The following is a 57671-nucleotide window of genomic DNA, read 5'->3' on the forward strand; positions in this document are numbered from 1 at the left end:
TCGGGATGCGTGCGAGAGAAATCGAGCAGGAATCGGGCGTCCGCCCCCGTGAAGGAGTAGATGGTCTGGCTGGCGTCCCCGACGACGCAGAGATCGTGCCGGTCGCCGAGCCACAGCTCGAGCAGGTGGTTCTGCAGCGGCGAGACGTCCTGGTATTCATCGACCGTGAAGTGACGGTACTGCTCGCGCACGGAGGCGGCGACGCGGGGCTCGGTCTCGAGCATCCCCGCGCACGCCAGCAGGACGTCTTCGAAGTCCATCTGCCGGCGTTCGTCCTTGAGCTTCTCGTAGGCGCGCTGCAGGTCGATCACTTTCTCCAGGGCCAGCCGGCCGATCCCCTGCGGACGCGCCGTCGCGTACGCGTCGATCGAACGCAGCGTCACCTTGCGCCACTCGATCTCGCTCGCCACGTCGCGCAGGGTCGCGGTGTCGAGGCGCAGTCCCACCCCGTCCGCGGCGTGGGCGAGCAGCCGCACCTTGTTGTCGATGATCGACGGGGCGGAATCGCCCGCGAGGGTGGGCCAGAAGTAGTTGACCTGCGCGAGCGCGGTGGCGTGGAACGTGCGAGCAGCCACCCCGTCGACGCCGAGGGCCCGCAGTCGTCCGCGCATCTCGCCCGCGGCCTTCGCGGTGAAGGTGACCGCCATCACCCGACCGGGCGAGTACGCACCGGTGTCGACGCCGTGGGCGATGCGGTGGGTGATCACGCGGGTCTTTCCGGTACCGGCACCGGCGAGCACGCAGAGGGGTCCGCGCAGCACGGACGCCGCCTCCCGCTGCGCCTCGTCGAGTCCGTCGAGGGCGCCGTCGGTCACGGGGTCTCCGCGTGCCACTCGCGAATGAGTCGGTGCGCGATCGAGGCGGGTCCGGGCAGTTTCACGTCTCCGGTGCCGGCGAGGCCCGCGCCGATCTCGGCCCGAGTGAACCAGCGCACGGCCACGATCTCCTCACCGTCGGCCCGCGCGGCCTCGGCGACGGCGGCCGTCGCGCGGAAGCCGACCATCAGCGAGCGGGGGTACGGCCACCCCTGCGAACCGCGGTACTGCACGTCGCGCACCGCGACGCCCGATTCCTCGCCCACTTCGCGCTGCACGGCCTCTTCCAACGACTCCCCCGCTTCGGCGAAACCGGCGAAGCACGAGTAGCGGTCATCGTCCCAGAGCGCGTTGGATCCGAGCAGGAGCAGATCGGCGTCGTCGGGGTGCGTGACGGCCACGATCACCGCAGGGTCGGTGCGCGGGAAGTGCTGGCGTCCGCACGAGGGGCAGTGCCGCGACCAGCCGGCGTTCTCCTCGACGGTGCGGGCTCCGCAGAAGGGGCAGTACGCAGCATCCGTCAGCCACCGTCCGAGTGCGACCGCGGTCAACAGCACCTGCGCCTCACCCGCGGGCAGGTCGGCCGCGATCGTGCGCAGCGCTCCCCAGGTCTTGTAGGAAGCGGGCGGCAGAGTGACCTCGGCCGATCCGACGAACGCGGCGAGCAGGATCGCCGAACCGTCGGAGTCACGACCGAGGAAGGCCCACTCGGCGTCGTCGGGGACGGCGGCGGCGTCGACGAAGGCCAGTCGGGCGGCCGCGTCGAGGGGCACCGCGTCACCGCGGACGATGAGCACGCGCGTGCCGGTCGCGCGACGGAGATCGTCGAGCAAGCCGGGATCGGCGCGCTCTTCGGCGCGCCGATCGACGAGCACGTCGCCGTGGCTCTCGCCGGTGTCGAGTGAATCGGTCGCCGTCATCGATGACCTCTCTCAAGGGCGTGGCGCGGGGTTGCAGAGACGTGCCCGGCCTACCCTGGGCGCATGGCACGCTCCCCTCTCACTCTAGCCGCGTCGGTCACGGCCGCCCTTCCCGGGGCCGGTGTCGTAGGGGTCGCTCCGCTCACGGAAACCGGCGCGGGTCGTTTCGATTCCGCGGTCGTCCGTCTCGACGACGGGCGCGAGGTCGTGGTGCGCACCCCCACCGACGAAGAGAGCGCCGCAGAACTCGCTGCCGAATCGCGGGCCCTCCGGGCACTGACCCCGGGCGTTCGAGCGGTGCTGCCGTTCGCCGTCCCCGAGGTGCTCGGCGAAGTGGGATCCGGAACCGCGCGGGTGCTCGTCATCGACCGTCTCCACGGCTACCGCGTCGACCCCGCCCACCTCCCGAAGGGTCCGGGAGTCGCGCCGGCGATCGGAGGCGCCCTCGCCGAGGTGCACGCCCTCCCGCCCTCGATCGTGCGCACCGACGGACTGCCGGTTCGCACCCCCGAACAGGTCCGCGACGACGTCCAGCGCCTGCTCGACCGCGCCGAGTCGACCCGGCGCATCCCCGACGGCCTGCTGCAGCGGTGGCGACGGGCCCTCGCCGTCGACGAGCTGTGGCGCTTCGAGTCCGCCGTCGTGCTCGGTGGGGCGACCTCCGCCTCGGTGCTGCTCGCCGACGACGATTCCGCCACGGTCACCGGGATGCTCGATTGGGCGGGACTCAGCGTCGGCGACCCGGCGGTCGATCTGCGCTGGCTCGCCTCCGCCCCCACCGCCGCCGACGACGTCTTCGAGGGCTACAGCCGCAGCTCGTCCCGCGCCCCCGACGCGCTGCTGCGGGAACGAGCCCGCCTGTACGCCGAACTGGAGTTCGCCCGCTGGCTCGTGCACGGGCACGAAGAGGGCCGCAACGACGTCGTGGCCGATGCCGTCGCCCTGCTCGAGGCTCTCGCCGACGGCGTGCGCGGCGACGACCTCGTGCCGGAGCAGGGGGTCAACGTGGATGTCGACGTCGCGGCGGCGCTGGCCTCCGCGACGCGCCTGCCGACCTCCGGCACGGATGCGACCGACACCTCGATGCAGACGGACGCCTACGACCCCGCGATGGTGTCGCTGTTCCTCGCCGCCGAACGCGACAGTCGCCCGAGCGACGAACGTCCCGATTTCGGCCTCGACGGATTGCGCGAGCCCGAGGAGCAGCCGACCGCCCCGATCGACATGTCAGGGTGGGTACCCGGATTCGACGACGCCGAAGCGGCACGCCCCGCCGCCGAGACGACCGGGAGCGATCCCGAAGCCCCCGACGAGGACGACCTCCGCGGCGAAGCCGAACGGGCCAGTCGTGCCGCGCTCCGCAGGTGGGGAGCTTCCGGCGGCGACGACAACCGGGTCGGTCAGGGAGCCTGAACCCCGCCGGTGCTGGCCGTGCGCCAGCGCTCAGCCAGCTCGGTCTCGGTCCAAGTGCGCTCGGAGCGGATGACGAGATCGTCGGCGACGTAGTACAACGCGACGTCGATCTCCTCCAGCGGCACCCCGTGCTTCTTGTGATAGGCCAAGCGATAGAGGGCCAGCTGCAGCATCCGCTCTTCGCGCTCCCGCGCTGAGGTGGGTGCTCGCCCCGTCTTCCAGTCGACGATCTCGAGGCGGCCGCCGCGGTCGGCACGGCGGTACACCGCGTCGAGCTTGCAGATCATCACGTGACGCTCACCGTCACCCGTCGACATCGCGAAGTCGATCTCGGACTCCACTTCGAGGGGGGCGAGTCCCGCCCACTCGGACTGCTCGAACACCTGCTTGAGTCGCTCGAGGTCGACCGTGTCGGCGAGGGATGCTGCGGACGCATCGGCGTCCTCATCGATCTCCCACAGGGCGTCGTCGACGGATCCCGCCGACCCTGCGCGCCCCGAGCGCTGTTCGACCCAGGCGTGGAAGAGCGTTCCGAGGCGGGTCTGGCGGAACGGGCGTTCCGGCAGGGGGCGCGTCACCGCCGACACCGTCGCGGTGTAGTCGGTCACGTAGTCCTTGAACCGGGAGGCGGGAATGCGCGCCGGAGGTTTCACCGGCACACCGCGGCGGCGTACCTCCTGCTCGGCGAGCAGCCGCGCGAGCGTCTCGTCGGCCGTGATCTCGCGCTCGGCGGCGCGCGCCACCTCCTCGACGGCGGCCGTCACAACGCCGCGCCGAGCGCCGAGAGGGTCGAGCGGCCACGACAGCACACGTCCGCCCTTGTCGAGGTAGGGGTTCTCCCCCGGCCCGTCCTGATCGGTGCCGGCGTCGATCGGCGTCTGACCGAGGGCTGCGAGCATCTCCCGCAGGTAGGGGCTGGGTACCCTCGGCTCCTTCTGGCCGGCCCAGTGCGCGCCGGTCAGCAACAGGTTCGAACGCGCGCGGGTCACCGCGACGTACGCGAGCCGACGTTCCTCGCGCTCCTGATGGCGACGGTCGGCTTCGCGGAACGCCTCGATCGCATCGGGAAGCGCATCGTCGTCGTCGGCAGGGTCCCACAGCAGGGTGGGGAGGGCGTCACGGTCGCCGCGCAGGGCATAGGGCAGCACGCCGAAGCCGAGCCAGCCGCTCACCGTCCGCGGCGCCTTCGGCAGTTCTTTGTCGACGAGGCGCACGACGGCCACCGCATCCCACTCGAGTCCCTTGGACCCGTGGATCGTGAGCAGTTGCACCACTCCGGGCTCGGGAGGTTCAGGGCGCGGCATGAGCTCGTCCGTCTCTTCGGCGTGCTCGAGCCACGCCAGCAGGCTGCCCACCGAGCCGCGGTCATCGGCGAGTAGGAACGCGCGCACCTCGTCGACGAAGGTGCGCAGCCGCGCCGAGGCGACGCGCGCGGGTCCGCGCGCCTCGTTCGCGGCGAGCTCGATGTCGAGGCGCAGTTCGGCCTCGATGAGCCGGATGAGGTCGGGGATGGGCTGGCCGACCGCGCGGCGCAACCGGTCGAACATCTCGCCCGCGTCGCGCAGCCGAGCGCGACCCTCCGCGGAGATGTCCCGTAAGAAGCCGTGGTCATCGGGGGCGCGACGCACGAACTCGAGGGCATCGATGATCGACACCTGCTCGTCGGCGCCGGCGGAGGAGCGCACCCGCGCGGCGAGCTCCGCGGGGAGCGGCTCGAGGGCGGCGTCGCGACGGGAAAGGGTGTCGGCGAGAGCGTGCAGGCCCGCGAGATCGGCCACGCCGACGGCGAAGCGGGGTCCGGCCAGCAGCCGCAGGAGCGCGGAGCCCTGCACCGGATCGTGCACGACGCGCAGCGCCGAGACGACGTCGACGACCTCGGGAGTCGAGAGCAGTCCGCCGAGGCCGAGGATGCGGTTCGGCACGCCCGCCGCGTCGAGCGCGTCGGCGAAGAGCTGCATGTGCCGCTTCGTGCGGAACAGCACCGCACCGGAGTGGGGCGCGGATGCACCCGCTGCCGCGTGTTCGGCCCTGACGCGGGTGAACCAGGCCGCGACCTCGCGCGCCTCGTCGTCGGCCGACGGCGCGAACACCCGCTCGACGCGGCCGGCTGCCGCTCCGGGGCGAGGCACGAGCGGGTCGACATCGGCGCCCGGGGCGGCCTGCAGCAGGGCGTTCGCTGCGGTGAGGATCGCGGTGTCGTTGCGCCAACTGATCATCAGGCGGTAGCGCTCCGCCTCGCCTGTCGAGGAGAACGCCCGCGGGAACGCGGCGAGGTTGTCGGCGGATGCTCCGCGCCACCCGTAGATGGACTGGTGCGGGTCACCGACTCCCATCACCGCGGTATCGCGGAAGATGGCTGCGAGAAGCCGGGTCTGCAGCACCGAGGTGTCCTGGTACTCGTCGAGCAGGACGATCCGGTATTGGCTGCGCAGCGCCGCACCGACCTCCGGGGCCTGTTCGACGATCGTCAGCGCGTCGGCCACCTGATCGGCGAAGTCGAGCGTGTCGTCGATGCGCTTGCGCCGACCGTACTCGCGCACGAGGTCGACGAGCACGGGGAGTCCGCTGAGACTCCGGCGGGCGTCGTCCACCCGCTTCTGATCCCCCTTGAGTCGACAGCGCACGCCCGACAGGCGCTCCTCCCACCGCCGGCCGAAAGCCGCGAGCTCGTCGAGGTCGACGCGGTTGTCGAGGACGTCGCCGGCGAGGCGGTGCACCGCATCGACGACGGAGGAGAACGCCTCTTCGCGCTCGGCCAGTCGTTCGTCGGGTGAGCCGATGACCACCCGGCGGGCGAGCAGCCATGCGCCCGACTGGCTGAGCAGCGCCGAGTCGGGATCGCGGCCGATCCGGGCGCCGTGCTCGCGGACGAGCGCGTCGGCGAAGGCGTTGTAGGTGGCGACGCGCGGGCGGAAGACGAGGTCTTCCCCCGACACCTCGCTCACGGCGGTGTCGGGCACGAGTTCTGCGGCGAGGCGGTCGAGGAGTCCGGCGAACGCGGCGTCGCGCACCCGCGGCGCCGAGGCCGCATGCGTCTGCCAGAAGGTCGGCAGGGTGCCGTCCTCGACCAGGCGCTCGAGGTGCGGAACGAGCCCCCGGGTGGAGTACTCCCGCACGGTCGCGAGCCGCCGCCCGATCCGCTCCGCCAGCTCACCCGCGGCCTTGCGCGTGAAGGTGAGGCCGAGCACCTCGTCGGGCTGCACGAAGGAGTTCGCGACGAGCCAGACCACGCGCCCGGCCATCGTCTCGGTCTTGCCGCTGCCCGCTCCCGCCACCACCAGCGCCGGGCGCAGGGGGGCTTCGATCACCGCGCGCTGATCGGACGTCGGGGCGGGCAGCCCCAGAGCGCGCGCGAGGGTGGCGGCGCCCACGGCCGCAGTGGTCGGCTGACTCACGAAGACGACACCGCCTTGACGGTGTGCAGGGCGCAGACGCCGAATCGGGAGGTGGAGCAGTGCGCATCGACGGGGGCGTCGAAACGATCGGATGCCATCGCCCGAGCGGTCTGCACGATGCCCTCGAGGAACGCTGCCCGGTTGTCGGTCGCCATCGGCGCCTGCCGGGCGAGGCGGTAGTGGGGGCTCTTCGCCGTGGTCTTGGAGAGCACGATGAGGCGGGCACCCGCATTGGCGGCTGCATCCGTTCCCGGCACCAGTCCCTCCACCAGGGCGAGCTGGTAGGCCGAGAGCTGCGGGTCGTCGGCGACTTTCTCGTCGCTCACCCGGGCTTCAGAGCGGCCGGTCTTCAGGTCGACGATGACGACGCTCTCGGCGTCCTGCTCCCCCGAGGGGAGCTGCTCGCCGCGACCCGGCGGGTAGACCTCGACCCGGTCGATCGAGCCGGTCAGCATCGCGAGGCGTCCGGGGGGCCGCTCGCCTGCGTCCGGATCGATCGCGAAGACCCGCGGCGTCTCACCCTCGGCCTGGTCGAGGTCCACCGCGAGGCGGAACCGGGCCTCGGCTCCGATCGTGCGGCCGCCCTCCGCGTGGAAGCGCGCGAGGTAGGCGTGAAGGCGGTCGGTGAGCAGGTGCGCCCACACGTGCTCTTTGCGTGACAGCCACGGCGCTTCGAAGTCCAGTTCGCCCCAGCGGTCGTCGACGATCTTGCGCAACGCCTCGAGCTCACCCGAGGGCACCTCCTCGAGGGCCGCGTGCAGGATGACGCCGGCCCCCGCCGACCACGAGCGGGTCTCGCCGCCGAGCGCGCGCACGGCCCAGTCGAGGGGGCAATCGGCGAAGGTCGACATCTTCGACGGCGACACCGGAACGGGAGAGCGGTCGGGGTCGCGTAAGGGGCCGGTCGAGGAGGGAGCGGCGACGCCGAACCACTGGGTGGGGGCCGCCCCCGTCACCCGCTCGCGTGCGAGCACGACGAGCTGCTCGGCGGCATGGGTGCGCGCCGCCGACGAGGGCGAGGACGTGAGCGTCCGGCGGTGCTGCGACACGAGTCCACGGAGGGTGAGGGGGTGACCGGCCTCGACATCGTCGACGGCGGGGGCTTCGGGTTCGGGCAGCAGAGCGAACAGGGGGCTGGGTCCGAGGTCGTCGTCGTCGACGGCGGTCACCACGAGCTGTGCCCGTGCACGCGAGACGGCTCGGGCGAACAGCCGCAGTTCGTCGTGCAGGGCACCGCGACGCCGATCGATCACGGCGGGCACGTCGGCAGCATCCGCCCCGCCGCGCCACGCGGCCGTCTCGTCGGCCAGTCGCCAGGTGTCGAGCAGGCCGCCGCGCAGGCGCAGGTTGGGCCACACCCCGTCCTGCACGCCGGCGATGACCACCGCGTCGAACTCGGCACCCAGGGCGGTGGCCGGAGTCAGCACCGTCACGGTCGCCGGGCGGTCGGGCGAGGCGAGGATGTCTTCGGGCACGTCGCTGTCGAGGATGCGACGGATGAACGCCGCCGTCTCGGCCGCCGGGTCGCGTTCCAGGAACCGCTTCGCCGCGTCGAAGAGGGCGACGAGGGCGTCGAGCGCGTGACCGACTTCGGCCGCGAGGGGGCCACCGCCGACCGCGACATCGTGCCACGAGCGGGACAGCGGGCGCCCGGCGCCGTCTCGAGCGCGTTCCCACGCCAGCCAGAGCAGCTCGTGCACGGTCGCGCCGCGCGCCGCCTCGCTCGACAGGTGCGCGAGCGTGGTGGCCAGGCGCTCCGCGGCGCGCGCCTCGGGAGTGTCCATCGCGGCGAGTTCGAGCGGGTGAGCGACGGCTTCGGCGAGCAGCACCCGGGCGGGGCGCGCACCGCCGTCGGCCAGTTCGGCGTGGCGGAGCCGGCCGCGCAGGCGGCGGAGTCCGACCGCGTCGAGGCCGCCGAACGGGGAGACCAGCACTGCGCTGACCTCGTCGGGGTCGCGCGCCTGCGCGTCGACGAGTCCGAGAGCCACGAGCGCGAGCAGATCCCGCACCACCGGCTCGCTGCCGAGCGGCCGCTGCACACCCGCCGCGCGCGTCGGCACCTCGCGGGCGGCGAGTTCGGATTCGAGCGCCGCCACCTGGCGGGTGTCGTGGGCGATGATGCCGATCCGCGACCACGCCACCTCGTCGATCAGGTGCCACTCGCGGACCACCCGGGCGATCGCGTCGATCTCTTCGAAGGGCGACGCGGCGATGATCGTGCGCACGGTGGTGTCGTCGGGATCCACCGGCCCCGGAGCACGCCGGTGCTCGACGCGTCCGGCCGCTCCGATCGCGGACGTGACCACGCGGGTCAGTCGGGTCAGCGCCCCGCTTGCCCGGTGCGGTGCGTCGAGGACGGCCGCGGTGCCCAGCAGGTCGCAGAGCGCGGCGAAGATCTCGGGACTCGCGCCGCGGAAGGCCCCCGACGCGATGTCGGGATCGCCGAACGCGATCACCGCGACTCCGCGCGATCGCAGTGCCGCGACCACGTCGATCCCGCCGCGGGTCAGCTCTTGCGCGTCGTCGATCACCACGGCACGCAGGCGTCCGGCAGCACCGAGCAGTCGCTCTCCCTCGGCGCCGCCGGGCGTCGCCAGCAGCACGGTCGCCGCTTCACGGAGCAGGTCGGCCGCGTCACGGGCGCGCGTGCTCATCTGGGCGAGGGCATCACGGTATTCGCGGAGGAAGGATGCTGCGGCCGCCCACGCGTCTTCGCCGCGGTCGGCGGCCAGGCGGGCGAGCTCACCGGATTCGAGGCCGAGTTCGGTGCAGACGGCGATGAACTGCCGCAGCTCCCCGCGGAACTGCCGGGAGGAGCGCACCTCGGGGCCGATCGCCGGCGGCCACGCGATCGCGGCCGTGCCCGGCTCGTCGATGTCGCCCGCCAGCAGGTCGGCCAGGATGCGGTCGTGGTCGCCCGCCGCGAGCAGCTGCGGGGGCTCGGCGCCGGAGCGCACCTCGGCCGCTCGCACGATCTGGAAGGCGAACGACGCCATCGAGCGCGCGAGCGCGCCCGAGGAGGCCTCGTCGATCGCGATCGCCAGGCGGTCGCGGAGGGCGGTCGCGGTCTGACGCGAAGGAGTGATCACGAGCAGTTCGTCGACGCCGACCCCGGCCGCGACGAGCGAGCGCACCCGCGCTACGAGCGCCGCCGACTTGCCGGTCCCGGCGGCGCCCAGCACCACGCCCGAGGCATCGGCCGGCAGCGCGCTCACCCTCGCCTGCACGTCGTCGAGCGCGATACCGGGGAACGGAGCGCGCAACGCGCCGGGGTGCACGGCCGCCGCGTCGGCCGCAGCATCCGATGACCCCATGCCAGCCACGCTATCCGGACCCGCCGACATCGCGGCGCAGACCGCGTTCGCCGACAGCGTGCACCGCGCGGGCAGGGGCCCCCGAGCGCTGTCGTAGAGTTTTCCTGCGCCCGGGTCACCGGGCCGGAAAGGGCACATCGTGGAGATCCGCATCGGAATCGCGAACACCGGCCGTGAGCTGAGCTTCGAAACCGGCGAGGCTTCGGACGTCGTGAAGAAGTCCGTCACCGACGCGCTCGACGCCTCGGCTTCGCACGTCACCTTCACCGACGTGAAGGGCAACTCCTACCTCGTCCCCACCGCGACGCTCGCCTACATCGAGTTCGGCACGGAAGAGTCCCGCCGCGTCGGCTTCGTCGCCTGACGGATCCGACGTGCAGATCATCCTCGCCATCGTCATCGGCGCGGCGATCGGTTTCGCGGCGCACTTCCTCGTCGCCTACCGCAGCACACGCGGCGTGGCCGTGGCCCCTCTCATCGGGGCCGCGGTCGGCGCTGCGTGGTGGACCGCCCTCACCTGGGCGGGTGTGGGTATCGACAACCCGTGGATCTGGCTGTCGGCCATCGCCGTTCCGGCCCTCGTCACGGTCCTGACCCTCTGGCTGCTCGGCGTCTCGCGCACGCGCGCCGATGACCGCGAACGGCAGCGGCTCGGCCTCGCCTGACCCGGTCCGGTTCAGGCCGAAAGGCCGGTCGCATCCATGCGCCGGGCGTGCGCGGCCATCAGTTCGGTGAACACCGGCTCGACCCGCTCTTCATCGGCGGCCACCAGCATGGTCGGGCCCAGTGCCGCGCGCGCCACCAGCAGGGTGTCTCCGACGAGGCGCCGCCCCCACATCGCGAGCAGCGAACGCCACTGCTCGTCGCTGTCGATCGTGGCGGCGACGATCTCCACGATGGCCTGCCGGTCCGAGTCCGCGCGCAGGATGCGCGCGACCCGACGCCCGGTGTCGCCGTAGCTCGCCGACAACGCCAGGTAGAAGTCGTCCAGCATCCCGGCGGTGATGTGCACGGAGAGCATCGTCTCCTGCGGCCGCACTCCGTGCGTCGCCCGACGGAACGCGTCGAGCTGCTCGCGGAACGGCAGCATCAGCGCGGTCGGGTCGTCGCCGCGCTCGCGGATCAGCGACACGAGCGCCTCGTGCTTGGTGAGCGCGGCGCCGGCGGCCCGGGAGAGGGCCTCCTTCTGCGCGAGCTCGGGTGTGGAGGCGATCAGTTCGCTCAGCGTCTCGAAGAACCCGAGCTGCAGGTACGCGGCCTGACCGAGGAACGTGTCGACCTGGGGCGCGAGTTCGGCGAAGTCGACCCGCACCGCGTTGCCGAAATCGCCGCGCGATCGCAGGGTGAGGGTGCGACCGGCAGGACGACCTCGACCACGCAACCACTCGAACACGTACGACAGCCTAGGCCCGCCGCCTGCCGACTCCGCAGCGTCGTTAGCCGGCTCTCAGCCCGGCTCCGGTATCGTGGACTCCGCCCCGGCGTCGGATCGGGGCCCCGCGCCTGCGGCTGAGTGAAGGCGTGGACCGGACACTCTAGGCGGTTCTCTTCCGCCGGACAGGCTCAATATCGTGACGACCTTCGCCGAGCTCGGCGTGGACCAGGACATCGTCGACGTTCTCGCGTCGAAGGGCATCGTGGATGCCTTTCCCATCCAGGAGCAGACCATCCCCCTCGGCCTTCCGGGCCAGGACATCATCGGCCAGGCCAAGACCGGTACCGGCAAGACCTTCGGGTTCGGCATCCCCGTGGTGCAGCGCCTCGGCCTGAACCCCGAGCCGGGCGTGAAGGCCCTGATCGTGGTCCCCACGCGTGAACTCGCGGTGCAGGTCTACGAAGACATCGACATGCTCACCACCGGTCGCTCGACCAGCGTGGTCGCGATCTACGGCGGCAAGGCCTACGAAGGTCAGATCGACCAGCTGAAGGCCGGCGCGCAGATCGTCGTCGGCACCCCTGGTCGTCTGATCGACCTCAACAACCAGCGCCTGCTCGATCTGTCCAATGCCGTCGAGGTCGTGCTGGACGAGGCCGACAAGATGCTCGACCTCGGCTTCCTCGCCGACATCGAGAAGATCTTCACCAAGGTGGCGCCCGTGCGTCACACCCAGCTGTTCTCGGCCACGATGCCCGGACCGATCGTCGCCCTCGCGCGCCGGTTCATGTCCAACCCGATCCACATCCGCGCGACCGACCCCGATGAGGGCCTCACGCAGGCGAACATCCAGCACCTCGTGTACCGCGCCCACTCGCTGGACAAGGATGAGGTCATCGCACGCATCCTGCAGGCCGAGGGACGCGGCAAGACCGTCATCTTCACGCGCACGAAGCGTGCCGCCCAGCGCCTGTCCGACGAGCTCGGCGACCGCGGCTTCAACACCGCGTCCGTTCACGGCGACATGAGCCAGGAAGCGCGCGAGCGTTCGATGGCCGCGTTCAAGGCCGGCAAGAAGGACGTGCTCATCGCCACCGACGTCGCCGCTCGCGGCATCGACGTCGACGATGTCACCCACGTGATCAACCACACCATCCCCGACGACGAGAAGACCTACCTGCACCGCGCCGGTCGTACCGGCCGTGCGGGCAAGACCGGCATCGCCGTGACCTTCGTCGACTGGGACGACCTGCACAAGTGGGCATTGATCAACCGCGCCCTCGACTTCGGTCAGCCCGAGCCGACCGAGACCTACTCTTCGAGCCCGCACCTGTTCACCGACTTGAACATCCCCGCCGGCACGAAGGGACGCCTCGTCACGGCTCCCCGCGCGCAGTCGACGGATGCTTCCGCTCCGGCCGCACGCAGGAGCAACGGCTCCGGTGACGGCCGCGGTTCCAGCGATGGCCGCGGCTCCAGCGATGGTCGCACGCGTCGTCGCACCCGCCCGGAGTCGACCGGGTCGGCACAGCCGGCCGTGGTCGACACCGCGGACGCGTCCGCTACAGCGACGGCGACCCAGGCTCCGACCGAGACCGAGGGACGCGGAACGCACGACGGCGGCGGATCCGAGCACCACGACGGCAATTCGGCACCGCGTCGGCGTCGTCGTCGTCGCGGCGGCTCGCGTGCCGGCGCGGGCGGCGCTCCCGCGGCGTGAGCCAGCGCGGCTGACGCTCCTCAGGGGTAGACGGGCTCGCTGCCGCTTCCCGCCGCGATGATGCGGGCGACGTTCGCGTCGCTCGTGGTGTTCTCGCCGGGCTCGTTCGGCTTGCCCAGACCGTGGTAGTCGCTCGAACCGGTGACGATCAGTCCCCGTTGATCCGCGATGCCCCGGAGGGTGCGGATGCCCGGAGCGAGGTTCTCCCGGTGGCCGAGCTCGAAGCCGGCGAGGCCCGCATCGAGCATCCGTCGGAGCACCGCGTTCGGCAGTAATCCGGCACGACCGGCGGGGTGGGCGATGATCGGCACTCCCCCGGCGCCGACGACCAGCTCCACCGCCGACACGGGGTCGGGAGCGTACAGGTCGACGTAGTAGTCGCCCGCCGGGCTCAGGATCCCGGCGAAGGCCTCGCCCCGGTCGCGAACGACACCCGCCGCCACCAGGGCGTCCGCGATGTGCGGCCGGCCGAGTGTCGTCCCGGCGCTGGTCTGGGCGAGGATGTCCTCCCAGGCGACGTCGTAATCGCGCCCGATCCGCTCCGCCATGATGCGCGCGCGGTCCACCCGTGACGAGCGGATGCGGTCGGTCATGGCGCGCAGGGCCCGGTCGTCGGGGTCGATGAGGTAGGCGAGCAGGTGCACGCTGCGCCATTCGTGGCGGGCCGACAGCTCCATCCCGGGGAGGAAGGTCATCCCGAGCGACGTCGCCGCGGACGCTGCCTCCGCCCAGCCGGTCGTCGTGTCGTGATCGGTGAGGGCCAGGGTGCGAACGCCGTGGCGGTGAGCTGCCGCGACGACCTCGGCGGGCGGCTCGGTGCCGTCCGAGTACGTCGAATGCAGGTGGAGGTCGCTCGGACCCTCGAATCGCCTGCCGCTGTTCACCCCCCGAGAGTAACCGCATCCGTGGATCTCCCAGGTCGCTGTCATAGCATCGCCGCGTGCGTCGCATCGTGGGGGTCCTCTTCGCCGCGCTGTGCCTCGGCGGAGCGGCCGTGCTGACGTGGCCGCAGCTGTTCCGGTTGGAGCGCACCTTCCCGATCGCCCAGATCGTGTCGTTCCGCGGTCCGCTCGCCGTGGCCTTCCTCGCCCTGGCCCTGATCGCCCTGCTGCTGGCGATGTTCCGCGCCGTGCGGGCGCTCGCCCTGACGATCGCCGCGATCGCGGTCGTGGCCGCCGCGGCCAACGCCGGGGTGATGGTGTACCGCGGCGCGGGCACCGACACGGACGCCTTCCCCGCCAAGACCGACGCCAGTGTGCGCGTGATGACCTGGAACACCGCAGGCTCCGCCACCGCGCCCGACACGATCGCCTCGATCGCCGTCGCGATGAAGGCCGACATCGTGACCCTTCCCGAGACCACCATCGAAACCGGTGAGCAGGTCGCCATCCTCATGAGGGACGCGGGAAGCCCGATGTGGGCGCACCACGCCGAGTACGGCCAGTACGGCGTCGACGGCTGGGATGCCAGCTCCACCACCGTGCTGATCAGCCCCGCCCTGGGCGACTACTCCGTGATCGAGTCCTCCCAGGACGGTTCGAGCAACACCTCCACCGTCCCGAGCGCGGTGGCCATGCCGACCTCGGGATCGGGCCCCACGGTCGTCGCCGCCCACGCCGTGGCGCCCCGGCAGTCCTACATGCAGCAGTGGCGCGACGATCTGCAGTGGCTCGCCGACCAGTGCAGCGCCGAGAACGTGATCCTCGCGGGGGATTTCAACGCGACCCTCGATCACATGGCCGGGATGGGCGTCGACGGCGGCTCCCTCGGGCGCTGCCACGACGCAGCATCCGAAACCGGCAACGGCGGCGTCGGCACGTGGACGACCTCCTATCCCTCGCTGGTGGGCGCACCGATCGACCACATCCTCGTCTCGCCGTACTGGCGGGTGACCGGCTCGGCCGTGCTCACCTCGCTCGACACCTCGGGCAGCGACCATCGCCCGCTCGTCGTGCAACTCGAACCCGCGGGCTGATCCCGGCGTCCCGGTGAGACACTGGGAGGATGGACAGCACGAGCGAGACCGACACCCTGACCCCGAGTGGTGAGCAGGCCGAGGTCACCACGACCAACCGACGCCAGCCCTTCCCGCAGGGCTTCTTGGACACGATCTCCGAGGGGTGGGCGGTTCGCGAAGAGTCCCTCCCTCCCGAGCGCAGTGAGGCACCGTGGGCCGCGCGCCGTCGCGACGCCGTCTCACGCGCGTTCACGGGCCGACGCCTGGTGCTCCCCGCGGGCGAACTGAAGCAGCGCAGCAACGACACCGACTACCCGTTCCGCGCGCACTCCGCCTTCGCCCACCTCACGGGCTGGGGCAGCGACGCCGAGCCCGGAGCCGTGCTCGTCTTCGAACCCACCGCTGACGGTCACGACGCGGTGCTGTACTTCCGCGAGCGCGCCGACCGCACGACGCCGGAGTTCTACGCCGACGCCTCGGTCGGAGAGTTCTGGATCGGTCCGCGCCCGTCCCTCGCCGCCGTGGCCGCCGACCTCGGGGTCGACACCGCACACCTCGATGACCTGGAGCTGAGCGAGGACGACCTCGTGCTCGACGAGGACGAGGAGCTCACCCGCTTCGTCTCGGAGCTGCGCCTGGTCAAGGACGAGTGGGAGCTCGAGCAGATGCGCCTCGCCGTCGCCGTCACGGCGAGCGGCTTCGACGACATCGTGGCCGACCTCCCCCGGATCATCGCGCACCCCCGCGGCGAACGGGTCGTGGAGGGTGTCTTCCACCAGCGCGCCCGCGCCGAGGGCAACACCGAGGGCTACGACACGATCGCCGCCTCCGGCCCGCACGCGTGCTACCTGCACTGGACGCGCAACGACGGCACGGTCGTCGCCGGCGACCTCCTGCTCGTCGACGCCGGCGTCGAGGTCGACAGCCTCTACACCGCGGACATCACCCGCACGCTGCCCGTGAACGGCACCTTCTCCGCCGTGCAGCGGAAGATCTACGACGCGGTGCTCGAAGCCGCCGACGCGGCGTTCGCCGCGGCGAAGCCGGGCGTGAAGTTCCGCGCGGTGCACGAGGCCGCGATGCAGGTCATCGCCCAGCGCGTCTCGGAATGGGGCTTGATCCCCGTGACCGCCGAGGAGGCGCTCGACTCCGAGAGGGGCGGTCAGCACCGGCGGTACATGGTGCACGGCACCAGCCACCACCTCGGCATCGACGTGCACGACTGCGCACAGGCGCGCCGCGAGATGTACTACGACGGAGTGCTGGAGGCGGGCATGGTCTTCACGATCGAACCCGGACTGTACTTCCAGATCGACGACCTCACGGTTCCCGAGGAGTTCCGCGGCATCGGGGTGCGGATCGAGGACGACATCGTCATGACCGCCGACGGCCCGGTCAACCTCTCGGCGGGGATCCCTCGCACGGCCGACGACGTCGAAGCGTGGATCGCGCGACTGTCGGCGCGCTGATCACCCGAGTCCCGCGCCCCGGGCGCTGAGGAAGGCGACCACGGGCGCCGCGAGCTCCTCGCCGATCTGATCGGCGGGGAGCTTGCGTCCTTTCACCGCGAAGGAGTGGTCTGCGCCCTCGACCCAGTGCACGACGGCATCGCGGCACGTCGCCACCGCTTCGAGCAGCTGCTCGTGCGGGTCGATGAACGGGTCCCGCGTGCCCTCGACGAACAGCTGCGGCGCCGCCACCGCCGGCAGGTGCGCCACGCGCGCCTTGGTCGGATCGCCGGGCGGGTGCAGCGGATAGCCGAGATAGATCAAGCCGGCGGGCTCGATCACTCCCTCGGCCGCGGCCATCGACGCCATCCGGCCGCCGTAGGACTTGCCGGCCGCCCACACCGGACGCGGGGCATCCGCAGCATCCAGCCACCTCATCACGGCTTCCCACGTCGCGATCGCGTGCGCGGCGGGCCCGGGCATGCGACGACCGGCCTCGCGATAGGGGAAGGCGAAGCGCAACGTCGCGACGCCCTGCGCCTCGAGACCCCGGGAGAGGCCGAGGAGGAACGGATGCTGGTGACCCGCGCCCGCTCCGTGGGCCAGGGCGAGTGTCGCCCAGGCGTCCGGCGGGCGCACGTACTCGGCCGACACGTCGACGCCCCCGGCAGGGAGCGCGACGTGCACCGTCTCGACGGTCACGCCCGCGGCGGTTCCGGATTCTGGGGCGCGGGAGCGGCCTCGGGCGCGCTGGGCGGGATGCGCTCTCCGTACCGCGGCGGCTCCTCGTCGGAGGGTGCCGGCACCGGCGGAGGCGAGGGCGTGAAGGGCGCGGATGCCGGCGAGGCGGCCACGGCCGAGGCGCCGGAGACCTGACGGGCCTTCTGGATGCTGGCGGCGTCGACGCACACCTCGTACCGACCGGCGGCGACCTGCATCACGGAGGCGAAGTCCCGGCGACGCCGGACGATCGAGTACGTGATGAGGCTCAACAGCATCCCGAACGCCACCCCGATGAGCATCACGCCGATGAAGGCGCCGATCTGCACCGTCGGGGTGCCGAGCACGAAGATGAAGGAGAAGAGCAGACCGAGCAGCAGGCCGTTGACGGCGCCCGACCGGGCAGCCGTCGCGTACCCCAACCGGCCGGTGACCCGTTCGATCGAGCGCAGATCCTGGCCGACGATCGCGATGTCGCGGGCCGGTACCTCGGCGGCGATGAGCGCCGAAACGGCCTTCTGGGCGGCCTCGTACGTGGGATAGGACGCGACCGTCTCGCCCACGTTCTCGCGGCCGGCGGGAACGCGTCCACCCAACATGCTCATACCGTCATTGTCTCACGCGCCGCCCGGGCGCCGATCGGCGAGGGGGGCGGACTACTCTGGGATGGTGAGCACGCAACGGGTCTACGTCGCTCGCCTGGCGGGTTGCACAGTCTTCGATCCGGCGGGCGATCGCCTGGGAAAAGTCCGCGACGTCGTGGTGATCTACCGCGCCGCCGATCCGCCGCGCGTCGTCGGCCTGGTGGTGGAGATCCCCGGCCGTCGACACGTCTTCGTCTCGATCGGCCGCGTCACCTCGATCGTCACCGGTCAGGTCATCACCACGGGTCTCATCAACGTGCGTCGCTTCCAGCAGCGCGGCGGTGAGGTGCGGGTCATGGCCGAACTGCTCGGCCGTCGCGTGTACCTCGTCGACGGATCGGGCGAGGCCGTCATCGAAGACGTGGCCATCGAACGCAACCGGCTGGGCGACTGGGACGTCGGACAGCTGTTCCTGCGGCGCCCGAAGACCAGCGCCTCGCCGTTCGCCCGCGGCGCCACCACCTTCGCCGCCTGGTCGGAGGTGCGCGAGCAGTCGCACCCCGGGCAGTCGCAGTCGGCCGAGCAGCTCGTCGCGACCTACACCGACCTGAAGCCCGCCGATCTCGCCAACACGCTCCTCGACCTGCCCGAGGACCGCCTGCTCGAAGTCGCCGAGGAGCTCTCCGACGACCGGCTCGCCGACGCGCTCGAGGAGATGCCCGAGGAGGAGCAGGTGCACATCCTCGAGCAGCTCGGCGACGAGCGCGCGGCCGACATCCTCGACGCGATGGAACCCGACGACGCGGCCGACCTTCTGGGTCAGCTGCCCGAGGGGCGCCTCGAGCAGCTGCTCGACCTGATGGAGCCCGACGAGGCCGACGACGTCCGCGCCCTGCTCAAGTACGGCCCCGACACCGCGGGCGGTCTCATGACCCCCGAGCCGATCGTGCTGTCCGCCGATGCCACCGTCGCCGAAGCTCTCGCGCTCATCCGCCGCCACGAGATGCATCCGGCCCTGGCGGCCTCCGTGTTCGTCACCCTGCCGCCCTACGAGACGCCCACCGGTCGCCTCCTGGGTGTCGTCCACTTCCAGCGGATGCTGCGCTACCCCCCGCACGAGCGGCTGGGCGCGATCATCGACGACACCCTCGACCCGGTACCCGCCACGGCGTCGGCGGCCGAAGTGGCGAGGATGCTGGCGAGCTACAACCTCGTCTCCTTGCCGGTCATCGATCAGGCCCACCGCCTCGTCGGTGCGGTCAGCGTCGACGACGTGCTGGATTACCTCCTCCCCGACGACTGGCGCTCGCACGACAGCGACGACCCGCGTCCGCCCCGACCCGTGCGCCCGCTCGACACCCACAGCATCCCGACGACCGCTACTCGGAGGCGATGATGGCGCGCGCAACCCGGAGGGTCTCGCTCGATGCCCCGCTCGGCCGCGGCGGCATGCTCAACCGCAACCCGCAGCCGTCGCGCGACCGTTTCGGGCGGTTCTCGGAGTCGTTCGCCCGCGCGATGGGTACGTCGAGCTTCCTGATCGGGATGACGGTATTCGTCGTGGTGTGGCTGGTGTGGAACTCCTCCGCCCCGGTCGAATGGCAGTTCGACCCGAAGGCGACGAACTTCACCCTGCTCACGCTCATCCTGTCGCTGCAGGCGTCGTACGCCGCCCCGCTCATCCTGCTCGCGCAGAACCGTCAGGACGACCGCGACCGCGTGCAGATCGAGCAGGACCGCCAGCGTGCCGAGCGCAACCTCGCCGACACCGAGTACCTCGCCCGCGAGGTCGTCGCGTTGCGCATGGCGGTGAACGAATCGACCGAGGAGGTCGTCACCCGCGACGTGCTTCGCCAGGAGCTGAAGGTGCTGCTGAAGAAGCTCGAGCGGCGCGACGATCGCGAGACGACATCCCCGTGACACAGGTTCCGCTGACCGACGCGGTGCACGCGGCGGTGTCGGCGGTCATCGACCCCGAGTTGCGGCGCCCCCTGGGCGAGCTCGACATGGTGCGCGAGGTCGCGGTCGACGACGACGGCCGCGCGGCGGTCGCCATCGCGCTCACGATCGTGGGGTGCCCGGCGGCCGACCGCATCGAGCGCGAGGTGCGCCAGGCCGCCGCCGCGGTCGGCGGGGTGAGCTCGGTCGAGATCACCCTCGGGGTGATGAGCCCGACCGAGCGCCACGCGCTCACCGAGAAGCTGCGGGGCGGCCGGCCCGCACGCCAGATGCCGTTCGGCCCCGACGCCCTCACCCGCGTGATCGCCGTGACGAGCGGAAAAGGCGGCGTGGGCAAATCGACCGTGACCGCGAACCTCGCCGTCGCCCTCGCCCGCCGCGGCCTCCGGGTCGGACTCGTCGACGCAGACGTGCACGGGTTCTCGATCCCGGCCCTGCTCGGCCTGCTCGACGCCGACGGGCTCCCTCCGGCGCCCACCCGCATCGACGAGCTCATGCTCCCTCCCGTCGCCTACGACGTGAAGGTGATCTCGATCGGGATGTTCCTGCGCCGCCCCGGCGAAGAAGCAGCCGGGGTCGTGGCCTGGCGAGGGCCCATGCTGCACCGCACCGTGCAGCAGTTCCTCACCGACGTCTTCTTCGGCGACCTCGACGTGCTGCTGCTCGACATGCCCCCCGGCACCGGCGACATCGCGATCTCGGTCGGACAGCTGCTCCCCCACGCCGACGTGCTCGTCGTCACGACGCCGCAGGCGGCAGCATCCGACATCGCCGTTCGCAGCGGCCTCGTCGCGCGCCAGACCGGTCAGCGCATCGTCGGCGTCGTGGAGAACATGGCCGCCCTCACCCTGCCCGACGGCTCCACGCTCGACCTCTTCGGCTCGGGCGGCGGTGAGGCCGTCGCCGCCGCCCTCTCGAACGCCGACGAGGTCGTTCCTCTCCTCGGCTCGATCCCGCTGAGCCCGGGCCTGCGCGCCGGCGGAGACACCGGGCAGCCGGTCGTCGTGGGGGAACCGACGGATGCTGCCGCCCAGGCGATCGAGCACGTCGCCGACGCACTCCTCCGCACCGCCCGCCCCCTCGCCGGCCGGTCGCTGCCGTTCACCCCGCGCTGACCGCTCCCCACCCGCTCCTCGGCTTTGCGGATCGGCCCGGTGAATCGGCTTCGCGGCCCGGCTTCGCGAGGAGGTTCGGCCGGGAGGAGGACTCCCGGGCTGCGAAACTCCTCCGCTCGGCCGAAAGTCCTTCCGCCGCTCGGGCACCGCTGGCCCGGTCAGCGCCGTTCGGGCCGGTCCAGCATCCACCCCACCCGACTCGGAGAATCGGCCCACCTCGGTGCGTGTTGACGCACACACGCACCGAGTACGACCGATTCTCCGGTTTCGCGAGGAGTCTCGAGCCGGGTTCGCGAGGAGTTTCGGCCCAGCAGAGGACTCCCGGGCCGGGAAACTCCTCCGCTCGGCCGAAAGTCCTCCTACCGCGCGGTCGGGCCGCAACCCGAGCGAGCCGCTGCGAGCGGTCGAGCGGCGCGTCAGGTGGCTTCGGAGTCGAACGGCGGGCGCTCGTCGGGGCGGAACGCGCCCCGCTGCGGGTCGGCGCCGGCCTCGGTCATCGCAGCGGCGACGCTCGCAGCCTTCACCGTCGCGACCGGTGCGTCGTCGAGCAGCGCTTCGCGGATGATGCGGCGCGGGTCGTACTGGCGCGGATCGAGCTTGCGCCAATCGACGTCCTCGAAGTCGGGGCCCATCTCGTCGCGCACCCGCGTCTGGGCTCCTTGCAGCATCCCGCGCACGCGCTTGGTCAACCGCGCGAGACCCTCGGCGTACCGCGGCAGACGCTCGGGTCCGATGAGCAGCCCGGCGATCACACCGATCAGCAGCAGCTTCTCGATGGTGAGCCCGAAGAACATGCCCTCAGGCTACCCGCCGCGCCTCCCCTCCGGCTGTGTCTCGCCCACGTAGGCTGACCGCGGAGGTCGGAATGAGTGGGTACGAGGCGAACCAGCGATTCGTGGCGGAGGCGACGGTGGAGCCGGAGCACATCGCCCGCGCGCGCGCCCAGGCGCTCGAGCTGGGCGCACAGCCCGTGAGCGCGCCGATCGGTGCGCAACTCGCGGTGCTGGCGGCCGCCTCGCGCGCGCGCAGCATCATCGAGGTCGGCACGGGCGGCGGCGTCTCTGGACTCTGGCTGCTGCACGGTGCGCCGACGGCCACCCTGACCACGATCGACAGCGAACCCGAGCACCTCGGCGCCGCTCGTCAGGCGTTCGCCGACGCCCGCATCCCCGCGGCTCGCGCCCGCTTCATCACCGGACGCGCGGCCGACGTGCTCCCCCGCATGAACGAGGCGTCCTACGACATCGTGCTCATCGACGCCGATCCCGAAGGCGTCATCGAATACGTCGAGCACGGCCTGCGGCTCGTCCGCTCCGGCGGCATCGTGCTCGTCCCGCGGGTACTGGCCGGCGGCGCGGTCGCCGACCCGGTGCGCCGCGACCCCATCACCGCGGCCTACCGCTCGCTGATCCACGAGACGCAGAGCTCGGCTGCGGTCGTCGGCGCCCTGTCGATCACCGGCGAGGGCCTCTTGCAGCTGACCACGGTCCCCGAAACCCCCTGAACCGAACCCCCGACACAGCGACGGCGGCCGATCCGAAGATCAGCCGCCGTCGTTTCGTGCGCGGGGTGTCAGGCGGCGCCGACGACACCACCGAGCACGGAGTAGAGCTCCTTGGCCTCGGCGTCGTTCACGGAGACGACGAGGCGACCGCCGCCCTCCAGGGGGACGCGCACGATGATCAGGCGCCCCTCCTTCACGGCCTCCATCGGCCCGTCTCCGGTTCTCGGCTTCATGGCTGCCATAACGGCTCCTTTTCGTCGTAGTCTGCGTCTACTTTATCGTGAGCGGGCCCCGTCGATGGCAGTCACGGGATCTGCCAGAACGCGTTACCCAGCCCGTACATGTTGTAGATCCACCACCACTGCCCGAGCAGGGCCGCAGCGAGCACGCCGACGCGCCACGCGGTCGACCGCGGCACCGCCACGGCGCCCCACAGCGGACTCAACGGCACGAGCAGACGGAAGATGCTCGACTGCGGGAAGAACACCGCGAGCAGGTACAGCAGGTAGCTCGCCGACCAGAGCCGGACGACGACACCGAGGCGGCGGACGTGCGGCTCGAACAGCAGCAGGGCCGCAGCTCCCGCCACGAGCACGACCAGCGCCACGTAGCCCGCGACGTCGCCGAGTCCCCACGTGCGGAACCAGAAGGCGGATGCTTGCGCGAAGCCCTCGAACGGCACGAACTGTGCGGTCGCATCGCCGATCCAATTGCGCCGCCACGCGAGTTCGGTGGCGAGATAGGCGCCGGAGTCCCCCGTCACGATGCCCGCGATGACCTGCCACGAGAAGCCGACGACGATCGCCCAGGCCGCCAGCATCCCGAGATGGATCGCCTCCCTCGTGGGGAACGGCGCATCTGCGCGCTTCACCCAGCGCCACACGCCGTACAGCCCGAGGAGCAGGGCGAAAGCCAGCACCCCCGGACGGGTGAAGCCCATCAACGGGATGAGGAGGTACAGCCAGGCGTATCGAGCGTGCTGCAGGCACCAGAGCGCCGCGAAGAGGAAGCACAGGAACAGCGACTCCGCGTACCCCACCTGGAACAGCGCCGCCAGCGGTCCGCACGCGAAGAACACCACCGCCCACAGCGCGGCCGTGCGCTCGAGCTGGGGTCGCAGGAGCGCGTAGAGGGCGAGGCACGCCCCGTATCCCCCCAACAGTGACAGCGCGAGCGCCCCGGCACCCCACGAGCCCAGCACCGCGCCGAGGCCTGACGCTGCGAAGGCGAACAGCGGCATGAACGCCCAGGCATTCTCGGCGACGTCGCCGCTCGGCGTCAGGGGCAGGTCGCTCGGGTAACCGTTGACCGCAGCGAACCAGTACCACGTCGCGTCCCACCCGACGACGAAGTCCGAGAGCGAGGGCGAGGCTCCGAACCGCGAGTTCGGGGTGGACATCCCGGCTGCGAGCAGCAGGAAGAGGGTCGTGATGACGCGCGCGGCGATGTAGATGATGGCGATGCGCGCAGCCACCGGCAGCCGCCGCCGGTGCTGCCGCGTGGCGGTCAGGTCGAGCTCAGCCACGCGCGCAGCCCGCGTTCGACGGCGTCGATCTGCGCGACCGGCACGCGCTCCTCATCGTGGTGCGCCAGGTGCGGGTCGCCGGGGCCGTAGTTGACCGCGGGAACGCCCATCGCCGAGAAGCGCGCCACGTCGGTCCAGCCGTACTTCGGTCGGGGTTCCGCACCCACCGCACGGACGAACTCCTGCGCCAGCGGCGCGTCCAGACCGGGGCGGGCACCGACGGCCAGGTCGACGACCTCGACGTCGAAGCCGGCGAAGACGTCATGGACGTGGCGGGATGCTTCTTCCGCGTCGCGGCTCGGGGCGAAGCGGTAGTTCACCTCCACCTCGCAGAGGTCGGGGATCACGTTTCCGGCGACCCCTCCCGTGATGCGCACCGCGTTCATGCCCTCGCGGTAGACGAGCCCCTCGACCTCGACATCGCGGGGCCGGTACTCGGCCAGCCGCGTGAGGATGGGGGCCGCGCGGTGGATGGCGTTCTCGCCGACCCAGGCGCGTGCACTGTGGGCGCGCAGTCCCCGAGTGCGCACCAGCGCTCGCAGGTTGCCGTTGCAGCCGCCCTCCACCTCGCCGTTGGAGGGTTCGCCGAGGATCGCGAAATCACCGGCGAAGAGATCGGGGCGCGTGCGGGCGAGGCGGGTGAGTCCGTTGAGCTCGGCGTCGACCTCCTCGTGGTCGTACCACATCCAGGTGATGTCGACCCGGGGATCCACGAGTTCGGCGGCGAGCTTCAGCTGGACGGCGACACCGGCCTTCATGTCGACCGTGCCGCGCCCCCAGATGAAGGGCTCGCCCTCGATCTCGATGTCCTTGGTCGGCACATTGCCGTTGATCGGCACGGTGTCGATGTGCCCGGCGATCACCACCCGCTGGGAGCGCCCGAGCTGTGTGCGCGCCACGATCGTCTCACCGTCGCGGTGGATCTCGAGGTGGTCGTAGACCGAGATCGCCCGCTCGATCGCGTCGGCGAGCACGAGCTCGTCGTCGGACTCGCTCGGGATGTCGCAGATCGCACGCGTCAGGTCAGCGGAGGAGGCGGAAAGATCGAGCGCCGGCATGACTCGATCCTAGCGAGCGGGCTCTCGCACGAACTCCGGCCGGGGCGTGCCGGCGCGCACCGCTAGCGTGGAGGGATGAGTGAACAGCGCTGGGTGTGGGGTTTCGGGTTGGCGACCACCGCGGAGGACGGCACGGTGCTGGACACCTGGTTCCCCGAGCCCGCAGCGGGTCGCCTGCCCCTGGGGCTCGACCCCGCGATCGCCCCGGCCGCGCTCGATCAGCTGGCCGTGGTCGACGAGCGCCGCGCGGTGAGCGCCGAGACGATCGCGATCGAGACCGACCTCGACGCCGCCCCCTCCTCGACGTCCGACGCGTACCTGCGCTTGCACGCACTGTCGCACCGCCTCGTGCGCCCGAACGAGGTGAATCTCGACGGCATCTTCGGCTTCCTCCCCAACGTCGCGTGGACCACCGCCGGCCCGATGCACCCCGACGACGCCACCCGCCTCCGCCCCTTCCTGCTCCGCGACGGCATCCAGGTGCAGGGCCTCGACAAGTTCCCGCGGCTGCTCGATTACGTCACGCCCCCGGGGGTGCGCATCGCGGATGCTTCTCGCGTGCGTCTCGGTGCTTACCTCTCCCCCGGCACCACCGTGATGCACGAAGGATTCGTGAACTTCAACGCCGGCAGCCTCGGCGCCTCTATGATCGAGGGCCGGGTCTCCCAGGGCGTCGTCATCGGGGACGGCAGCGACATCGGCGGCGGCGCCTCGATCATGGGCACCCTGTCGGGCGGCGGCACGCACCGGGTGTCGATCGGCTCACGCACTCTGCTCGGCGCCAACGCGGGCATCGGCATCTCGCTCGGCGACGACACGATCGTCGAGGCCGGGCTCTACGTGACCGCCGGCACCAAGATCGCGTTCACCGATGACACCGGCACCAGCACGGTCAAGGGCGCCGATCTCTCCGGGCGCGACGGACTGCTCTTCCGACGCAACTCCCTCACGGGCGCGGTCGAGGCATCCGTCCGCTCCGGCCACGGGGTGACCCTGAACGAAGCCCTCCACGCCTGAGGGCGGTCGGGCTCAGCCGAGGCCCGGGTAGTTGCGCTCAGGCGCACCCGTGTACAGCTGCTGCGGGCGGCCGATCTTGGTCTGCGGGTCGTGCTGCATCTCGGTCCAGTGCGCGAGCCACCCCGGGAGGCGGCCGATCGCGAACAGCACGGTGAACATCCGGGTGGGGAATCCCATCGCCTTGTAGATGACGCCCGTGTAGAAATCGACGTTCGGGTACAGCCGGCGCTCTTTGAAGTAGTCGTCGTGAAGGGCGATCTCTTCGAGCTCCTTCGCGAGGTCGAGGAGCGGGTCGCTCACGCCGAGCGCCTGCAGCACCTCGTCGGCCGACTCTTTCACGAGCTTCGCGCGCGGGTCGTAGTTCTTGTAGACGCGGTGCCCGAAGCCCATGAGCTTCACGCCGTCTTCCTTGTTCTTGACGCGCTCGACGAAACGCTGGACGCTCTCGCCGGATTCGCGAATGCGCCCGAGCATCGACAGCACGGCCTCGTTCGCGCCGCCGTGCAGCGGCCCGTACAGGGCGTTGATGCCGGCCGAGATCGAGGAGAACTGGTTCGCGCCCGTCGAACCCACGAGGCGCACGGTCGAGGTCGACGCGTTCTGCTCGTGGTCTTCGTGGAGGATGAGCAGGCGCTCGAGCGCGCGAGACATCACCGGGTTGACCTCGTACACCTCGGACAGCACGCCGAAGTTCAGCTTGAGGAAGTTGTCGACGAAGCCGAGCGAGTTGTCGGGGTAGAGGAAGGCCTGGCCGACGCTCTTCTTGTGCGCGTACGCGGCGATGACGGGCAGCTTCGCCAGCATCCGAATCGTGTTCAGTTCGACGTGCTCGGGGTTGTGCGGATCGGACTCGCCCTCGTAGTACGTGGACAGCGCCGCCGTGGCGGCCGACAGGACCGACATCGGGTGCGCGGTGTGCGGGAGGGCGGAGAAGAACCGCTTGAGGTCTTCGTGCAGCAGCGTGTGCCGACGGATGCGCTCGTCGAATTCGCCGAGCTGGTCAGCCGTGGGCAGTTCGCCGTAGATGAGCAGCCACGCCACCTCGAGGTAGGTGCTGTTCTTGGCGAGCTGTTCGATCGGGTACCCGCGGTAACGGAGGATGCCCTCGTCGCCGTCGATGAAGGTGATCGCCGACTTCGTGGCAGCCGTGTTGACGAAGCCGTAGTCGAGCGTGGTGTGGCCCGTCTGCTTCGTGAACGTCGCGATGTCGACGGTGGGGGTTCCGTCCGTCCCCTGCAGGACCGGGAATTCTGCCGTGGTGCCGCCGATGGTGACGGTGGCTTTCTGCTGCTGATCTGCCGCGTCGCTCATGGCGCCTCCTTGCGAAAAACGGGTCGGTCGCTACAGCCTATAAGCCGTCGGGCGGTACGGCCGACACGACCAAAAGATGTGTACGGCCGGTGGAGGATGCCACCAAACGGGGCCGGATCAGACGGCGGCGAGGCGTTCCGCCGCTGCCGCGATGCGTTCGTCCGTCGCCGTCAGCGACAGGCGCACGTGCTGCGGGAAGAACGGGCCGTAGAACGCCCCCGGGCCCGCCAACACGCCGAGATCGGCCAGTCGACCGAGGCTCTCCCACGCGTCGCGGCCCTCGGTCGCCCAGAGATACAGGCCCGCCTCGCTGCGGTCGATGCGGAACCCCGCCGCCTCGAGGGCGGGTTTCAGGATGCTGCGCCGCCGGGCGTAACGCGCCTTCTGCTCGACGACGTGCGCGTCGTCGAGGAGCGCCACCGTCATCGCGCGCTGCACCGGGGCGGGCGGAAGCAGGCCGAGGTGACGCCGCGCCGCAAGCAACCGGGCGACGAGCGCGGGATCGCCGGCGAGGAACGCGGCGCGGTAGCCGGCGAGGTTCGACTGCTTGCTGAGGGAGTACACGGACAGGAGCCCGGTGAGGTCGCCGGCGGTCACCCGCGGATCCAGCACGCTGGGGATCGCAGCATCCGCCCACTCCCCCTCCCAGCCGAGTTCGGCGTAGCACTCGTCGGAAGCGAGCACCGCGCCCAGCTCCCGTGCCCGGGCCGCGGCGGCGCGCAGCTCCTCGACACCGAGTACTCGCCCGTCGGGGTTGCCGGGGCTGTTGAGCCAGACGAGCTTGGTGCCCTGCGGCCAGTCGGCGGGGTCATCGGCGGCTACGGGCGTGGCACCCACGACCCGCGCGCCGACCTCGTAGGTCGGATACGCCGCGCGCGGGTGCACCACGACGTCGCCGGGACGGAGGTCGAGCAGCAGGGGCAGCAGCGCGACGAGCTCTTTCGAGCCCACCGTGGGCAGCACGTGGGTGTCGTTCAGCCCGGGCACCCCGCGGCGTCGGTCGTACCATTCCGCGATCGCCGAGCGCAGCGCCGGTGTGCCGGCGGCCTGCGGGTAGGCGTGGGCGTCGGTGGCGTTCGCGAGTTCGGCGGCGATGATGGCCGGGGTCTCATCGACAGGGGACCCGATCGAGAGATCCACGATGCCGCCGCGGTGCTGTCGGGCGCGCTCCGCGTACGGGGCGACCGCATCCCAAGGGTAGTCGGCGAGGTCGGAGACGCCCATCAGGCCGCCGCCCTGTTCTGCGCGGTCACTCGCCCTGCGGGGGCAGGACCGAGATGACGGGGTGATCCTTGGCGATCACGCCGACCTTGGCTGCTCCACCGGGCGAGCCGATGTCGTCGAAGAACTCGACGTTGGCCTTGTAGTAGTCGCGCCACTCGTCGGGGAGATCGTCTTCGTAGTAGATCGCCTCGACCGGGCAGACCGGCTCGCACGCACCGCAGTCGACGCATTCGTCGGGGTGGATGTACAGAGAGCGTTCACCCTCGTAGATGCAGTCGACCGGACATTCGTCGATGCAGGCGCGGTCTTTGACATCCACGCACGGGAGGGCGATCACATACGTCACCCCTCCAGTTTAGGTCCCGTCCGGAGGCGCGAGACGTCAGGCCAGGCGACGACCAGTGCGACGAGGATCGGAACCACGAAGGTCCACGTCGCGGGAATCCACTCCGTGTCGGGTGTGGGAGCGGCCACCACGGCCGAGCCGCCGGGGCCGATACCCGAGAACAACACCGTCGCCGCCAGCATCCCGAGCCCTCCGGCCAAGGCCGTCCAGCGGTCTTCGGCGAGCAGGCGCAGGGCGATTAGGAGGGCGGCCGTGCCCACGGTCGCCAGCACGAGCCCGATGGGCAGAATGCCGGCGGTGAACGCATGGGCGATGGTCGCCGCGGTGCCGTAGACCGCGCCGATCACGGCCGCGATGAGCCACGCCAGTATTCGGGAGACCTGCTTCGACACCGCGCCAGTCTAAGCCGGGCTCCTGGGGGCCGCCCCGGTGCACGACTTCGGAGGTTATGGGTGACACGCCGGTGCGACACGGGCCTGGGCCCGGGGCCGGGCGGAAGCTCCGAAGTCGTGCGCGCTCGGGGCGGGCCCACCGCCCGCGTGCACAACTTCGGAGGTTATGGGCGACACGCCGATGCGACACGGGCCTCGGGCCGGGGCCGGGCGGAAGCTCCGAAGTCGTGCGCGCTCGGGCGGGCCCACCGCCCGGTGCACAACTTCGAAGGTTATGGGCAACACGCCGATGCGACACGGGCCTGGGGCCGGGGCCGGGCGAAAGCTCCGAAGTTGTGCACGCCGGGGCGGGCCCACCGCCCGCGTGCACGACTTCGGAGGTTATCGGCGACACGCCGATGCGACACTCGCCTGGGGCAGGGGCCGGGCGAAAGCTCCGACGTTGTGCGCGCCCGGGGCGAGGACGGCGGGTCAGGCGGCCCAGCCCCACAGCCGCAGCAACGCGGCCACGAGGGCGGCGGCGGTGACCACGACCAGGAACGGCGCTCGGAGGGCCAAGAGACCGGCCGCGACGAGGAGCGCCGGCAGGCGGGCGTCCACCACGATCGCCTGACCCACGCCGAGGGCCTGTACGGCCACGAGGGCGGCCAGCAGCGCCACGGTGAGCAGGTCGGCGATCCGCGCCGGGCGCGGAGCCTCGAGCCAGTGCCCCGGCACCGCGTAGCCCACCGCCTTGACGGCGAGGCAGAGAACGGATGCGAGGAGCACGGCGTTCCAGAGCGTCACGGCTCCCCCTCCCGCCCGGCCGGATCGACCCCGGCGCCGCCGGACGGGGCGAACCAGTTGAACCACCCGACGGCCAGCGCCACGAGCGCCGCCGCGATGACGGGCAGCCCCGGCATCAGCGCTGGCGTGAGGGCCGCCGCGACCACGGCCGCGGCCGCACCCACGGCGATGGCCTGGCGTCCGCGCAGTCGCGGCCACAGCAGCGCGAGGAAGGCTGCTGCGGCGGCAGCATCCAGTCCGTACTGGCGGGGGTCGCCGAGCACGTCGCCGAGGAGCGCGCCCAGCAGGGTCGAGATGTTCCACCCCAGGTAGATCCCGATGCCGGTCACCCAGAAGCCCACCGCCCGCGCACGCGGCGTCGACTGCGCGAGCGCGACGGCCGTCGATTCGTCGATCGTGAATGTCACGGCGGCGGCTCGGCGCCAGAATCCCCCGCCGACCACCGGTGCCATGCGCATCGCGTATGCGGCATTGCGCACCCCGAGCAGGGCCGAGGAGGCGATGGCGGCAGGAGCCGCGGCGACCCCGCCCGCACCGATCACCCCGACGAAGGCGTATTGCGACCCGCCCGTGAACATCAGCGCGCTCAGCACGCACGCCTGCCAGACGTCGAGACCGGATGCTACGGCGAGGGCGCCGAACGACACGCCGTACGCGCTCGTCGCGAGCGCCACGGCGAGTCCCTGGCGTGCTGCGCCGCGGGACGCGGCGTCGGGCACGGGCGCGTCGGTCACCCGCTCGATGCTACCGACGCGGGGGGAAACGCCGAGGGGGTCCACCGATGACTCGGTGGACCCCCTCGTTCAGCGGAAGGCGATCAGGCGCCGGCGTCCTGGCGCTTGAGGCGCGAGTAGCTGCGGCCACGGGCGTTCGCGTCGAGCTCGACCTTGCGGATGCGCACGACCTCGGGGGTGACCTCGACGCATTCGTCGTCACGGGCGAACTCGAGGCTCTCCTCGAGCGTCAACAGGCGCGGCGGGGTCATCGACTCGAAGGTGTCGGAGCTGGCTGCACGCATGTTGGTGAGCTTCTTCTCCTTCGTGATGTTCACGTCCATGTCATCGGCGCGCGAGTTCTCGCCGACGACCATTCCCTCGTAGACCTCCTGCGTGGGCTGCACGAAGAACGACATGCGCTCCTGCAGAGCGATCATCGCGAAGGGGGTGACGACGCCCGAGCGGTCGGCGACGATCGAGCCGTTCTGACGGGTCGAGATGGCGCCGGCCCAGGCCTCGTAGCCGTGGGAGATCGCGTTGGCGATACCGGTGCCGCGCGTGGTGGTCAAGAACTCGGTACGGAAGCCGATGAGACCGCGCGAGGGGACGATGAACTCCATGCGCACCCAGCCGGTGCCGTGGTTGGTCATGTTCTCCATGCGGCCCTTGCGCGCCGCCAGCAGCTGCGTGATCGCGCCGAGGTACTCCTCGGGTGCGTCGATCGTCAGGTGCTCGAAGGGCTCGAACGTCTTGCCGTCGACCTTCTTGGTGACCACCTGGGGCTTACCGACGGTGAGCTCGAAGCCTTCGCGGCGCATGTTCTCCACGAGGATGGCGAGGGCGAGCTCGCCACGACCCTGGACTTCCCAGGCATCCGGTCGACCGATGTCGACGACCTTGATCGAGACGTTACCGATGAGCTCGCGGTCGAGGCGGTCCTTGACCATGCGCGCGGTGAGCTTGTGGCCCTTGACCTTGCCCATCAGCGGCGAGGTGTTCGTGCCGATCGTCATCGAGATCGCCGGGTCGTCGACGTGGATCTGCGGCAGCGGGCGCACGTCTTCGGGGTCGGCGATCGTCTCGCCGATGGTGATGTCCTCGAAACCGGCGATGGCGACGATGTCGCCGGGGCCGGCCGATTCGGCGGGGTAGCGCTCGAGCGCGCGGGTCTTGAGCAGCTCGGTGATGCGGGCGTTGGCGGTGGAGCCGTCGGCGCGCACCCAGGCCACGGTCTGGCCCTTCTTCAGCGTGCCGTTGAAGACGCGCAGCAGAGCGAGGCGGCCGAGGAACGGCGAGGAGTCGAGGTTGGTGACCCAGGCCTGCAGCGGCGCCTCGTCGTCGTACGACGGCGCGGGGACGTGCTGGAGGATCGCCTCGAACAGCGGCTCGAGGTCGTCGTTGTCGGGCAGCGAGCCGTTCTCGGGACGGTTGCGCGACGCCGCACCGGCACGACCGGACGCGTAGACCACCGGTACGTCGAGCAGGGCGTCGACGTCGAGGTCGGGCACGTCGTCCTGAAGATCGGATGCGAGGCCCAGCAGCAGGTCGTGGGCCTCTTCCTCGACCTCGGCGATGCGCGCGTCGGGGCGGTCGGTCTTGTTGACGAGGAGGATCACCGGCAGCTTCGCCTCGAGCGCCTTGCGCAGCACGAAGCGGGTCTGGGGAAGCGGGCCCTCGGAAGCATCCACGAGCAGCACGACGCCATCGACCATGGACAGGCCGCGCTCGACCTCGCCACCGAAGTCGGCGTGACCGGGGGTGTCGATCACGTTGATCGTGATCGGCTCTTCGGTGTGCTTGCCGCTGTAGGTGATCGTGGTGTTCTTCGCGAGGATCGTGATGCCCTTTTCGCGCTCGAGATCGTTCGAGTCCATCGCGCGCTCTTCCATGTGCTCGTGAGAGCCGAACGAGCCGGTCTGGCGGAGCATCGCGTCAACGAGCGTCGTCTTGCCGTGGTCGACGTGCGCGACGATTGCGACGTTGCGCAGATCGGAACGGAGGGCGTGCGCCATGAAAAAATCCTTGCACTTCGGGGTATTGCCCGGAACCGGGCACCACCTATTCTATCCGCCGAGGCCTATACCCCGGCGACGAGCACCGCGATGACCGCCCAGACGGCGATCACGACGAGTGCGATCAGCGCCGGGACGTCCCAACTGCGCTGCACCGGACCGCCCGCAGCGTCGCCCGCGGCGATCCAGTCGTCCACGATCCGGCCGGTCTGCACCGTCGCCGAATCGGGGGTCGAGCGGGTTACCAACCTGCCCCGCCGCGAGGGCGAGGGGCCGCCGAAGGAGTTGACCACGGTGTCGTCGTCGAGGGTCACCTCGACCTGCCACCGCAGGTCGATGGCCGTCACCCTCCCCCACGGCACCCGGGTGCGCCGCAGCAGGTTCTGCACGGTGATGCCCTCGGCATCCGTCTCGACGTGCGAGGCGAACCACACCACGTAGGCGAACCAGAGGACCGCCAGCATCCACGGCACGATGAGCAGCGCCTGCACGACGCTGCCGCGGGCCACGACATCGGCCAGCAGCAGAGCGCACACCAGCGCGAGGCCTCCGAGCACCCAGGGTGCGGAGGCCCCGCGGTAGACGGTGCGTGTCAGGACACGCCGCCGAGCGGTAGCGAGGCTCCGGGGATGGCCTCGAGCAGCCGGCGCGTGTACGCCTCGGTCGGGTGGGCGAAGATCTCATCCACCGTGCCCTGCTCGACGATCTTGCCGCGTTCCATCACGGCGACCAGGTCGGCCACGACACGAACGACCGCGAGGTCGTGCGTGATGAACAGGTAGCTGAGTCCGAGCTCGCTCTGCAGGTCGGAGAGCAGGTTCAGGATCTGATCCTGCACCAGCACGTCCAGCGCCGAGACCGCCTCGTCGAGCACGATGATGTCGGGCTTGAGCGCGAGCGCCCTCGCGATCGCGACACGCTGCCGCTGACCACCGGAGAGCTCGTTCGGGTAGCGCGAGGCGAGGTCGCGGGGCAGCGACACCTGGTCGAGCAGCTCGAGCACCCGCGCGCGACGCGACTTGCCGTCGCCGACCTTGTGGATCTCCAGCGGCTCCGCGATCGTGCCGCCGATGTTGCGCAGCGGATCGAGCGAACCGTACGGGTCCTGGAACACCGGCTGCATGCGTCGACGCAGGTCGAACGCCTGCCGGCTCGAGAGCTTGGCCGTGTCGACACCGTCGACGGCCACCGTTCCGGCGGTCGGCGTCTCGAGCATCAGCACCATCTTCGCCACGGTCGACTTGCCCGAACCGGACTCGCCGACCAGGGCGAGCGTCTTGCCGCGCGGGATCTCGAACGAGATGCCGTCGACGGCGCGGAACGGCTCGCTGCGGAAACCGCCCTGGCGGATGCGGTACTCCTTCACCAGGTCGGTCACCGTGATCGCCGGCGCGGCCGTGGTGAGGTCGTCGAGTCGCTGCAGACCGCGATCCTCCGCGCGCGCCTGGATGCGCTGCGAGGCGAGGCTCGGTGCCGCGGCGACCAGCTTCTGGGTGTACGGATGCTGGGGGTGCTCGAGGATCTCGCGGCTCGGGCCGGATTCGACGATCTCGCCCTGGCTCATGACCACGATCGTGTCGGCACGCTCGGCCGCGAGGCCGAGGTCGTGCGTGATCAGCAGCACGGAGGTGCCCTTCTCGCGGGCGAGCTTGGCCATGTGATCGAGGATCACGCGCTGCACGGTGACGTCCAGCGCCGAGGTGGGCTCATCGGCGACGAGCAGCTGAGGGTCGGCGGCCAGGCCGATGCCGATCAGCGCGCGCTGGCGCATACCGCCGGAGAACTGGTGCGGGAACTGGTGGAGGCGACGAGCCGCGTCCTGCAGGCCGGCCTGCTGGAGCACCTCGATCGCGCGCTGCTCGACCTCTTGGCGACCGGTCGCGATGCCGTTGGCCTTGATGGCCTCCTTCACCTGGAAGCCGATGCTCCACACCGGGTTGAGGTTCGACATCGGATCCTGCGGCACGTACCCGATCTCGCGCCCGCGCACCTGCTCCATCTGCGAGGAGGTGAGGGTGGTGAGGTCGCGACCGTCGAGGGTGATCTCGCCGGAGGTGACGTGCCCGGTGCCGGGCAGCAGGTTGATGATCGCCGACGCGGTGGTGGACTTGCCCGAGCCGGACTCCCCCACGATCGCGACGGTCTCGCCGCGGTGCACATCGAGGCTGACCCCGTGAAGTACCTCGCGCGAGACCTTGCCGGCGTCGAAAGAGACCCGCAGGTTGCGGATGGACAGCAGCGGCGCGTTGTCGACGGTGCTCATCGGCGTGCCCTCGCCTTCGGGTCGAGGGCGTCGCGAAGCAATTCGCCCAGGATGATGAACGCGAGCACTGTGACGGTGAGCGCGATCGAGGGGTAGATGAGCGCCATGGGGGCCACACGCAGCGACTGCTGCGCCTGGCTGATGTCCAGACCCCACGACATGGTGCTGCTGCCGAGCCCGACACCCAGGAACGACAGGGTCGCCTCGGCCGAGATCGCGGCACCCAGGGTGATGGTCGCCACGACGATGACCGGAGCCAGGGCGTTGGGGAAGACGTGGGCGAGCAGGGTGCGGAAGTTCGACAGACCCAGGGCGCGCGAGGCGGTGACGAAGTCGGCCTGGCGCACGCGCAGGATCTCGGCCCGGATCACGCGTGCCGTGGAGGCCCACGCGAACCCACCGATGGCCAGGGCGAGCACGAGCGGGGTACGGCTCTCGGAGAACACGCTCATCACGACGATCGCGGCGAGGATGTAAGGGATCGAGAAGAAGATGTCGCCGACACGCGAGAGCACCGAGTCGAGCCATCCGCCGTAGTACCCCGACAGCGCGCCGACGACGACGCCGATGACGGTGCCGATGAGCGTCGCCAGGAGGCCCACGATCAGGGAGGTCTGCGCGCCCCAGACGATGCGGGCGTAGATGTCGCAGCCCTGGAACGTGAAGCCGAGCGGGTGGCCCGAGGTCGGACCGCCGTTGCTGTTGGCGAGCTGGCAGTCGCTGTTCGGCGGGGTCTGGGTGAACAGGGTGGGCGCGAGCGCCATCACGATGATGACGAGCACGACGACGGCGGTCACCCAGAAGGTCGGGCGGCGGCGGATGTCGCGCCACGCGTCGCGCCACAGGCTGCTCGGCTTCGCCTCGACGCGGACGGCGTCCACCTCGATGGCGGCGTCCTTCACCGGCGCGACGAAATGCGGCTGGGTGTAACGATCACTTGGCATAGCGGATCCTCGGGTCGAGCAGGCCGTACAGCAGGTCGACCACGAGGTTGACCAGCACGTACACGATGACGAAGACCGTCACGAAGGAGACCACGGTGGGCCCCTCCTGACGGACGGTCGCCTGATAGAGGGTGTTTCCGACACCGGGGACGTTGAAGATGCCCTCGGTGACCGTGGCGCCCACGAGCAGCACGCCGAAGTTGGTGGCGGTGTTCGTGATGGTGGGGATGAGCGAGTTGCGCAGGACGTGCACGGGGATGACCCGCCGACGCGGGAGCCCCTTGCTGTAGGCCGTGCGCACCCAGTCCTGGTTGAGGGTGTCGATGACGGAGGCGCGGGTGAGGCGCATGCTCGTCGCATAAAGACTGAGACCCAGCACGATGGCGGGGAGCGTCAGGTCGAACCAGCCGTTCTGCGCTCCGACCGTGGCGCGGAACCACCCGAGTTGGATGCCGAGGAAGAACTGCGCCAGGAACGCCAGGACGAAGATCGGCACACCCACGAAGACGAGGGCGATCACGAGCGAGGTGTTGTCGAACAGCTTGCCCTTGCGAAGACCCGAGATGGTGCCGATGACCACGGCGAGCGTGAGTTCGATTGCGATGGCGAGCACGGCGAGACGGGCGGTGACCGGGAAGGTGCGAACGAGCACCTCGCTGACGGGCTGACCGGAGAAGCTCACGCCGAAGTCACCGCGCAGAACGCCGGTGATGTAGTAGAAGTACTGCACCAGGAACGGGTCGTCGAGGTGGTACTCCGCGCGGATCTGCGCGAGGACTGCAGGGTTCGGCACGCGATCGCCGAACAGAGCGGCGATCGGGTCGCCGGGCATGGCGAAAACCATGAAGTAGATGAGCAGAGTGGCCCCGAAGAACACCGGGATCACCTGCAGAATGCGTCTGAGGATGTAAATGGCCATCCCCAACTCCCTCCGAGATCGTTTGGCACGCCGCTTGTTGTGCGGCCCGTGTGCCTGAGGTCGTCGCCGTGCGCCGCGGGCGCGGCACGGTTTTTTCCGTGGCGACACATGTCGCGAGGCGGTGGCATTGACGCCACCGCCTCGCGAGGTGTGCTTCGGCGGGTTACTCCGCCTTGGTGATCTCGTGGTACAGCGGGACCGAGTTCCAACCGAACTCGACGTTCTGAACGCCCTCAGCGTAACCGCCGGTGACGTTGGAGTACCACAGCGGGATCGCGGGCAGGTCGTTGAACAGGATGGTCTGCGCCTGTCCGTACAGCTCGTTCGCCTCTGCGGTGTCCGTGGTGGCGATGCCCTCCTGGAGGAGCGCGTCGACCTCGGGGTTGGAGTAGTCGCCCGTGTTGGCGCTTCCGCCGGTCGCGTACAGCGGCGCGAGGAAGTTGTACAGACCCGGGTAGTCGGCCTGCCATCCGGTGCGGTACGCCGTCGTGATGGTGCGGCCGTTGATCAGCTCGCGAGCCTCGGCGAACGTCGGGTAAGCGTTACCCGAAGCGTCGATGCCCAGCGTGTTCTTGATCGAGTTCGACACCGCGTCGACCCAGACGTCGTGTCCACCGTCGGCGTTGTACGCGATCTGGAACGTTCCGCTCCAGGGCGAGATGGCGTCGGCCTCGGCCCACAGTTCCTTCGCCTTGTCGGGGTTGTACGCCAGCACGTCCGCGCCCTCGAGCGAGTCGGACCAGCCGTCGATGACCGGCGACGTGAAGTCGCTGGCCGGCGTGCGGCTGCCCTGGAACACCGTGGTGGTGATCTCTTCGCGGTTGATGGCCATCGAGATCGCCTGACGACGCAGGTCGCCCTCTTCACCCGAGAAGTGCTCGAGGCGCTCCGGGATCGTGAAGGACTGGAAGACGGCGGCGGGCTGGTTGACAGCACGGTCACCGAGGTCGGACTCGAACGAAGCCATGGACGACGGCGGGATCGCGTCGATCACGTCGACGGCACCATCGAGCAGGTCGGCGTACGCGGCATCCTGCGTCGCGTAGAACGTGATCGTGAGGCCACCGTTCTGCGCCTGACGCACGCCCTGGTACGAGTCGTTCTTGACCAGGTCGATCTGCACGTTGTGCTGCCACGCACCGTCGCTGGCCAGCTTGTACGGGCCGTTGCCGATCGGGTTCTCGCCGAAGGCTTCCATGTCGTCGAAGGCGGCGTCGGGAAGCGGGTAGAACGCGGAGTAGCCCAGACGCGTCTGGAAGTCCGACGCCGGCTTGTTCAGCGCGATCGTGAAGGTGTACGGGTCGACCTCGACCAGACCGGTGAGCTCGGAGTCCGCGTCGTAGCTGAAGCCCTCGATGTCTTCGAAGAAGTAGCTGTTGAGCTGCTCGTTCGACAGCTGAGCGCCGTAGTTCCACGCCTTGATGAAGTTGTCGGACGTGACTTCCTCACCATCGGAGAAGGTCTGGCCCTCCTTCAGCTTGACGGTGAGGTGCTGCGGGTCCTCGACCGTGATCTCTTCGGCCATGTCGTTGACGGTCGCGCCGTCAGCCTCGTACGACACCAGACCGGCGAAGATCGCGTCGAGGATCTTGCCGCCGCCGACCTCGTTGGTCGCGGTGGGGATGAGCGGGTTCTCCGGCTCAGAACCGTTCGTGGTGATGATCGCGCTGTTCGATCCACCGGTCGACGGGTCAGCGGACTCGCTGCCACCGCCGGAGCAGCCGGCGAGGGCGATCGCGGTGATCGCGACTCCCGCTCCTGCTGCGAGGGCGCGTTTGCGCCACGTGTTCTTCGACACATTTCCTCCTGTGCAAGGGGTGAGCGCGTCCACGCGGAGTCGGGGGCCTCAGCGGGACGCAGATAGGGGAAACGATAGGTAAACGATTCGCATTGGTCAAAACGCGAAGGCCAAACGTTACATACCTTTAATTCGCCCACCCCCCTGTGGAGCAATCTGACAGACCGCGCCCCGAGAAACCGCGCAGGTTGTAGAGGAGGTCTACACGCAGGAGGGCCCGGCGCAGTGCTGCGCCGGGCCCTCCTGGTGAAGCAGTCCTACTTCATCCATCCCACGTTCTCGACGGGCTGGAGCCCGAAGAGGTCGAGACCCGTGTAGGTCTCGGGGGTCAGGTTCGCCAAGCCCGTGCGGGCGGCGGCGATCCAGGGACCGGCGTAGAGGGGCAGGATGCCCCACGTCTCGGCGATGATCTCGGACTCGAGCTTCATGCCCGCCGCGATCTGCTCATCCTGGGTGGGGAGAGCCACGACCTCGTCGGCGATGCGCGCATCGATCTCGGGCGTGGAGGTGCTCGAGAGGTTCAATCCGCTGTCGGAGCAGTAGATCTGGCACATGTAGGCCACGCCGTACGGGTCGCTCGAGGAGAAGCCGAGCATGACGAGATCCCAGTTCTTCGTGCTGAGGTCGGTGGAGAAGTCCTGCGAGGGACGGATGTCGATCTCCACGTCCACGCCGACCGCCGCGAGCTGCGACTGGATGACGCGGGCACGCGCCTCGGCGATGGGGTCGTCGCTGAAGACCGGCAGAGTGCCTTCGAGGCGCACGCCGTCCTTCTCACGGGTGCCGTCGTCGCCGGCCGTCCAGCCGGCCTCGTCGAGCATGGAGTTGGCCTCGTCGACGTTGTACGACCAACCCGCGTCGGTCAGCGCGTCGGTGTAGCCCTCCTGGAAGGGGAACAGCAGCAGCGAGTTGGAGTCCGCCTCGGTGTAGTCCAGACCGTTCCAGACGACCTCTTTGATCTGGTCGCGGTTGATGGCCTTGAACATGGCCTCGCGCACCGCGAGGTCCGAGAACTGCGGCTTGGTCGAGTCGATCTCGAGGAGGTTCGTCGACGTGCGCTGTGCTCTGTGGATCGTCACATCGTCGCCGCCCTCGACCTGAGCCAGGTTGTCGGCGGTCAGGTTGTCGGCGTAGTCGATCTCGCCGGCGCGGAAGGCGTTCACCATGGCGGTCGAGTCGAGCTGACGGAAGGTGACCTTGTCGAGCAGCGGAGCGTCGCCCCACCACTTGTCGTTCGGCGTGAACGAGACGGTGCCGGCGTTCGCGTCGAACTCGTCGATCGTGTACGGACCTGCGCCCCACTCGGCGTGGGGGTCACCGAGGTAGCCCTCGTTGAAGATCGCGGGAGTGTTCACGGCGGGGTTCAGGATGTGCCAGAACAGTCCGTCGGTCCACGGGTACACCTGCGAGAAGGTGACGACGGCCTGGCGGTCGTCCTCACCCTGGGTGACGGACTCGATCAGCGAGTAGCCGTCGGTGGAGCTCGGAACGTAGCCCTCGTCGAGCGACCGCAGGGCGATCCAGGTCTGCTCGTACGACTTCCACGTGATCGGGGTGCCGTCGTTCCACACCGCTTCGGGGTTGATCGTGTACGTGACGACCGTCTTGCCGTCGACCTCTTCGGTGTCCCAACCGCTCAGGTAGTTGGGATTGGCCGAGACCTCGCCCTCCGGCGACATGAGGATCGTCTGGGGGTTGTACCACTCCCACAGACGCGCGGTGTCGACCGTGGCGTCGGAGTGGTTGGCGTTCAGCTGGGGCGTGATCTCGTCGATCGGGAAGGTGACCTCCCCGCCCTCCTGCAGGTTCTCACGGGGCTGCGGGTTGTAGTCCGCGCCCTGGATGGTGGTGGCCTCGCCGCCGCCGTCCTCGGTCGCTGCGCCATCGCCGCCGCCACCGGTGCAGCCCGCGAGGGCCAGCGCCAGGATGGCACCGCCGGCGATCACGCCGGCTAGTTTCCGTTGCACATTCATGTCGTGCTCCTTTCTCAAAGGTGTTTTTCTGGTGCGCGGCGCGCTCTACCGGTAATGGCAGGCGTTGGAGTGATCCGGGGCCGACGCAACAAGGGCAGGACGCTCGTCGCGGCAGCGCACGCGCCGCGATTCGTCGAGCGTCTGGTACAGGGGACACCGCGTGACGAACGGGCATCCCGCGGGGTCTTCGGTGGGGCTCGGGAGGTCGCCGGTGAGCACGATCCGCTCGCGCGACCGTTCCTTCTCCGGGTCGGGAATCGGGATCGCGGACAGCAGAGCCTGCGTGTACGGATGCTGGGGGTCATCGAAGATCGCATCCACATCGCCGTACTCCACGAACGTCCCGAGGTACATGACGGCCACCCGGTCGGCGATGTGGCGGACCACGGAGAGGTCGTGAGCCACGAACAGGTAGGAGATGCCGAGCTTCGCCTTCAGCTCGTCGAGCAGGTTGATGACGCCCGCCTGGATCGACACGTCCAGGGCCGAGACCGGCTCGTCGAGCACCACGACCTTGGGGTTGGTCGCGAGAGCTCGGGCGATGCCGATGCGCTGGCGCTGGCCGCCCGAGAAGGCGGAGGGGAACCGGTCGCTGTGGGCGGGGTCGAGCCCGACCAGGCCCATCAGCTCGTCGACGCGGTCGTCGACCTCCTTGCGCGGGGTGCCGATCGCGCGCATCGGCTCCGCGATGATGTCGGCCACCGTCATGCGCGGATCGAGCGAGCCGATCGGATCCTGGAAGACGATCTGGATGTCGCGGCGCACCTCGCGGGTGTCCTTGCCCCGCGTCAGGTCGGTGACGCTGCGCCCGCCGAGGCGGATGTCGCCGTTCTCCTGCGGTACGAGATCCATGATCTCGAGGAGCGTCGTCGTCTTGCCCGACCCCGACTCCCCCACGATCGCGAGCGTCTCGCCCTCGCGGATGTCGAAGCTCACGCCTCGTACCGCGTGCACGTCGCCGACGCGCCGCTTGAAGAGTGAACCCTTGAGCAGCGGGAAGGTCTTGCGCAGGTTGTCGACCTCGAGGGTGATCGGGCGCTGCTCCCGCGGGATGCGCTCGAGGGCGCTCTCGGCGATGACCGGCGGCACGAAGACGGGGACGCCGTCGATGCTCCGGTGCGAGATCTCGTCGGCCCGGATGCAGGCGGCCCGGTGCACGCCTTCCTCGGACGGGACCGGAAGCAGCTCCGGCTCCCCCTCCCAGCACGCTTCGATCGCGATGGGGCAGCGCGGCGCGAACGGGCACCGGTGCGGCAGGTCGATCAGGAGGGGCGGGTTGCCCTTGATGGGGATGAGCGGGGTCTTCTCCGACTTATCGATCCGCGGGATCGCCCCCAGAAGACCGATCGTGTACGGCATCCGCGGTTCTCGGAACAGTTCCCGCACGCCGGCCTGCTCGATCGGCTTGCCCGCGTACATGACGATGACGTCGTCGGCGGTGTTCGCGACGACGCCCATGTCGTGGGTGATCATGATGACCGCGGCGCCGGTCTCGGCCTTGGCGGTGCCGATGAGATCGAGGATCTGAGCCTGGATCGTGACATCGAGAGCGGTCGTCGGCTCGTCGGCGATGATGAGGCGCGGGTTGTTGGCCATCGCGATCGCGATCACGACGCGCTGGCGCATACCGCCGGAGAACTCGTGCGGGAAGGCCTTGAGGCGGCGCTCGGCGTTCGGGATGCCGACCAGCTTCAACAGCTCGACCGCTCGGGCCTCGGCCGCCCGCTGGGACACGCGGTTGTGGGTCTGGATGGCTTCGACGATCTGGTCGCCGATCGTGAACACCGGCGTGAGCGAGGTGAGCGGATCCTGGAAGATCATCGCCATGCCGTTTCCGCGGATGGAGGACATCTGCTTGTCGGACTTGCCCAACAGCTCTTCGCCGTCGAACAGCACCGACCCCGAGACGGTGGCGTTGTCATCGAGCAGCCCCATGACGGCAAGCGAGGTCACCGACTTGCCCGACCCCGACTCCCCCACGATCCCGAGGGTGCGCCCCGGGAGGAGATCGAACGAGACGCCGCGGACGGCGTCGACCCGCCCCGCCTCCGAAGGGAAGCTGACGTGAAGATCGCGGACGGACAGCACCGGGGCGCTCATGCGCGTCCTCCGGCCGCCGACGTCGGGTCGAGCGCGTCGCGCAGCCCGTCAGCGACGAGGGCCATCGAGACCGTGAGGAGCACCAGCACAGCGGCGGGGAAGTAGAACAACCACGGGGAGCTGGTCACCGTGCCCGCGCCCACTCCGATCAGGGATCCGAGCGAGACGTCGGGTGCCTTCACGCCGAAGCCGAGGAACGACAGTCCCGTTTCGGCCTGGACAGCGGCGACCACGCCGAGGGTGAAGTTGATGATCAGCAGCGAACCGATGTTCGGCAGCATGTGGCGAAGCACGATCCGGAAGCCGCCGACTCCCATGTACCGGGCGGCGGCGACGTACTCGCGCTCGCGGATCGACAGCGACAGCGTCCAGATCGTGCGGGCGGTGAAGAACCAGCTGACGAGCACCAGCATGAGCGCGATGATGCGCCAGTCTCCGCCGGAGTCGTTGGAGATCATCGCGAGCACGAGGAAGGTCGGAACGACCATCAGGAAGTGGATGACGAGCAGGGCGATGCGCTCGTACCAGCCGCCGAAGTAGGCGGCGGTGGTGCCGACGATGGCGGCAAGCGCGGTGGTGCCGAGCGACACGGTGAGGGCGATCATCAGCGAGCGCTGCAGCCCGACGACGACCTGGGCGTAGAGGTCGTTGCCGGCGTTGTTCGTGCCGAACCAGTGCGAGGACGACGGACCGTCGCTGAGGGCGAGGAAGTCGAGTTCGACGTGGTCGTACTGCTGGGTGAACGGTCCGAAGACGGCGAACAGCACGATCAGGACGAAGATGATCGCACCCGCGACCGCGGGACGGTTGCGCATGAACCGGCGCGAGTAGAGCTGGAACTTCGACAGCCGCTTGCGCGGGGTGCGGATCGTGGTCTGGTCGATGGGCGGGTTGTCGCCGTGCTCGAGCGGGTCGAGCATCTCGGTCGTGGACATATCAGCTCACTCGCACTCGGGGATCGAGGATGACCACGGCGATGTCGGCGAGCAGGGCGCCGATCGCCGTCATGACAGCGCCGAAGGCGGCGATCGCTACCGTCCCGTAGATGTCGTTGGTGGCCAGGGTCTGGGAGAAGTATTGGCCCATCCCGCGCCAACCGAAGATCGACTCGGTGAGGATGGCGCCGACGAAGATCGCAGGGATCGAGAACGCCACTTGCGTGGCGACGGGGATGAGCGAGGTGCGCAGGGCGTGCTTGCGGATCGCCTGCTGCTTCGTGAGACCCTTCGCGCGCGCCATCCGCACGTAGTCGGACTTGATGTTGTCCAGCAGCAGCGACCGCTGCAGGAAGTGGATGCTGGCGTACCCGATCAGCACGAGGGCGATCGTGGGCAGGATCAGATGCTGCAGCGAATCGATCAGCACCGGGAAGAACCCGCTGACGTCCGGGCTCGAAGCGCCGGTGACGAAGAAGATGCGGGTACCGGCGGCCTCGTTGGCGGAGATCGCCAGCAGCACGATTCCGAGAGCTGCGACGACGATCGGGATGTTGAGCGTGACGATCGAGGTGGCCGTGCCGATGCGGTCGGCGAGCTTGTACTGACGCGACGCCGTGTACACCCCCAGCGCGATGCCGATCACCGTGGTGATGATGGTCGCCCCGAGCACCAGCTCGGCGCTCACCCAGATGCGGTACGAGATCTGGTCGTTGACCGCGTCACCGACGGGGCTGACTCCCCAGTCCCACCGGGTGAGGATCCCACTCAGCCAGGTCCACCACCGTTCGACGATCGGGGTGGTGTCGCTGAGGTTACGCGGCACAAGGAGGGCCTGGATCTGCTCTTCGCTGAGCGGAGGCCGCCGGCCAACGTAGTTCGCGCGCGGATCGAGGTATCCCCACGCGAGGAAGAACACGAGGTTCGTGGCGACGAGGATCATCAGCAACCAACCGGCAGTGCGGCGCGCGAGGTACTTGATCACGTTATGGGTTGTTCCTTCGTCAGGAGGCGGCGGGCTGCCGTGCGCATGTCGGCAGCGGAGCTGCTTGGCTGACGCGAACCGGGGGGAACGGCAGGAGCCGGGACTACGGAGACGATATGCGGCACAGGCGGGCTGATCACAAGCCACGCCGAATCCGTTACATACCTTTAATGATTCCCGGTGCGGCTAGCGCATTCTGACAAGGGCGCCCGCGGAAACCCGCTCAGTCGTTTGGCTGCCAGCTCCAGAATTCGCTGGGACCTTCCCATTCGGATGCCGTGTAGACGACGTCCCTGACGGCGTCGGTGTGCGCGATGACCCCCGACAGCGCCACCAGGGGAACGCCGTAGTGGTCATCGAACAGTGCTCGATCCACCTGCTGGGCGACCTGGATCACCTGCTCCGGGTCGGTGCTCTCGCGCATCTGGGCGAGTGCGCGAACGGCCTCCAGTCCACCGGCACCGCGCCGCACCCGCTCTCGGGCGACCTCGTACAGTGATCCGCTCACGTCGGAGGAGACGAGCTCGGCGTCGGCGGCGTCGTCATCGCCCGCGGGCCGCACGTCGATGCCGACCTCATCGGCCATCCGGGCGATCTCCGCGAAGAGGTCGGCGGCCACCGTGTCGGTGGGCTCGTAGCGGATGCGCACCTGCGGGGTGTCCCCGTCCAGCAGATCGCGCGCACGATCGGGGTCGGCGCCGTTGCCGGGTGAACCGTTGTTCGCGACGATGTCGTCGTAGGCCGAGCCCGAGGCCGGCGAGCTCAAGAACGAGCGGAGGGGCGCAGCATCCGGATTGGTCCCCCGCACCGACTCGTCGACCATGCGTTCTCGATCCAGCGACAGCGCGAGCGCCTCGCGGAGGTTGTCGTCCATCCGACCGCCCTCATCGACGAAGATGAGGCTGAGCGTGTGTGGTCGCGAACCGGTCAGCACGGTCGCCCCCGAGGCTTCGAGGCGGTCGATGGTGGGGGCCGTGAGGTTGCCGAGGTTGGCCATGTCGACCTCGCCGGAGCGCACCGCGGCGAGCTGCGCCTGCTGGTCGGGGAAGTAGCGCACCGCGAGATTGTCGAACGCGGGATAGTTCTCGCCGTTGTACTCGGGGTTTCGCACCAGGTTGAGCGTGTCGCCGCTCCAGGACTCGGCCATGTAGGGCCCGTTCGACACCGCGGCGCTGAGATCGGGCGCGGCGGGGTCGACCTCGAAGCCCGTCTGCCACGCCTGCGCCGCGGCCAGGAGCACGGGGTTGGGCGCGACGGGGTTGCCCGGATCGCCCTGGGGCGTCTCGCGGATCGCCTGCATGATCTGGGCGGAGGTCACACCGGCCTTCGCCGCGACCGTGTGGAGCGGGCGGTCGAGCAGCCACTGGCGGTTCCAGTCGGCGAAGGGCTCGTCGTAGACGAGGGTGAGGGTGCCCTCGCGGGTGTCGAGCTTGGCGCGTGACGTGTCGCGGAAACCGTCGGACTTCTCGGCGGTGTCGAAGTATTGTGTGCCGCTGATGAGGTTGCCGGCCTCGTCGTAGGAGGCATCGTCGAACCAACCGGAGTTGACGGCCCAACCGAACATCAGATCCTCGAGGGTGACGGGCTTGCCGTCCGACCACTTGCGACCGTCGTTGAGGGTGTAGACCACGGTGAGCGGATCGTCGGAGATGCGCTCGACCTCGCCGAAGCCCGTGTTTCCGGCCACCTGCAGGTCATCGCCGATGTACGCGAACGATTCGTGCAGGAACTGCTGCGCGGCGAGGTTGCCCGACGTCGCATCCGCCGCGGTCGAGGGGTTGAAGCTCGTGAGTTCCCCGACGGTGCCGATCGTGAGGCTGGTCGGGGGCGGCGTCGGTGCGGTCTCGGGAGAACTCACCGTGCACCCGCTCAGCAGGGCCAGAACCCCTGCGGCGGCGATCGCAGCCGTCGCCTTGGCTTTCGGAGTCCGTCCGATCAAGTTGCGCCCTCTTGCATTCCACACGTGTTCGATGCTCGCATATCGCGCTGTGGCACCCTGAGAGGATGCCGCTCGACACTTCGCTCTCCCGCCCGGAGCGCACCCGCTGGGTGTGGGAGATCTCGCTCGTCCTGGCCGTGACCGTCGGGCAGTCCGCGCTGTATTCCGTGCTGAGTCTGGTCCGCGCGCTGCTGCGCCCGACGCCCATCAGCGAGCAGCAGACGCAGTTGAATCCGACGCAGGATACCGAGGCGCTCTGGGACGCGCTCTACCGCTTCCTCGACATCGCGTTCTCGCTCGCGCTGGTCGGGCTCGTGATCTTCCTGCTGTGGGAGCCCGGGACGAACGCCTTACGGAAGATCGGGCTGGATCTCCGGCATCCCGGCAGCGATATCGGGCGTGCCTTCCTGCTTGCTGCCGTGATCGGCATACCGGGACTCGGCCTGTATGCCCTCGCCCGCATGCTCGGCTTCAACGTCGCCGTCGTCGCCTCCCCGCTCGACGCCGGGTGGTGGGTGGTGCCGTTGCTCGTGCTGTCCGCGCTCCGCGCCGGACTCACCGAGGAGGTCATCTTCATCGCGTATCTCTTCGACCGCTTGCGCCGTCTGGGGTGGTCGTGGTGGACGATCATCCTCTCCACCGCCGCGCTCCGCGGCGCGTACCACGCCTACCAGGGCTTCGGTGCGGTGCTCGGCAACTTCGTGATGGGCGTGGTCTTCGGCTGGTGCTACCGGCGGTGGGGGCGGGTCATGCCGCTCGTGCTCGCGCACACCCTGCTCGACATCGTCGCCTTCGTCGGATACCCCCTGGCCGCCTCGTGGTGGCCCGGGGTGTTCGCGCCCGCGTCCTGACCCGCCGCGCGTCCCGGCCGCGCTGATCGCCGAGACCCGTTCTCCGCGGCGAGACCCGCGCAGAATGTCACGGTCTCGCCGCTGAGAGAGGGTCTCGGCGCTGTCAGCCGGCGTGACGTGGCGTCCTGCACAGGTCGCGATCCGGGCGCGAGTTCGCACAAGTGCCGTGGGAGCGGATGCTGCGGGCCGCGCGTCCGTGCACGGTGTAGACGTGTTCGACAAACATGTGGGTCTTGCCGCCAGCCCTGTCGCGCTCATTCCCGCCCGCGCCACAACCCACAGCACGCGGGCGGTGAGGTCGGGAGAACTGGTGAGCGTCCTGCGCGGCGTCTACGCCCCGGCCGCAGAGTGGGGCGTCCTCGCGCCGTGGGACAGATATCTCGCCCGCGTTCACGCAGCGACACTCATCTACCCCGATGGCATTCTCTGCCTCGAGTCGGCCGCGGCGGCGCGCGGTCTGCCCGTCTTCGGCGACCCCGGCAGGGTGCATCTCCTCGCGGACGCGCGCGGCAGATCTCACACGACGGGCGCCGTGGAGGTGCACACGTCGGTCGAGCCCCGCGTGCTGGAGGAGATGGATGGCGTGCCCGTCACCGGCCTCGCGGACACGGTCGTCGACATGGCGAGGGCGCGACACAATGCGATCGCGCTCGCTGTCGCCGATGCCGCGCTCCGGGGGGACCCGCAGCTCACCCCGGCGCTCTTGGCGGCCGTGAACGAGGGGCGGATGTCATCACGCGGGCGACTCCGCGCCCGCTGGCCGCTCCACAGGGCGACTCGGCTCGCGGAGTCACCCCTCGAATCGGTCGACCGCGCCGTCCTCGAATGGCTGGGTTTCCCGCCTCCCCAGTTGCAGGTGTGGCTGGGTGGCGACCGAGTGGACAAGTGGTGGGCCGAATCGGGGATCGCCGGCGAGAGCGACGGCGACGTGAAGTACGCGGGGCCCCTCGAGACGGCGACAACCGCTCTGCGGAAACGCCATGCGCGCGACGCTCGCCTGTTCCGCAACGGCGCCCGCGCCGTGCCCCACTGGGGATGGACCGAAGCGCTCGCCGCCGACCCGCTGCACGCCCTCCTCGTATCAGCGGGCCTCCGGGCGGAGGCTCCGCGCAACACCGCACAGCTGTTCGCGCTCCGACGGGCGCTTCGCCGCTCCGATGCATCCTGACCGCCCCCGTTCAGCGCCGAGACCCGTGCTCCGCGGCGAGACCCCTGCAGAATGTCAGGGTCTCGCCGCCGAGAACGGGTCTCGCGGCGGAGGGGGCTCGCGGCGGAGGGGTGGGTCAGGCGAAGGCCTCCACGGGCGGGCAGGCGCACACGAGGTTGCGGTCGCCGTAGGCCTGGTCGATCCGGCGCACGGGCGGCCAGTACTTCGTTCGGATCTGCGCGTGCATGGGGTACACGGCGAGTTCGCGGGAGTACGGATGCTGCCACTCGCCCGCGATGACCGATTCAGCCGTGTGCGGGGCGTTCACCAGCGGGTTGTCGCTCGCCGGCCACTCCCCCGCCGCCACCGCGACGGCTTCGGCCTTGATCGCGACCATGGCCTCGACGAAGCGCTCGAGCTCGGCGAGGTCCTCCGACTCGGTCGGCTCGATCATCAGCGTGCCGGCCACGGGGAACGACATCGTCGGGGCGTGGAAGCCGTAGTCGATGAGCCGCTTGGCGACGTCGTCGACCGTGACTCCGGTCTGCTCGCGCAGCGGACGCAGGTCGAGGATGCACTCGTGCGCGACGAGTCCGTCGTCTCCCGTGTACAGCACCGGGTAGTGGGAGCGCAGGCGCGCGGCGAGGTAGTTCGCCGACACCACGGCCGCGCCCGTCGCGGCGCGCAGCCCGTCGGCGCCCATCATCCGCACGTACGCCCACGAGATCGGCAGGATGCCGGCCGAGCCATGCGGGGCGGCCGACACCGGTCCACCGTCGAAGCCGGCCTCGGAGCGGCGCTGCGAGAACGGATGCGAGGGCAGGAACGGCGCGAGGTGGGACTTCGCCGCGACCGGGCCGACGCCCGGCCCGCCGCCGCCGTGCGGGATGGCGAACGTCTTGTGCAGGTTGAGGTGCGACACGTCGCCGCCCAGGTCACCGAAGCGCGCGTAGCCGAGCAGCGCGTTGAGGTTGGCCCCGTCGACGTAGACCTGCCCACCGGCGTCGTGCACGGCCTGGGTGATCTCGAGCACGTCGTGCTCGTAGACCCCGTGGGTGGAGGGGTACGTGATCATCAGCGCCGCGAGCTCCTCGGCGTGCGAGGCGATCTTCGCGCGCAGGTCGTCGAGGTCGACGTTGCCCGCCTCATCGCACGCCACGACGATCACCCGCATGCCGGCGAGCACCGCCGAGGCCGCGTTCGTGCCGTGCGCCGAAGAGGGGATCAAGCACACGGTGCGCCCCTCCTCGCCGTTCGAGCGGTGGAAGCCGCGGATCGCGAGCAGGCCGGCGAGCTCGCCCTGCGAGCCCGCGTTCGGCTGCAGCGAGACCGCGTCGTAGCCGGTCATCTCCGCCAGCCACGTCTCGAGCTGCTCGATCATCGTGAGGTAGCCGCGCACGTCCGCCTCGGGGGCGAAGGGGTGCACCCGCGAGAACTCCGGCCACGACACCGCCGCCATCTCGGTGGCCGCGTTCAGCTTCATCGTGCACGAGCCGAGCGGGATCATGCCGCGATCGAGCGCGTAATCACGGTCGGCGAGCTGCTTGAGATAGCGCATCATGGCCGTCTCGCTGCGGTGCGAGGTGAACACCGGATGCGTCAGATACTCATCCACCCGGTGCAGACCCTGAGCGACACCCCGCAGCGCGACCGCGCCCTCCAGAGAGAGCGCCTCGGCCGCCGGCAGGCCGAAAGCCTGGGCCACGGCGGCGAGATCGCGCGCGGTCGTGGTCTCATCGACCGACACCCCGATCGTGGCGTCGTCGATCCACAGCAGCTGATAGCCGAGCTGACGCGCCCGCTCGATCACTCGTTCGGCGGCTCCGGGCACGTTCACCCGCACGGTGTCGAAGAAGGAATCGGATGCTGTCGTCAGCCCGTACGCCTGCAATGCCCCCGAGAGCGCATCGGCCTTGCGGGCGACGTCGGTGGCGATCTCGCGGAGTCCTTCGGCGCCGTGGTAGACGGCGTACATCGCCGCCATCACGGCCAGCAGCACCTGGGCGGTGCAGATGTTCGACGTCGCCTTCTCACGGCGGATGTGCTGCTCGCGCGTCTGCAGCGACAGTCGGTAGGCCGGATGGCCCGCAGCATCCTGCGACACCCCGACCAGGCGACCGGGCAGCTGCCGTTCCAGGCCACCGCGCACCGCCATGTAGCCGGCGTGGGGTCCGCCGAAACCGAGCGGCACGCCGAAACGCTGCGTCGTGCCGACGGCCACGTCGGCGCCGAGCGAACCGGGCGAGCGCAGCAGGGTGAGTGAGAGCAGGTCGGCCGCCATGACCGCGATGCCGCCGTGCTCCTGAACCTCGGCGATCGCGACGGTGGGGTCCCACACCCGGCCGGATGCGCCGGGGTATTGGAAGAGGGCACCGAACGCTTCGACAGGCTCAGCACCGAACGCTTCGACAGGCTCAGCGCGGGGCGCGTCGTCGACCGGCCGCCCTTCAGCGAAGGAGGTGTATTCGATCCGGATGCCGACGGCCGCGGCCCGGTGCTCGAGCACCGCCTTCGTCTGCGGCAGGGTGTCGTCGTCGACGAGGAAGAGGGGGGAGGGTGACTTCGACGCGCGTCGGGCCAGCAGCATCCCCTCCACCGCTGCCGTCGCCTCATCGAGCATCGACGCGTTCGCGGTCTCGAGGCCCGTCAGATCGCTCACCATCGTCTGGAAGTTGATGAGCGCTTCCAACCGGCCCTGCGAGATCTCCGGCTGGTAGGGCGTGTACGCCGTGTACCACGACGGGTTCTCGAGCACGTTGCGTGCGATGACCGACGGGGTGAAGGTGTCGTAGTAGCCCAGACCGATCATGGGCTTGGCCGAGCGGTTCGTCGCCGCCAGCTCCCGCAGCTCGGCCAGGGCCTCGGCCTCGCTCGCGGCGGGCGGGATCTCGCTCGAGCGGGGCGGGTGGACGTGGATGGATGCGGGGACCGCGGCCTGCACCAGCGCTTCGACCGTGGGGTAGCCGAGCACATCAAGCATCTGCTGCTGCGCGGCGGCATCCGTTCCGATGTGGCGCGACGCGAACCCTCCCGAGCTCACTCGGCGCCTCCCGTGAGGGCGACGTAGGCGGCGCGGTCGAGCAGCGCGTCGGTGGCGGATGCTTCGACGCGCAGCTTCAGCAGCCAACCGGCGCCGTAGGGGTCGGAGTTCACCAGCGACGGGTCGTCGACGACGGCGTCGTTGATCTCGACGATCTCGCCGTCGAGCGGTGCGTAGAGCTCACCCACGGACTTCGTGGATTCGATCTCGCCGCAGACGGCGGAGGAGGCGACCACCGTGCCGACAGCGGGGAGGTCGACGAACACGACGTCGCCGAGCTTGTCGGCGGCGAAGTCGGTGATGCCGACGGTCACGACCTCGGTCGACGCGTCGACCCATTCGTGCTCGGCGGTATAGGAGAGGGCGTCGAGATCGGTCATTTCTTCCTCCGGTAGAAAGGCAGGGTCGTGACGGTGGCGGGAATGCGCGCTCCGCGGACGTCGATGGTCAGTTCGGTGCCCGGCGCGGCGGCAGCCGGCAGGACGAGGGCCATCGCGATCGGATGACCGAGCGTCGGGCTCAGGGCACCGCTGGTGACCTCTCCCACGCGCTCGTCCCCGTCGAAGACGGCGTATCCCGCGCGCCCAGCGCGCTTGCCGTCGGAGGCGAGTCCGACGAGCACGGGAGCGGTGGAAAGGTCGGTGGCGGCCAGGGCGGCCTTGCCCACGAAGTCGGCCTTGTCGACGGCGACCGCGCGGGCGAGGCCCGCCTGCGCGGGGCGCGTGTCTCGGGTGAGTTCGTGGCCGTACAGCGGCATCCCCGCCTCGAGGCGCAGGGTGTCGCGGGCGGCGAGGCCGGCCGGAACAAGCCCGAGGGGGATGCCGGCGGCCAGCAGCGCGTCCCACAGCTCCCCCGCCGCTGCGGTGGGGATCAGGAGTTCGAACCCGTCCTCGCCGGTGTAGCCGGTGCGGGCGACGAACAACGAGGCACCCGCGAAGGTGCCCTCGGTCCAGGCGTAATACGCCAGCGTGGCGAGCGGGGTGCCGGAGATCATCACGCCGGCCGTGGCCTCGAGGATCTCCCGCGAGAGCGGACCCTGCACCGCGAGCAGGGCGTACTGCTCGGAGACGTCTTCCAGGTGAGGGCCGCCGCCGTGGGCATCGGCCCAGGCCGCGCGACGGTGTTCGAGCTCGACGGCAACGGGGTCGTGGTTGCCGGCGTTCGCGACGACGAGGAAGGCATCCTGGGCCGTGCGGTACACGATCAGGTCGTCGATGATCCCGCCGTCCTCGGCGAGGAGGAGCGCGTACTTGGCCTTGCCGACCGGCATCGGCGACATCGCGCCGGCGAGGGCGTAATCGAGGAGGTCGGCCGCGTCGTCGCCGGTCACCCAGAATTCGGCCATGTGCGAGATGTCGAACAATCCGGCCGTCTCGCGCACCCGCCGGTGCTCGGCGAGATCGGAGCCGTAGCGAACCGGCATGAGCCAGCCGCCGAAGTCGGTGAAGGCGGCGCCGAGCTGGGCATGTCGCTCGTGGAGCACGGTGGTGCGGGGTTCTGGCATGAGTTCTCCCGGTCACGGGGCGGGGTGGCGCCGGTCGGCACCTGAGAACTCCCCCTCTGTCATGGGCCTGAGAGTTTCACCGCGACATCGACGAACGGATGCTGCGGCTTTCACCGTCGGCGGATGCTCGAGCGCAGAAAGAGCTCGGGAATCGCTTTCCAGAGTGGCCGACCCTCGCGGTACACGGACCTGAGAGATTGGCGGGGAGGCTTGCTCCTTCGGTGCCCGGAACGTGTCCGGGCTCTCCCGCGGGGGTCATCGGCCGATGTTCGATTGTGGGGCCAGCATAGCGGCACGGGCGGGGCCGATCAGGTCGTACACGCGCCCGGTGCAACGGCATCATCGAGGTCCCCGGCCTGCGCGAGCACGGGCAGCAGTTCGGTGCTCGTCATGGCGTATCCCAGCTGTTCGTCGGTCTCCGAACGGGCGAACACCACACCCGCGACCTCGCCGGCCGGCGTCAGGAGCGGGCCCCCGGAGTTGCCCGGGCGCACCGTGGCCGACAGCGCGTAGATCTCGCGACCGGTCGAGGCGTCGTCGTAGATGTCGGGCACGGGGGCCGTGCCGACCGAGAGCACCTGAGCGGCGCCCGAGGTGAACGGACCGCCGTACGGATACCCCTGCACCACCGCGGTCGCACCGAGGCCGAGGGTCGGCACGACGGGCAGCGGATCGGCGTCGAGGTCGTCGACGGCGATCACGGCGAGGTCGTCGACCGGGTCGAAGTAGACCACGCGGCCCTCCCGGGCGACGCGCCCGGGCAGCTCGACGACGGGCTGGTCGACCCCGGCGACGACGTGGGCGTTGGTCACGACGCGATCCGGCGCGGCGACGAAGCCGGTGCCGCTCGCCGAGATGCCGCACGCGTAGGCGACGCCGGTGACCTTGGCGACCGACTGCGCGGCTCGCGTGAGAGCGGGATCGTCGAGGGCGACCTGGGGCGTGGTGGGAACGAGCGACGGCTCGAGCAGCTGGCCGAGGCGGGGCAGTCCGTCGCCGAACACCGTTCCTCGCAGCTCGGCGAGCGCGGCGCGCACGGGGGCCGGGGTGGTCGAATCGATCGTGCGCAATACGGTCGAGGAACTGAGCGCGGTCGCAACGACCGGCACCCCGGTCGAGACGAGCGCGCTGCCCACGAACGACATCGCGAGCGCTGCGGCGACCACGCTGACGAAGCCGCCGAGGATGCGTTCGGGAATGCGGAGTTTGATGCGATCCGCGCCGCGGCGCAGCATCCGCCCGATGCCTCCGCCGATCACCGCACCCACCACGAGCAGCAGCAGGCCGGCCGCGATGACGGCGACGCCGCGCCACGGCGCGACGGGAACGATCTCGTTGACGAACGGCAGCACCCAGTAGGCCGCGACCGCGCCGGCGGCGAGGCCGGCGAAGAGGCCGAGGCTGGCGAGGAGACCGCGCCGCACGCCCACGAGGGCCGCGAGAACGAGCAGCAGCACCAGGGCCACATCGATCGCGATCACCGGCCACCTCCGCCGCCAGCGTAGACGGGGCCGCTGACAATTTGCCGTTCTGGTCGAGATGACTCTAAGATCGGAGACAACTAAAGGTCATGATGACACGAACCAGTGAACCCGCCCGCGTCGCCGTCTCGACGGTGATCTTCAGCCTGCGCCGCACCGCCGACGACAGCGCAGCCGCCGTCGTGCTGCCCCTGGTCCGCCGAACGCGCGATCCGTACGACGGGCGATGGGCGCTTCCCGGTGGCTGGCTCGACCCGGCGGAAGGACTCGAGGAGGCGGCGTCGCGCACTCTCGCCGAAACGACCGGACTCTCCGCCAGCTACCTCGAGCAGCTGTACGCCTTCGGGGCGGTGGACCGCTCCCCCACCCGCGTCGTGTCGATCGTGTACTGGGCGCTGCTGCGCGCCGACGAGGTCGACGCGCAGGTTGCCGAGCATGGCGCCCCCGAGAACGTCGAATGGTTCGACGTCACCGAGCTGCCGCCGCTCGCCTTCGACCACCGCGACATCGTCGATTACGCGCTCTGGCGACTGCGCAGCAAGGTCGGTTACAGCCGCATCGCCCATGGTCTGCTCGCCGACGAGTTCACCCTCGCCGAGTTGCGCGAGGTGTACGAATCGATCCTGCGGCGTCGCCTCGATCCGGCGAACTTCCGCCGTCAGGTCGAGAGCTCCGGCACGCTCATCCCCACCGAGGGCTTCCGCACCGGCAGCCATCGCCCCGCCCGCCTCTACCGCTACAACAGGGACGTCGAGCTCGCCGAGCGCGGCCCCCTGACGGCCCGCCAGTGATCGGAACCGACATGACCGCCACCCCCCTGACCCTCGCGCCGCGCAACACCTCCCCCGCGGATCCTTCGGTCGATCACGAGATCCAGGCGATCGTCTCCGGCGCCTCGCTCGATGCGACCTGCACCACCGATCTGGCCGCGGGGCCCTGGAACTTCGACACGCGCCCCGGGTACGGCCCCGGCGCCTCGATGGGCGATGTCATCCCGACCGGCTCTCCGCGCCAGGGCGAACTGCCCGCGGCCTACCGCGACGCCTCGGAGGAAGAACTGGAAAGCCGGATCGTCGCGGCCAAGGCCGTGCTCGGCGATCGCGTCGTGGTGCTCGGACACTTCTACCAGCGCGAAGAGGTCGTGCGCCACGCCGACTACGTGGGCGACTCGTTCCAATTGGCCAACGCCGCGAAGGCGCACCCCGACGCCGAGGCCATCATCTTCTGCGGCGTGCACTTCATGGCCGAGACCGCCGACCTGCTGTCCCGGCCGGAACAGGCCGTGATCCTTCCCAACCTCGCGGCGGGGTGCTCGATGGCCGACATGGCCGACATCGACCAGGTCGAGGAGTGCTGGGAGCAGTTGGAGGAGGTCTACGGCGATCTCACCGCCCCCGACGCCGATGGCCTGGTGCCGGTGATCCCCGTCACCTACATGAACTCGTCCGCGGCGATCAAGGGTTTCGTCGGTCGCCACGGCGGCATCGTCTGCACCTCCTCGAACGCGCGCACCGTGCTCGAGTGGGCCTTCGCCCGCGGGCGCCGCGTGCTGTTCTTCCCCGACCAGCACCTCGGGCGCAACACCGCCAAGGCGATGGGAGTGCCGCTCGAGCAGATGCCGCTGTGGAACCCGCGCCGCCCGCTGGGCGGCAACGACGCCGAGACCCTCCTCGACAGCCGGGTGATCCTCTGGCACGGCTTCTGCTCCGTGCACCGCCGCTTCACGGTCGACCAGATCGACAAGGCCCGCCGCGAGCACCCGGGCGTGCGCGTGATCGTGCACCCCGAATGCCCCATGGACGTCGTGGACGCCGCGGACGAAGCCGGCAGCACCGAGTACATCCGCACCGCGATCGACGCCGCGACCTCGCCGACGACCTTCGCCATCGGCACCGAGGTCAACCTCGTGCAGCGACTGGCGGCGCAGTATCCGCAACACGAGATCTTCTGCCTCGATCCCGTGGTGTGCCCGTGCTCGACGATGTATCGCATCCACCCGGGCTACCTCGCGTGGGTGCTCGAAGCGCTCGTGCTCGGCGAGGTGCTGAACCGCATCACGGTTCCCGCCGCGGTCGCGGCCCCCGCCACGACGGCGTTGGAGCGGATGCTGGCGGCACGCCCATGAACGCCGCGCCGAACGTGATCGTCGTCGGCTCCGGCGTCGCGGGGCTGACGGCCGCGCTGCACGCGTACGCCGCCGGATGCGAGGTCACCGTCGTCACCAAGGCCGCTCTCGCGGAATCGAACACGCGGTATGCGCAGGGCGGGATCGCAGCGGTCACCTTCGCGGACGACGACGTCGACGCCCATGCTCGTGACACGCTCACCGCCGGTGCGGGACTGAACGACGAGGCCGCCGTGCGAGCTCTCGTGGGCGAGGGCCCGGCGCGCGTCAGCGAACTCGTGGCCCGCGGGGTCGGCTTCGACCGCGATGCGGACGGCGCGTTCAGCAAAGGGCTCGAGGCCGCGCACTCGTATCCGCGGGTGCTGCACGCGGGCGGCGACGCCACCGGCCGCGAGATCGCCCGGGCCCTGGTCGCGCAGGTGCTGAGCACCGACATCGTGGTGCGCGAACACGCGCTGCTGCTCGACCTCGTGCTCGAGCAGGGTCGCGTCACGGGGGTGGAGCTGCTCGTGGCCGGGGTGCGCGAGACCTGCACCGCCGACGCGGTCGTCCTGGCCACCGGGGGCGCCGGACAGCTTTACGCCCACACGACGAATCCGGCCGTGGCCACCGCCGACGGCATCGCGGTCGCGATCCGGGCGGGGGCCGAGGTCGCCGACCTCGAGTTCGTGCAGTTCCACCCCACGGTGCTCCCGGCCCTCCCCGGTCAGCACGCGGCCTTCCTCGTCTCCGAGGCGGTGCGGGGCGAGGGCGCCGTGCTGGTCGATGCGACCTCCCGCCGGTTCGCCTTCGATGCGCACCCCGACGGCGAGCTGGCGCCGCGCGACGTGGTCGCCCGGGCCATCGACCGCGCGATGGCCGGGCAGGGCGGCGCGCCCGTGCTGCTGGACGCGACCATGCTCGGCGCCGAGGTCCTCGCCCGGCGCTTCCCCACGATCGACGCCGCCGTTCGCGCCCGCGGACTCGACTGGTCGGCCGAGCCGATCCCGGTCACGCCGGCGGCCCACTACCTCATGGGCGGGGTCGTGACCGACCTGTGGG

General features: G+C 70.2%; 49 protein-coding genes and 2 riboswitches (2 of these 51 only partly in view). Of the genes, 16 read left to right on the forward strand and 33 right to left on the reverse strand.

What is annotated here, in order from left to right:
• Together ACFXP5_RS04305 and nudC are read right to left on the reverse strand one after the other, a co-directional pair.
• Positions 1–815: the beginning of an ATP-dependent helicase gene (locus ACFXP5_RS04305; protein ID WP_394543646.1), read on the reverse strand. Its footprint begins 946 nt before the window's first position; only the first 815 of its 1761 coding nucleotides appear in the window; the start codon lies at positions 813–815; its stop codon lies beyond the left edge, outside the window.
• Complete coding sequence (gene nudC / locus ACFXP5_RS04310; RefSeq protein ID WP_394543647.1) at positions 812–1735, reverse strand: NAD(+) diphosphatase; 924 nt, start codon at positions 1733–1735, stop codon at positions 812–814. Before nudC ends, ACFXP5_RS04305 begins: the two co-directional genes overlap by 4 nt.
• 63 nt (positions 1736–1798) lie before the next feature.
• Between nudC and ACFXP5_RS04315 the strand changes: the two genes are divergently transcribed.
• Positions 1799–3148, forward strand: coding sequence for a phosphotransferase (locus ACFXP5_RS04315; protein WP_394543648.1), 1350 nt, complete (start codon positions 1799–1801; stop codon positions 3146–3148).
• On the opposite strand, the gene ACFXP5_RS04320 is transcribed toward ACFXP5_RS04315, so the two are convergent.
• The gene (locus ACFXP5_RS04320; protein WP_394543649.1) at positions 3136–6543 is read right to left on the reverse strand and encodes an ATP-dependent DNA helicase; all 3408 of its coding nucleotides are present in this window, start codon (positions 6541–6543) and stop codon (positions 3136–3138) included. The genes ACFXP5_RS04315 and ACFXP5_RS04320 overlap by 13 nt on opposite strands.
• The gene (locus ACFXP5_RS04325) at positions 6540–9857 is read right to left on the reverse strand and encodes a PD-(D/E)XK nuclease family protein (protein ID WP_394543650.1); all 3318 of its coding nucleotides are present in this window, start codon (positions 9855–9857) and stop codon (positions 6540–6542) included. Before ACFXP5_RS04325 ends, ACFXP5_RS04320 begins: the two co-directional genes overlap by 4 nt.
• Before the next feature lie 139 nt (positions 9858–9996).
• Here ACFXP5_RS04325 and ACFXP5_RS04330 point away from each other — a divergent pair, with 139 nt between their 5' ends.
• Both ACFXP5_RS04330 and ACFXP5_RS04335 read left to right on the forward strand, forming a co-directional pair.
• A complete protein-coding gene (locus ACFXP5_RS04330) occupies positions 9997–10221 on the forward strand; it encodes a DUF3107 domain-containing protein (RefSeq protein WP_394527188.1) in 225 nt (74 codons plus the stop codon).
• Between the two features lie 10 nt (positions 10222–10231).
• The gene (locus ACFXP5_RS04335) at positions 10232–10522 is read left to right on the forward strand and encodes a hypothetical protein (protein WP_394543651.1); all 291 of its coding nucleotides are present in this window, start codon (positions 10232–10234) and stop codon (positions 10520–10522) included.
• Positions 10523–10533: 11 nt separating this feature from the next.
• Here ACFXP5_RS04335 and ACFXP5_RS04340 read toward each other — a convergent pair whose 3' ends face one another.
• On the reverse strand, positions 10534–11250 hold the full coding sequence (locus ACFXP5_RS04340) for a ferritin-like fold-containing protein (RefSeq protein WP_394527191.1): 717 nt from the start codon (positions 11248–11250) through the stop codon (positions 10534–10536).
• A gap of 178 nt (positions 11251–11428) precedes the next feature.
• Between ACFXP5_RS04340 and ACFXP5_RS04345 the strand changes: the two genes are divergently transcribed.
• Positions 11429–12952 (forward strand): DEAD/DEAH box helicase, encoded by a 1524-nt coding sequence (locus tag ACFXP5_RS04345; RefSeq protein ID WP_394543652.1) that lies wholly within the window; start codon positions 11429–11431, stop codon positions 12950–12952.
• A 20-nt stretch (positions 12953–12972) separates the two neighbouring features.
• Here the strand turns inward: ACFXP5_RS04345 and ACFXP5_RS04350 are convergent, their stop codons facing one another.
• Positions 12973–13836 (reverse strand): PHP domain-containing protein, encoded by an 864-nt coding sequence (locus ACFXP5_RS04350; RefSeq protein ID WP_394543653.1) that lies wholly within the window; start codon positions 13834–13836, stop codon positions 12973–12975.
• Between the two features lie 56 nt (positions 13837–13892).
• Between ACFXP5_RS04350 and ACFXP5_RS04355 the strand changes: the two genes are divergently transcribed.
• Positions 13893–14927, forward strand: coding sequence for an endonuclease/exonuclease/phosphatase family protein (locus tag ACFXP5_RS04355; protein ID WP_394527195.1), 1035 nt, complete (start codon positions 13893–13895; stop codon positions 14925–14927).
• Positions 14928–14956: 29 nt separating this feature from the next.
• On the forward strand, positions 14957–16378 hold the full coding sequence (locus tag ACFXP5_RS04360) for an aminopeptidase P family protein (protein ID WP_394543655.1): 1422 nt from the start codon (positions 14957–14959) through the stop codon (positions 16376–16378).
• Here ACFXP5_RS04360 and ACFXP5_RS04365 read toward each other — a convergent pair whose 3' ends face one another.
• Together ACFXP5_RS04365 and ACFXP5_RS04370 are read right to left on the reverse strand one after the other, a co-directional pair.
• Positions 16379–17059: an alpha/beta hydrolase family protein gene (locus ACFXP5_RS04365; RefSeq protein WP_394543656.1), complete on the reverse strand. Its 681-nt coding sequence runs from the start codon at positions 17057–17059 to the stop codon at positions 16379–16381.
• The gene (locus tag ACFXP5_RS04370; RefSeq protein ID WP_394527198.1) at positions 17056–17682 is read right to left on the reverse strand and encodes a YflT domain-containing protein; all 627 of its coding nucleotides are present in this window, start codon (positions 17680–17682) and stop codon (positions 17056–17058) included. The genes ACFXP5_RS04365 and ACFXP5_RS04370 overlap by 4 nt, the downstream gene beginning before the upstream one ends.
• Before the next feature lie 64 nt (positions 17683–17746).
• Between ACFXP5_RS04370 and ACFXP5_RS04375 the strand changes: the two genes are divergently transcribed.
• From ACFXP5_RS04375 to ACFXP5_RS04385, 3 genes are read left to right on the forward strand one after another with little or no spacing between them, the layout of a single operon-like run.
• Positions 17747–19057 (forward strand): magnesium transporter MgtE N-terminal domain-containing protein, encoded by a 1311-nt coding sequence (locus tag ACFXP5_RS04375; protein WP_394543657.1) that lies wholly within the window; start codon positions 17747–17749, stop codon positions 19055–19057.
• Positions 19057–19581, forward strand: a complete 525-nt coding sequence (locus ACFXP5_RS04380) for a DUF1003 domain-containing protein (protein WP_394527201.1) — start codon at positions 19057–19059, stop codon at positions 19579–19581. The genes ACFXP5_RS04375 and ACFXP5_RS04380 overlap by 1 nt, the downstream gene beginning before the upstream one ends.
• Positions 19578–20735: an Mrp/NBP35 family ATP-binding protein gene (locus tag ACFXP5_RS04385; protein ID WP_394543658.1), complete on the forward strand. Its 1158-nt coding sequence runs from the start codon at positions 19578–19580 to the stop codon at positions 20733–20735. Before ACFXP5_RS04380 ends, ACFXP5_RS04385 begins: the two co-directional genes overlap by 4 nt.
• 416 nt (positions 20736–21151) lie before the next feature.
• On the opposite strand, the gene ACFXP5_RS04390 is transcribed toward ACFXP5_RS04385, so the two are convergent.
• Positions 21152–21529: a twin-arginine translocase TatA/TatE family subunit gene (locus tag ACFXP5_RS04390; RefSeq protein WP_394527205.1), complete on the reverse strand. Its 378-nt coding sequence runs from the start codon at positions 21527–21529 to the stop codon at positions 21152–21154.
• A 71-nt stretch (positions 21530–21600) separates the two neighbouring features.
• On the opposite strand from ACFXP5_RS04390, the gene ACFXP5_RS04395 reads away from it, so the two are divergent.
• Complete coding sequence (locus tag ACFXP5_RS04395) at positions 21601–22239, forward strand: O-methyltransferase (RefSeq protein WP_394527206.1); 639 nt, start codon at positions 21601–21603, stop codon at positions 22237–22239.
• 68 nt (positions 22240–22307) lie between these two features.
• On the opposite strand, the gene ACFXP5_RS04400 is transcribed toward ACFXP5_RS04395, so the two are convergent.
• From ACFXP5_RS04400 to dapE, 3 genes are all read right to left on the reverse strand, one after another.
• Positions 22308–22481 carry a DUF3117 domain-containing protein gene (locus ACFXP5_RS04400; RefSeq protein ID WP_394527208.1) on the reverse strand — a complete coding sequence of 58 codons (174 nt, stop codon included), beginning with the start codon at positions 22479–22481 and terminating at the stop codon, positions 22308–22310.
• A 62-nt stretch (positions 22482–22543) separates the two neighbouring features.
• A complete protein-coding gene (locus tag ACFXP5_RS04405; protein ID WP_394543659.1) occupies positions 22544–23764 on the reverse strand; it encodes a hypothetical protein in 1221 nt (406 codons plus the stop codon).
• Complete coding sequence (dapE, locus tag ACFXP5_RS04410) at positions 23746–24822, reverse strand: succinyl-diaminopimelate desuccinylase (protein ID WP_394527211.1); 1077 nt, start codon at positions 24820–24822, stop codon at positions 23746–23748. The genes ACFXP5_RS04405 and dapE overlap by 19 nt, the downstream gene beginning before the upstream one ends.
• 75 nt (positions 24823–24897) lie before the next feature.
• Here dapE and dapD point away from each other — a divergent pair, with 75 nt between their 5' ends.
• Positions 24898–25839: a 2,3,4,5-tetrahydropyridine-2,6-dicarboxylate N-succinyltransferase gene (dapD, locus tag ACFXP5_RS04415; RefSeq protein ID WP_394527213.1), complete on the forward strand. Its 942-nt coding sequence runs from the start codon at positions 24898–24900 to the stop codon at positions 25837–25839.
• 12 nt (positions 25840–25851) lie between these two features.
• Here dapD and ACFXP5_RS04420 read toward each other — a convergent pair whose 3' ends face one another.
• The 17 genes from ACFXP5_RS04420 to ACFXP5_RS04500 all read right to left on the reverse strand — a co-directional run bounded on the left by ACFXP5_RS04420 (position 25852) and on the right by ACFXP5_RS04500 (position 46482).
• Positions 25852–27150, reverse strand: coding sequence for a citrate synthase (locus ACFXP5_RS04420; RefSeq protein WP_394527215.1), 1299 nt, complete (start codon positions 27148–27150; stop codon positions 25852–25854).
• 117 nt (positions 27151–27267) lie between these two features.
• Positions 27268–28374, reverse strand: coding sequence for a succinyldiaminopimelate transaminase (gene dapC / locus ACFXP5_RS04425; protein ID WP_394543660.1), 1107 nt, complete (start codon positions 28372–28374; stop codon positions 27268–27270).
• Between the two features lie 25 nt (positions 28375–28399).
• Complete coding sequence (fdxA, locus tag ACFXP5_RS04430) at positions 28400–28720, reverse strand: ferredoxin (protein ID WP_394527218.1); 321 nt, start codon at positions 28718–28720, stop codon at positions 28400–28402.
• Entirely contained in the window at positions 28717–29112 is a 396-nt protein-coding gene (locus tag ACFXP5_RS04435) for a histidinol dehydrogenase (RefSeq protein WP_394527219.1), read from the reverse strand. Before ACFXP5_RS04435 ends, fdxA begins: the two co-directional genes overlap by 4 nt.
• A 471-nt stretch (positions 29113–29583) precedes the next feature.
• The gene (locus ACFXP5_RS04440) at positions 29584–29898 is read right to left on the reverse strand and encodes an AzlD domain-containing protein (protein WP_394527221.1); all 315 of its coding nucleotides are present in this window, start codon (positions 29896–29898) and stop codon (positions 29584–29586) included.
• Positions 29895–30632, reverse strand: a complete 738-nt coding sequence (locus tag ACFXP5_RS04445) for an AzlC family ABC transporter permease (protein ID WP_394543661.1) — start codon at positions 30630–30632, stop codon at positions 29895–29897. The genes ACFXP5_RS04440 and ACFXP5_RS04445 overlap by 4 nt, the downstream gene beginning before the upstream one ends.
• An 83-nt stretch (positions 30633–30715) precedes the next feature.
• Positions 30716–32626: a translational GTPase TypA gene (gene typA / locus ACFXP5_RS04450; RefSeq protein ID WP_394527223.1), complete on the reverse strand. Its 1911-nt coding sequence runs from the start codon at positions 32624–32626 to the stop codon at positions 30716–30718.
• A 65-nt stretch (positions 32627–32691) separates the two neighbouring features.
• Entirely contained in the window at positions 32692–33183 is a 492-nt protein-coding gene (locus tag ACFXP5_RS04455) for a PH domain-containing protein (protein ID WP_394543662.1), read from the reverse strand.
• A gap of 35 nt (positions 33184–33218) precedes the next feature.
• On the reverse strand, positions 33219–34889 hold the full coding sequence (locus ACFXP5_RS04460; protein ID WP_394527226.1) for a dipeptide ABC transporter ATP-binding protein: 1671 nt from the start codon (positions 34887–34889) through the stop codon (positions 33219–33221).
• Complete coding sequence (locus tag ACFXP5_RS04465) at positions 34886–35833, reverse strand: ABC transporter permease (protein WP_394527227.1); 948 nt, start codon at positions 35831–35833, stop codon at positions 34886–34888. Before ACFXP5_RS04465 ends, ACFXP5_RS04460 begins: the two co-directional genes overlap by 4 nt.
• Positions 35823–36752 carry an ABC transporter permease gene (locus tag ACFXP5_RS04470; RefSeq protein WP_394543663.1) on the reverse strand — a complete coding sequence of 310 codons (930 nt, stop codon included), beginning with the start codon at positions 36750–36752 and terminating at the stop codon, positions 35823–35825. The genes ACFXP5_RS04465 and ACFXP5_RS04470 overlap by 11 nt, the downstream gene beginning before the upstream one ends.
• Before the next feature lie 163 nt (positions 36753–36915).
• Positions 36916–38550, reverse strand: coding sequence for a peptide ABC transporter substrate-binding protein (locus ACFXP5_RS04475; protein WP_394543664.1), 1635 nt, complete (start codon positions 38548–38550; stop codon positions 36916–36918).
• Between the two features lie 257 nt (positions 38551–38807).
• A complete protein-coding gene (locus ACFXP5_RS04480; RefSeq protein WP_394543665.1) occupies positions 38808–40523 on the reverse strand; it encodes an ABC transporter family substrate-binding protein in 1716 nt (571 codons plus the stop codon).
• A gap of 45 nt (positions 40524–40568) precedes the next feature.
• Entirely contained in the window at positions 40569–42623 is a 2055-nt protein-coding gene (locus ACFXP5_RS04485; RefSeq protein WP_394527232.1) for an ABC transporter ATP-binding protein, read from the reverse strand.
• Positions 42620–43558 (reverse strand): ABC transporter permease, encoded by a 939-nt coding sequence (locus ACFXP5_RS04490; RefSeq protein WP_394527234.1) that lies wholly within the window; start codon positions 43556–43558, stop codon positions 42620–42622. The genes ACFXP5_RS04485 and ACFXP5_RS04490 overlap by 4 nt, the downstream gene beginning before the upstream one ends.
• 1 nt (position 43559) lies before the next feature.
• The gene (locus tag ACFXP5_RS04495) at positions 43560–44543 is read right to left on the reverse strand and encodes an ABC transporter permease (RefSeq protein ID WP_394543666.1); all 984 of its coding nucleotides are present in this window, start codon (positions 44541–44543) and stop codon (positions 43560–43562) included.
• A gap of 223 nt (positions 44544–44766) precedes the next feature.
• Positions 44767–46482, reverse strand: coding sequence for an ABC transporter substrate-binding protein (locus ACFXP5_RS04500; protein WP_394543667.1), 1716 nt, complete (start codon positions 46480–46482; stop codon positions 44767–44769).
• 65 nt (positions 46483–46547) lie between these two features.
• On the opposite strand from ACFXP5_RS04500, the gene ACFXP5_RS04505 reads away from it, so the two are divergent.
• On the forward strand, positions 46548–47333 hold the full coding sequence (locus ACFXP5_RS04505; protein WP_394543668.1) for a CPBP family intramembrane glutamic endopeptidase: 786 nt from the start codon (positions 46548–46550) through the stop codon (positions 47331–47333).
• Positions 47334–47544: 211 nt separating this feature from the next.
• Entirely contained in the window at positions 47545–48501 is a 957-nt protein-coding gene (locus ACFXP5_RS04510) for a hypothetical protein (protein WP_394543669.1), read from the forward strand.
• Positions 48502–48616: 115 nt separating this feature from the next.
• Here ACFXP5_RS04510 and gcvP read toward each other — a convergent pair whose 3' ends face one another.
• From gcvP to ACFXP5_RS04530, 4 genes are all read right to left on the reverse strand, one after another.
• Positions 48617–51460, reverse strand: coding sequence for an aminomethyl-transferring glycine dehydrogenase (gene gcvP, locus ACFXP5_RS04515; RefSeq protein WP_394544177.1), 2844 nt, complete (start codon positions 51458–51460; stop codon positions 48617–48619).
• Between the two features lie 56 nt (positions 51461–51516).
• Positions 51517–51900, reverse strand: a complete 384-nt coding sequence (gcvH, locus tag ACFXP5_RS04520) for a glycine cleavage system protein GcvH (RefSeq protein ID WP_394543670.1) — start codon at positions 51898–51900, stop codon at positions 51517–51519.
• Entirely contained in the window at positions 51897–53024 is a 1128-nt protein-coding gene (gcvT, locus tag ACFXP5_RS04525) for a glycine cleavage system aminomethyltransferase GcvT (RefSeq protein WP_394543671.1), read from the reverse strand. The genes gcvH and gcvT overlap by 4 nt, the downstream gene beginning before the upstream one ends.
• A 49-nt stretch (positions 53025–53073) precedes the next feature.
• A riboswitch (glycine riboswitch) is annotated at positions 53074–53191 on the reverse strand.
• A riboswitch (glycine riboswitch) is annotated at positions 53192–53283 on the reverse strand.
• 49 nt (positions 53284–53332) lie between these two features.
• A complete protein-coding gene (locus tag ACFXP5_RS04530; protein WP_394543672.1) occupies positions 53333–54505 on the reverse strand; it encodes a MarP family serine protease in 1173 nt (390 codons plus the stop codon).
• A gap of 92 nt (positions 54506–54597) precedes the next feature.
• On the opposite strand from ACFXP5_RS04530, the gene ACFXP5_RS04535 reads away from it, so the two are divergent.
• The 3 genes in view from ACFXP5_RS04535 to nadB are tightly spaced (at most 11 nt apart) and all read left to right on the forward strand, a layout consistent with a single transcriptional unit that may run on beyond the window.
• Positions 54598–55296, forward strand: coding sequence for an NUDIX hydrolase (locus ACFXP5_RS04535; protein ID WP_394543673.1), 699 nt, complete (start codon positions 54598–54600; stop codon positions 55294–55296).
• Positions 55297–55307: 11 nt separating this feature from the next.
• The gene (nadA, locus tag ACFXP5_RS04540; RefSeq protein WP_394543674.1) at positions 55308–56630 is read left to right on the forward strand and encodes a quinolinate synthase NadA; all 1323 of its coding nucleotides are present in this window, start codon (positions 55308–55310) and stop codon (positions 56628–56630) included.
• On the forward strand, positions 56627–57671 hold the 5' portion of the coding sequence (gene nadB / locus ACFXP5_RS04545; protein ID WP_394543675.1) for an L-aspartate oxidase. 575 nt of this gene lie beyond the right edge of the window; the window shows 1045 of its 1620 coding nt (coding positions 1–1045); its start codon is at positions 56627–56629; its stop codon lies beyond the right edge, outside the window. The genes nadA and nadB overlap by 4 nt, the downstream gene beginning before the upstream one ends.

Origin of the sequence: Microbacterium hanjuni (assembly GCF_043556395.1) — a bacterium.
Taxonomy (GTDB): Bacteria; Actinomycetota; Actinomycetes; order Actinomycetales; family Microbacteriaceae; genus Microbacterium.

Bases quoted from the DNA above. Each gene is read 5' to 3' on its own strand.
- nudC (WP_394543647.1), bottom strand. From the start codon at position 1,735: ATGACGGCGACCGATTCACTCGACACCGGCGAGAGCCACGGCGACGTG.
- ACFXP5_RS04380 (WP_394527201.1), top strand. From the start codon at position 19,057: ATGGCGCGCGCAACCCGGAGGGTCTCGCTCGATGCCCCGCTCGGCCGC.
- ACFXP5_RS04315 (WP_394543648.1), top strand. From the start codon at position 1,799: ATGGCACGCTCCCCTCTCACTCTAGCCGCGTCGGTCACGGCCGCCCTT.
- ACFXP5_RS04395 (WP_394527206.1), top strand. From the start codon at position 21,601: ATGAGTGGGTACGAGGCGAACCAGCGATTCGTGGCGGAGGCGACGGTG.
- dapC (WP_394543660.1), bottom strand. From the start codon at position 28,374: ATGGGCGTCTCCGACCTCGCCGACTACCCTTGGGATGCGGTCGCCCCG.
- ACFXP5_RS04360 (WP_394543655.1), top strand. From the start codon at position 14,957: ATGGACAGCACGAGCGAGACCGACACCCTGACCCCGAGTGGTGAGCAG.
- ACFXP5_RS04505 (WP_394543668.1), top strand. From the start codon at position 46,548: ATGCCGCTCGACACTTCGCTCTCCCGCCCGGAGCGCACCCGCTGGGTG.
- dapD (WP_394527213.1), top strand. From the start codon at position 24,898: ATGAGTGAACAGCGCTGGGTGTGGGGTTTCGGGTTGGCGACCACCGCG.
- ACFXP5_RS04460 (WP_394527226.1), bottom strand. From the start codon at position 34,889: ATGAGCACCGTCGACAACGCGCCGCTGCTGTCCATCCGCAACCTGCGG.
- ACFXP5_RS04390 (WP_394527205.1), bottom strand. From the start codon at position 21,529: ATGTTCTTCGGGCTCACCATCGAGAAGCTGCTGCTGATCGGTGTGATC.
- gcvH (WP_394543670.1), bottom strand. From the start codon at position 51,900: ATGACCGATCTCGACGCCCTCTCCTATACCGCCGAGCACGAATGGGTC.
- ACFXP5_RS04465 (WP_394527227.1), bottom strand. From the start codon at position 35,833: ATGCCAAGTGATCGTTACACCCAGCCGCATTTCGTCGCGCCGGTGAAG.
- ACFXP5_RS04400 (WP_394527208.1), bottom strand. From the start codon at position 22,481: ATGGCAGCCATGAAGCCGAGAACCGGAGACGGGCCGATGGAGGCCGTG.
- ACFXP5_RS04485 (WP_394527232.1), bottom strand. From the start codon at position 42,623: ATGAGCGCCCCGGTGCTGTCCGTCCGCGATCTTCACGTCAGCTTCCCT.
- ACFXP5_RS04480 (WP_394543665.1), bottom strand. From the start codon at position 40,523: ATGAATGTGCAACGGAAACTAGCCGGCGTGATCGCCGGCGGTGCCATC.
- ACFXP5_RS04535 (WP_394543673.1), top strand. From the start codon at position 54,598: ATGACACGAACCAGTGAACCCGCCCGCGTCGCCGTCTCGACGGTGATC.
- typA (WP_394527223.1), bottom strand. From the start codon at position 32,626: ATGGCGCACGCCCTCCGTTCCGATCTGCGCAACGTCGCAATCGTCGCG.
- ACFXP5_RS04470 (WP_394543663.1), bottom strand. From the start codon at position 36,752: ATGGCCATTTACATCCTCAGACGCATTCTGCAGGTGATCCCGGTGTTC.
- gcvT (WP_394543671.1), bottom strand. From the start codon at position 53,024: ATGCCAGAACCCCGCACCACCGTGCTCCACGAGCGACATGCCCAGCTC.
- ACFXP5_RS04370 (WP_394527198.1), bottom strand. From the start codon at position 17,682: ATGAGCATGTTGGGTGGACGCGTTCCCGCCGGCCGCGAGAACGTGGGC.
- ACFXP5_RS04325 (WP_394543650.1), bottom strand. From the start codon at position 9,857: ATGGGGTCATCGGATGCTGCGGCCGACGCGGCGGCCGTGCACCCCGGC.
- dapE (WP_394527211.1), bottom strand. From the start codon at position 24,822: ATGCCGGCGCTCGATCTTTCCGCCTCCTCCGCTGACCTGACGCGTGCG.
- gcvP (WP_394544177.1), bottom strand. From the start codon at position 51,460: ATGCTTGATGTGCTCGGCTACCCCACGGTCGAAGCGCTGGTGCAGGCC.
- ACFXP5_RS04490 (WP_394527234.1), bottom strand. From the start codon at position 43,558: ATGTCCACGACCGAGATGCTCGACCCGCTCGAGCACGGCGACAACCCG.
- ACFXP5_RS04420 (WP_394527215.1), bottom strand. From the start codon at position 27,150: ATGAGCGACGCGGCAGATCAGCAGCAGAAAGCCACCGTCACCATCGGC.
- nadA (WP_394543674.1), top strand. From the start codon at position 55,308: ATGACCGCCACCCCCCTGACCCTCGCGCCGCGCAACACCTCCCCCGCG.